62 protein-coding genes and 1 pseudogene (2 of these 63 cut by a window edge) are annotated in these 55,218 nt (G+C 58.3%); 20 read left to right on the top strand and 43 right to left on the bottom strand.

Annotation, left to right across the window (positions count from 1 at the left end; all coding sequences use genetic code 11):
* The 6 genes from RBB39_RS01000 to RBB39_RS22710 form a co-directional block, all read right to left on the bottom strand.
* Window positions 1-733: the 5' portion of an ArdC family protein gene (locus RBB39_RS01000; protein WP_306168655.1), read on the bottom strand. The gene continues 182 nt to the left of window position 1, outside the view; the window shows 733 of its 915 coding nt (coding positions 1-733); its start codon is at window positions 731-733; the stop codon falls past the left edge of the window.
* A 993-nt stretch (window positions 734-1,726) separates the two neighbouring features.
* Window positions 1,727-2,497, bottom strand: a complete 771-nt coding sequence (locus tag RBB39_RS00995) for a hypothetical protein (RefSeq protein ID WP_306168654.1) — start codon at window positions 2,495-2,497, stop codon at window positions 1,727-1,729.
* 76 nt (window positions 2,498-2,573) lie between these two features.
* Entirely contained in the window at window positions 2,574-3,749 is a 1,176-nt protein-coding gene (locus tag RBB39_RS00990) for a patatin-like phospholipase family protein (RefSeq protein WP_306168653.1), read from the bottom strand.
* Window positions 3,746-6,055 carry a ThiF family adenylyltransferase gene (locus tag RBB39_RS00985; protein ID WP_306168652.1) on the bottom strand — a complete coding sequence of 770 codons (2,310 nt, stop codon included), beginning with the start codon at window positions 6,053-6,055 and terminating at the stop codon, window positions 3,746-3,748. Before RBB39_RS00985 ends, RBB39_RS00990 begins: the two co-directional genes overlap by 4 nt.
* Window positions 6,055-7,185, bottom strand: a complete 1,131-nt coding sequence (locus RBB39_RS00980) for a hypothetical protein (protein ID WP_306168651.1) — start codon at window positions 7,183-7,185, stop codon at window positions 6,055-6,057. The genes RBB39_RS00985 and RBB39_RS00980 overlap by 1 nt, the downstream gene beginning before the upstream one ends.
* 41 nt (window positions 7,186-7,226) lie before the next feature.
* Entirely contained in the window at window positions 7,227-7,469 is a 243-nt protein-coding gene (locus RBB39_RS22710; RefSeq protein ID WP_371931848.1) for a DUF2188 domain-containing protein, read from the bottom strand.
* Window positions 7,470-7,573: 104 nt separating this feature from the next.
* Between RBB39_RS22710 and RBB39_RS00975 the strand changes: the two genes are divergently transcribed.
* Genes RBB39_RS00975 through RBB39_RS00950 form a run of 6 tightly spaced genes read left to right on the top strand, consistent with a single transcriptional unit; the run spans window position 7,574 to window position 16,034 of the window.
* The gene (locus RBB39_RS00975) at window positions 7,574-8,452 is read left to right on the top strand and encodes a YafY family protein (RefSeq protein WP_306168650.1); all 879 of its coding nucleotides are present in this window, start codon (window positions 7,574-7,576) and stop codon (window positions 8,450-8,452) included.
* 60 nt (window positions 8,453-8,512) lie between these two features.
* A complete protein-coding gene (locus RBB39_RS00970; protein WP_306168649.1) occupies window positions 8,513-10,048 on the top strand; it encodes a class I SAM-dependent DNA methyltransferase in 1,536 nt (511 codons plus the stop codon).
* Entirely contained in the window at window positions 10,048-11,217 is a 1,170-nt protein-coding gene (locus tag RBB39_RS00965) for a restriction endonuclease subunit S (protein ID WP_306168648.1), read from the top strand. The genes RBB39_RS00970 and RBB39_RS00965 overlap by 1 nt, the downstream gene beginning before the upstream one ends.
* Window positions 11,218-11,220: 3 nt before the next feature.
* Window positions 11,221-12,156 (top strand): hypothetical protein, encoded by a 936-nt coding sequence (locus RBB39_RS00960; RefSeq protein ID WP_306168647.1) that lies wholly within the window; start codon window positions 11,221-11,223, stop codon window positions 12,154-12,156.
* A 2-nt stretch (window positions 12,157-12,158) separates the two neighbouring features.
* A complete protein-coding gene (locus tag RBB39_RS00955) occupies window positions 12,159-12,638 on the top strand; it encodes a hypothetical protein (protein WP_306168646.1) in 480 nt (159 codons plus the stop codon).
* Window positions 12,639-12,641: 3 nt separating this feature from the next.
* The gene (locus RBB39_RS00950) at window positions 12,642-16,034 is read left to right on the top strand and encodes a DEAD/DEAH box helicase family protein (RefSeq protein WP_306168645.1); all 3,393 of its coding nucleotides are present in this window, start codon (window positions 12,642-12,644) and stop codon (window positions 16,032-16,034) included.
* 295 nt (window positions 16,035-16,329) lie between these two features.
* Here RBB39_RS00950 and RBB39_RS00945 read toward each other — a convergent pair whose 3' ends face one another.
* Window positions 16,330-17,544, bottom strand: coding sequence for a tyrosine-type recombinase/integrase (locus tag RBB39_RS00945; RefSeq protein WP_306168644.1), 1,215 nt, complete (start codon window positions 17,542-17,544; stop codon window positions 16,330-16,332).
* 33 nt (window positions 17,545-17,577) lie between these two features.
* The gene (locus RBB39_RS00940) at window positions 17,578-17,823 is read right to left on the bottom strand and encodes a hypothetical protein (RefSeq protein ID WP_306168643.1); all 246 of its coding nucleotides are present in this window, start codon (window positions 17,821-17,823) and stop codon (window positions 17,578-17,580) included.
* Window positions 17,824-18,584: 761 nt separating this feature from the next.
* Here RBB39_RS00940 and RBB39_RS00935 point away from each other — a divergent pair.
* Entirely contained in the window at window positions 18,585-19,667 is a 1,083-nt protein-coding gene (locus RBB39_RS00935; protein ID WP_306168642.1) for a site-specific integrase, read from the top strand.
* A 698-nt stretch (window positions 19,668-20,365) separates the two neighbouring features.
* On the top strand, window positions 20,366-20,890 hold the full coding sequence (locus RBB39_RS00930; protein WP_306168641.1) for a hypothetical protein: 525 nt from the start codon (window positions 20,366-20,368) through the stop codon (window positions 20,888-20,890).
* Window positions 20,891-20,896: 6 nt separating this feature from the next.
* Here RBB39_RS00930 and RBB39_RS00925 read toward each other — a convergent pair whose 3' ends face one another.
* The 7 genes from RBB39_RS00925 to RBB39_RS00895 form a co-directional block, all read right to left on the bottom strand.
* Window positions 20,897-21,913, bottom strand: coding sequence for a contractile injection system protein, VgrG/Pvc8 family (locus RBB39_RS00925; RefSeq protein WP_306168640.1), 1,017 nt, complete (start codon window positions 21,911-21,913; stop codon window positions 20,897-20,899).
* Window positions 21,904-22,119 (bottom strand): tail protein X, encoded by a 216-nt coding sequence (locus RBB39_RS00920; RefSeq protein WP_306168639.1) that lies wholly within the window; start codon window positions 22,117-22,119, stop codon window positions 21,904-21,906. Before RBB39_RS00920 ends, RBB39_RS00925 begins: the two co-directional genes overlap by 10 nt.
* Window positions 22,088-22,504: a phage tail protein gene (locus tag RBB39_RS00915; RefSeq protein ID WP_306168638.1), complete on the bottom strand. Its 417-nt coding sequence runs from the start codon at window positions 22,502-22,504 to the stop codon at window positions 22,088-22,090. The genes RBB39_RS00920 and RBB39_RS00915 overlap by 32 nt, the downstream gene beginning before the upstream one ends.
* On the bottom strand, window positions 22,494-24,839 hold the full coding sequence (locus RBB39_RS00910) for a phage tail tape measure protein (RefSeq protein ID WP_306168637.1): 2,346 nt from the start codon (window positions 24,837-24,839) through the stop codon (window positions 22,494-22,496). Before RBB39_RS00910 ends, RBB39_RS00915 begins: the two co-directional genes overlap by 11 nt.
* 129 nt (window positions 24,840-24,968) lie before the next feature.
* Complete coding sequence (locus tag RBB39_RS00905) at window positions 24,969-25,235, bottom strand: phage tail assembly protein (RefSeq protein ID WP_306168636.1); 267 nt, start codon at window positions 25,233-25,235, stop codon at window positions 24,969-24,971.
* A gap of 69 nt (window positions 25,236-25,304) precedes the next feature.
* Window positions 25,305-25,814: a phage major tail tube protein gene (locus RBB39_RS00900; protein ID WP_306168635.1), complete on the bottom strand. Its 510-nt coding sequence runs from the start codon at window positions 25,812-25,814 to the stop codon at window positions 25,305-25,307.
* A complete protein-coding gene (locus RBB39_RS00895; protein ID WP_306168634.1) occupies window positions 25,814-27,331 on the bottom strand; it encodes a phage tail sheath subtilisin-like domain-containing protein in 1,518 nt (505 codons plus the stop codon). Before RBB39_RS00895 ends, RBB39_RS00900 begins: the two co-directional genes overlap by 1 nt.
* 158 nt (window positions 27,332-27,489) lie before the next feature.
* Here RBB39_RS00895 and RBB39_RS00890 point away from each other — a divergent pair, with 158 nt between their 5' ends.
* Window positions 27,490-28,158: a hypothetical protein gene (locus RBB39_RS00890; RefSeq protein WP_306168633.1), complete on the top strand. Its 669-nt coding sequence runs from the start codon at window positions 27,490-27,492 to the stop codon at window positions 28,156-28,158.
* 28 nt (window positions 28,159-28,186) lie between these two features.
* Here the strand turns inward: RBB39_RS00890 and RBB39_RS00885 are convergent, their stop codons facing one another.
* The 14 genes from RBB39_RS00885 to RBB39_RS00820 all read right to left on the bottom strand — a co-directional run bounded on the left by RBB39_RS00885 (window position 28,187) and on the right by RBB39_RS00820 (window position 39,470).
* Window positions 28,187-28,828, bottom strand: coding sequence for a hypothetical protein (locus RBB39_RS00885; RefSeq protein ID WP_306168632.1), 642 nt, complete (start codon window positions 28,826-28,828; stop codon window positions 28,187-28,189).
* 10 nt (window positions 28,829-28,838) lie between these two features.
* Window positions 28,839-30,590: a phage tail protein gene (locus RBB39_RS00880; RefSeq protein ID WP_306168631.1), complete on the bottom strand. Its 1,752-nt coding sequence runs from the start codon at window positions 30,588-30,590 to the stop codon at window positions 28,839-28,841.
* A 24-nt stretch (window positions 30,591-30,614) separates the two neighbouring features.
* Window positions 30,615-31,247: a phage tail protein I gene (locus RBB39_RS00875; protein ID WP_306168630.1), complete on the bottom strand. Its 633-nt coding sequence runs from the start codon at window positions 31,245-31,247 to the stop codon at window positions 30,615-30,617.
* Window positions 31,240-32,160 carry a baseplate J/gp47 family protein gene (locus tag RBB39_RS00870; protein WP_306168629.1) on the bottom strand — a complete coding sequence of 307 codons (921 nt, stop codon included), beginning with the start codon at window positions 32,158-32,160 and terminating at the stop codon, window positions 31,240-31,242. The genes RBB39_RS00875 and RBB39_RS00870 overlap by 8 nt, the downstream gene beginning before the upstream one ends.
* Window positions 32,160-32,498: a GPW/gp25 family protein gene (locus tag RBB39_RS00865; protein WP_306168628.1), complete on the bottom strand. Its 339-nt coding sequence runs from the start codon at window positions 32,496-32,498 to the stop codon at window positions 32,160-32,162. Before RBB39_RS00865 ends, RBB39_RS00870 begins: the two co-directional genes overlap by 1 nt.
* Window positions 32,499-32,583: 85 nt before the next feature.
* Window positions 32,584-32,874 carry a PAAR domain-containing protein gene (locus RBB39_RS00860; protein ID WP_306168627.1) on the bottom strand — a complete coding sequence of 97 codons (291 nt, stop codon included), beginning with the start codon at window positions 32,872-32,874 and terminating at the stop codon, window positions 32,584-32,586.
* 20 nt (window positions 32,875-32,894) lie between these two features.
* A complete protein-coding gene (locus RBB39_RS00855; protein WP_306168626.1) occupies window positions 32,895-33,362 on the bottom strand; it encodes a phage baseplate assembly protein V in 468 nt (155 codons plus the stop codon).
* Window positions 33,359-33,916: a hypothetical protein gene (locus tag RBB39_RS00850; protein ID WP_306168625.1), complete on the bottom strand. Its 558-nt coding sequence runs from the start codon at window positions 33,914-33,916 to the stop codon at window positions 33,359-33,361. The genes RBB39_RS00855 and RBB39_RS00850 overlap by 4 nt, the downstream gene beginning before the upstream one ends.
* A gap of 2 nt (window positions 33,917-33,918) precedes the next feature.
* Window positions 33,919-34,479, bottom strand: coding sequence for a hypothetical protein (locus RBB39_RS00845; protein ID WP_306168624.1), 561 nt, complete (start codon window positions 34,477-34,479; stop codon window positions 33,919-33,921).
* Window positions 34,466-34,798, bottom strand: coding sequence for a hypothetical protein (locus RBB39_RS00840; RefSeq protein WP_306168623.1), 333 nt, complete (start codon window positions 34,796-34,798; stop codon window positions 34,466-34,468). The genes RBB39_RS00845 and RBB39_RS00840 overlap by 14 nt, the downstream gene beginning before the upstream one ends.
* Window positions 34,798-35,112, bottom strand: coding sequence for a Rho termination factor N-terminal domain-containing protein (locus RBB39_RS00835; protein ID WP_306168622.1), 315 nt, complete (start codon window positions 35,110-35,112; stop codon window positions 34,798-34,800). The genes RBB39_RS00840 and RBB39_RS00835 overlap by 1 nt, the downstream gene beginning before the upstream one ends.
* Before the next feature lie 63 nt (window positions 35,113-35,175).
* Window positions 35,176-37,353 carry a phage major capsid protein gene (locus RBB39_RS00830; RefSeq protein WP_306168621.1) on the bottom strand — a complete coding sequence of 726 codons (2,178 nt, stop codon included), beginning with the start codon at window positions 37,351-37,353 and terminating at the stop codon, window positions 35,176-35,178.
* Window positions 37,340-38,932 carry a phage portal protein gene (locus tag RBB39_RS00825; protein ID WP_306168620.1) on the bottom strand — a complete coding sequence of 531 codons (1,593 nt, stop codon included), beginning with the start codon at window positions 38,930-38,932 and terminating at the stop codon, window positions 37,340-37,342. Before RBB39_RS00825 ends, RBB39_RS00830 begins: the two co-directional genes overlap by 14 nt.
* Window positions 38,925-39,470, bottom strand: a complete 546-nt coding sequence (locus tag RBB39_RS00820) for a hypothetical protein (RefSeq protein ID WP_306168619.1) — start codon at window positions 39,468-39,470, stop codon at window positions 38,925-38,927. Before RBB39_RS00820 ends, RBB39_RS00825 begins: the two co-directional genes overlap by 8 nt.
* 155 nt (window positions 39,471-39,625) lie before the next feature.
* On the opposite strand from RBB39_RS00820, the gene RBB39_RS00815 reads away from it, so the two are divergent.
* Both RBB39_RS00815 and RBB39_RS00810 read left to right on the top strand, forming a co-directional pair.
* Window positions 39,626-40,798: an ImmA/IrrE family metallo-endopeptidase gene (locus tag RBB39_RS00815; RefSeq protein WP_306168618.1), complete on the top strand. Its 1,173-nt coding sequence runs from the start codon at window positions 39,626-39,628 to the stop codon at window positions 40,796-40,798.
* Window positions 40,798-41,322 carry a DUF4411 family protein gene (locus RBB39_RS00810; protein WP_306168617.1) on the top strand — a complete coding sequence of 175 codons (525 nt, stop codon included), beginning with the start codon at window positions 40,798-40,800 and terminating at the stop codon, window positions 41,320-41,322. Before RBB39_RS00815 ends, RBB39_RS00810 begins: the two co-directional genes overlap by 1 nt.
* A gap of 54 nt (window positions 41,323-41,376) precedes the next feature.
* Here the strand turns inward: RBB39_RS00810 and RBB39_RS00805 are convergent, their stop codons facing one another.
* The 14 genes and pseudogenes from RBB39_RS00805 to RBB39_RS22705 all read right to left on the bottom strand — a co-directional run.
* Window positions 41,377-43,386, bottom strand: a complete 2,010-nt coding sequence (locus RBB39_RS00805) for a phage terminase large subunit family protein (protein WP_306168616.1) — start codon at window positions 43,384-43,386, stop codon at window positions 41,377-41,379.
* A complete protein-coding gene (locus RBB39_RS00800; RefSeq protein ID WP_306168615.1) occupies window positions 43,370-43,888 on the bottom strand; it encodes a helix-turn-helix domain-containing protein in 519 nt (172 codons plus the stop codon). Before RBB39_RS00800 ends, RBB39_RS00805 begins: the two co-directional genes overlap by 17 nt.
* 128 nt (window positions 43,889-44,016) lie before the next feature.
* Window positions 44,017-44,217: a hypothetical protein gene (locus tag RBB39_RS00795; protein WP_306168614.1), complete on the bottom strand. Its 201-nt coding sequence runs from the start codon at window positions 44,215-44,217 to the stop codon at window positions 44,017-44,019.
* Between the two features lie 40 nt (window positions 44,218-44,257).
* A complete protein-coding gene (locus tag RBB39_RS00790; protein ID WP_306168613.1) occupies window positions 44,258-44,638 on the bottom strand; it encodes a hypothetical protein in 381 nt (126 codons plus the stop codon).
* A complete protein-coding gene (locus tag RBB39_RS00785; protein WP_306168612.1) occupies window positions 44,635-44,871 on the bottom strand; it encodes a hypothetical protein in 237 nt (78 codons plus the stop codon). The genes RBB39_RS00790 and RBB39_RS00785 overlap by 4 nt, the downstream gene beginning before the upstream one ends.
* Complete coding sequence (locus RBB39_RS00780; protein ID WP_306168611.1) at window positions 44,868-45,269, bottom strand: M15 family metallopeptidase; 402 nt, start codon at window positions 45,267-45,269, stop codon at window positions 44,868-44,870. The genes RBB39_RS00785 and RBB39_RS00780 overlap by 4 nt, the downstream gene beginning before the upstream one ends.
* A gap of 17 nt (window positions 45,270-45,286) precedes the next feature.
* Window positions 45,287-45,595: a hypothetical protein gene (locus RBB39_RS00775; protein WP_306168610.1), complete on the bottom strand. Its 309-nt coding sequence runs from the start codon at window positions 45,593-45,595 to the stop codon at window positions 45,287-45,289.
* 88 nt (window positions 45,596-45,683) lie between these two features.
* The gene (locus RBB39_RS00770) at window positions 45,684-46,160 is read right to left on the bottom strand and encodes a hypothetical protein (RefSeq protein WP_306168609.1); all 477 of its coding nucleotides are present in this window, start codon (window positions 46,158-46,160) and stop codon (window positions 45,684-45,686) included.
* Complete coding sequence (locus RBB39_RS00765; protein WP_306168608.1) at window positions 46,160-46,594, bottom strand: VRR-NUC domain-containing protein; 435 nt, start codon at window positions 46,592-46,594, stop codon at window positions 46,160-46,162. The genes RBB39_RS00770 and RBB39_RS00765 overlap by 1 nt, the downstream gene beginning before the upstream one ends.
* Window positions 46,595-46,662: 68 nt before the next feature.
* On the bottom strand, window positions 46,663-46,953 hold the full coding sequence (locus RBB39_RS00760; RefSeq protein WP_306168607.1) for a hypothetical protein: 291 nt from the start codon (window positions 46,951-46,953) through the stop codon (window positions 46,663-46,665).
* Window positions 46,950-47,807: a DUF6378 domain-containing protein gene (locus RBB39_RS00755; protein WP_306168606.1), complete on the bottom strand. Its 858-nt coding sequence runs from the start codon at window positions 47,805-47,807 to the stop codon at window positions 46,950-46,952. Before RBB39_RS00755 ends, RBB39_RS00760 begins: the two co-directional genes overlap by 4 nt.
* Window positions 47,804-48,595: a BRO family protein gene (locus RBB39_RS00750; RefSeq protein ID WP_306168605.1), complete on the bottom strand. Its 792-nt coding sequence runs from the start codon at window positions 48,593-48,595 to the stop codon at window positions 47,804-47,806. Before RBB39_RS00750 ends, RBB39_RS00755 begins: the two co-directional genes overlap by 4 nt.
* A 3-nt stretch (window positions 48,596-48,598) precedes the next feature.
* Window positions 48,599-49,378, bottom strand: a complete 780-nt coding sequence (locus RBB39_RS00745) for a replication protein P (protein ID WP_306168604.1) — start codon at window positions 49,376-49,378, stop codon at window positions 48,599-48,601.
* 91 nt (window positions 49,379-49,469) lie between these two features.
* Window positions 49,470-50,141 (bottom strand): annotated as a pseudogene (locus RBB39_RS22705) (helix-turn-helix domain-containing protein); the annotation flags it as partial.
* A 505-nt stretch (window positions 50,142-50,646) separates the two neighbouring features.
* On the opposite strand from RBB39_RS22705, the gene RBB39_RS00735 reads away from it, so the two are divergent.
* The 9 genes from RBB39_RS00735 to RBB39_RS00695 form a co-directional block, all read left to right on the top strand.
* Complete coding sequence (locus tag RBB39_RS00735) at window positions 50,647-51,381, top strand: LexA family transcriptional regulator (protein WP_306168602.1); 735 nt, start codon at window positions 50,647-50,649, stop codon at window positions 51,379-51,381.
* 111 nt (window positions 51,382-51,492) lie between these two features.
* A complete protein-coding gene (locus RBB39_RS00730) occupies window positions 51,493-52,200 on the top strand; it encodes a hypothetical protein (protein ID WP_306168601.1) in 708 nt (235 codons plus the stop codon).
* A 1-nt stretch (window position 52,201) separates the two neighbouring features.
* Window positions 52,202-52,741 (top strand): type II toxin-antitoxin system VapC family toxin, encoded by a 540-nt coding sequence (locus RBB39_RS00725; protein ID WP_306168600.1) that lies wholly within the window; start codon window positions 52,202-52,204, stop codon window positions 52,739-52,741.
* Between the two features lie 245 nt (window positions 52,742-52,986).
* Window positions 52,987-53,619 carry a BRCT domain-containing protein gene (locus tag RBB39_RS00720; RefSeq protein ID WP_306168599.1) on the top strand — a complete coding sequence of 211 codons (633 nt, stop codon included), beginning with the start codon at window positions 52,987-52,989 and terminating at the stop codon, window positions 53,617-53,619.
* A 143-nt stretch (window positions 53,620-53,762) separates the two neighbouring features.
* Window positions 53,763-54,155: a response regulator transcription factor gene (locus RBB39_RS00715; RefSeq protein WP_306168598.1), complete on the top strand. Its 393-nt coding sequence runs from the start codon at window positions 53,763-53,765 to the stop codon at window positions 54,153-54,155.
* Window positions 54,152-54,460, top strand: coding sequence for a hypothetical protein (locus RBB39_RS00710; protein ID WP_306168597.1), 309 nt, complete (start codon window positions 54,152-54,154; stop codon window positions 54,458-54,460). Before RBB39_RS00715 ends, RBB39_RS00710 begins: the two co-directional genes overlap by 4 nt.
* Window positions 54,457-54,789, top strand: a complete 333-nt coding sequence (locus tag RBB39_RS00705; RefSeq protein WP_306168596.1) for a hypothetical protein — start codon at window positions 54,457-54,459, stop codon at window positions 54,787-54,789. Before RBB39_RS00710 ends, RBB39_RS00705 begins: the two co-directional genes overlap by 4 nt.
* A gap of 45 nt (window positions 54,790-54,834) precedes the next feature.
* A complete protein-coding gene (locus tag RBB39_RS00700) occupies window positions 54,835-55,146 on the top strand; it encodes a hypothetical protein (protein WP_306168595.1) in 312 nt (103 codons plus the stop codon).
* A 28-nt stretch (window positions 55,147-55,174) separates the two neighbouring features.
* A protein-coding gene (locus RBB39_RS00695; protein ID WP_306168594.1) for a recombination-associated protein RdgC crosses the window boundary here: on the top strand, window positions 55,175-55,218 show its start. It continues 907 nt past the right edge of the window; 44 of the gene's 951 nt are visible here — the first part of the coding sequence; the start codon lies at window positions 55,175-55,177; its stop codon lies beyond the right edge, outside the window.

Below are 55,218 nucleotides of genomic sequence, written 5' to 3'. Positions count from 1 at the left end.
AGGCGCTGCCAAGCTCGGCGACCAGCTCTTCCTTCGCGTAGCCTTCGTCACCGAAGCGCTTGCGCCCGAAGTCCCGGCCCTGCCGCTCGGGATGCCCCGTCCAGTGCGTCGTCTCATGTGCCAGCGTGGCGTAGTAGCTCTCGGCGTCGCGGAAGGCTTCGAAGGGCGGCATTTGGATGCGGTCGGTGCCGCTGGCGTAATAGGCCCTGTTGCCGCCATGGCGGATATCGGCCCCGGTGGCGGCGAAGAAGGCATCGGCGCGTGCGATGCGCTGCACCTGATCGAGCGCCGGCCCGGCGGTCTGGTAGTAGTGGTCCGGCAACCCTTCGACCTGCTCGACATTAAAGACCGTATAGCCCTTCATGAAGGGGATGGTCTGGTCGATTTCTTCCCCGCTATCCGCATCGACTTCGGTGCGGGTGATTGTATTGGCGTAGACGACCAGCTCGCCCCTCTCGCCCTTGCGGACATGGCCGCCAAGCTCCTTGGCCTGCCGGAAGGTCATCCAGATGGGTGCGCTGTAGCCGATGGCGGCGGCTGCGGTCCAGAGCATCAGGATGTTGATGCCGTTATAGGGCTGGCCGTTGTAGCGGAGCGGCTTGGTAATGCGACCGGCGGCATGTTCGGCGTTCCAGGGCTTCATCCAGGGGCGCACGCCTTTCTCCAGGTCGGTGATGATCTTGTCGGTGATCCGGGTGTAGATGTCGGCTTTTGCTGTGTTATGGCGAGTCATGGCTCGTTCCTCCGTTCTTTGGTTTTCCTCACGACGCTGAAAGAAACGGGCCGGGGGAAAAGCCGGAAAGACACCGGAGGGGAACGGTCAACACGGGAGACGCCGCAGGCGGCGAATGGAGCGGGCAGACCGTTGTCTTTACGGCGCACCCGGCCAGATTGAGGCGTCATTGATTGAGGAAAACCGAACGGAGGGGCCGCCTGCCAAGCACGCGTGCAGCGAAAACGCATCATCAAAACCGGATCACGGATCATCACCGCCGGGGAAGATGCGCCCTTGAAGTCTTGGAGCGCCATGCCGCCGACCGCACACCGCTCCCCATCAACGGTCAGCCTACGGCAACATCCTGCTCTGCCTGGCCGCAGGTGACATGAGACAGCGCACGCTCTGGAAACCGGAACCGGCAGGCTTAAGGCGGCCCGCTTGTCCGCAAGCTGGAGACGGGGGCGGGCTATGCCATAGAACCCCACCACCGAAAGCGGGCAGCGGGGGGAAATCGCGGCTATACCCCTTTCATGAGGGACTACAGCGGCAACTAAACGTGCAGGCGGAGGCCGAACCACGGTACCGACGGTACGGATGATCATCTATGCAGCGCTATCTCAGGCGCAGTGCTGCCGCCTCCGGGGCGATTTCTGCCAGAGGCATCCACCAGCCCAAGCTAACAGCCTCCGACGCAATGCCGCCCGTGAACAAGTCGCCACCGAGAGCACGCCGGGCTTGCTCCCACGGACACGGACGAACGGGGGCATCCGCGCGGTTGAACCGGAGATGAGAATACAGCGGCTATGAAGGAAGCGGACGTAGGGAGCTGGTCGCCGGGCTCTGAGACGCTCCCGCTGCCTCCGCATTCGCTGCACTGGCCGATCATGCACCGCATACGGGAAGCGCATTATGCGAACGATTGCCATCGCGCCGTGTAGGCACAGGCTCTCACCGCCCCAGCCATCACCGAAAAGCGGCAGCCAACGGGTCAGCATTCGCTGCCGAAGATCAGCGATTGAGGCTTTCGACCTCCGCACCGCCTTCGGCTGCGATGGCGGCATGCTCGAATAAACGGCGCGTCGCTTTGTCCAAAAGATCTACCGGCATCCTGGCGCCATTGATCACCATGCTGTCTGCGTCGGTCATGATATCGATCTCGATGCGCTCCCCCGCTTCGAGATGCTCCCGCAGCAAGGCATTGATCCTGATATTGGTTGTCTGGCTTGATCCCGGATTGGCGTAATGAGAGAAGCGCCGCCGGAGCCGGACCGTTTCACCGATATAATGACGGCTCTGCCCTGCCCCCGGTAGGCGAAAGCGGTAGAGGCCCGCCACGTCCGGGACCGCTGGAAAGACAATCTTGCCGGTTTTATCCAGGCTCACCTTGCCCAACGTGCGCCATGTCATGCTGATGGCGAGCTCTAACGGATTGAGGCCGTGCGCATTCGGTAAGGCACTGACATCGACTGCCCCTTCACCTGATCTTGCGCGTATTGAAGGCCGGCCGGGGTTGGCGGAAACATTCTGTCCCGCTCCTGAATCGCGGTAGAATGTGACGGTTTCCTTGGTCAGATTGAGATGACCGGCCCGCCAGCACGCCGAAAGCCAAGCCATAGCTTGCCGGCCCTGACGCGCATCATTCGCCCACCAGGCGGAATGACGACGCGCGCTTGCCGGCAAAGAAAAACCGAGGATGGATTCCAGCTCCCAGAAATCGGCTCGCCATTCGTCTTCACTGAGCGAATCCAGATAAGCACTCAGCTTGTCGTATTTACCCATTGCAGCACTCCAAACGGTTTAGCTTTTCGAAACCTCCAAACTCATAAATTATGATGCATGATTAAGATACCTTCACTCACATGAGCTCTGGCCAATGCTCCTGAATAAGCGCCTTTGTCAGCTGTTCGCCGCGCAGACTCAGCTTTTCGATCCACTCATCAGGCATAGCTGAAAAATTAGTGGGGTAATCATGCGTATCTTCACGCGTCACCAGATCTTCCGGCGGAAATTCAAGGCGACTGTCACTCTGACCGAGATAAGGCACAAGGATGTTTTTCAGATGCCCTGAACCGAGAAGATCATAAAGGCGCTTCGTCGCTGCGTTCTGTGCCCGGTTATGAACACAAGTAAAGGCACTTGAAAACCTGGAAAGGAAAGACTGACTGGGTGGATCAAACCTTAATCCATAACCGGCGCGGCAACAGATAATGGAATCGATATCTGTCACATTCAGGCTGACATCTGGATGGCGATCAGGCCATAAAGGCGCAAGGCCAAGGTTATCGTAAACACCGCCATCTGTCAGAGTCACTCTTTCAACACGGCGGGAACCGTCTTTTTTATCAAAGGCCAGCTTTTCATCCAGTGCCGGCAGGGCTATAGGATAAGCAGCGGAAGCCGTCACAGCCTGCGCTAACGTGACATCATTGTTGGCAAGTTTGCCAAACCGCCAGCTTCCCGAGCTTTGTGGTGAATAGTAAAAAGCAGAACCCGTACGAAGATCGGCAGCGTTGACAATCAGAAGCGGCCCCTTTGAACAGAGGTCGGAAAGTCGTTTTCCTTTAAAAATGTCTTCATCGAAAACACGGCGCAGAATGGTTGTCCGGCTGGCAAAGCGCCGGATGGGCGCTCCCATTGTCGTTACACGCCATTCATGACGCCGTGCCGGCGGCATAAGAAACGAAAACAGCCATGTCACCCGTGAAACCAAAAAGAAAAAACTATTCACGATCAAGAGCAAAGCCCAGCAATAGACAGCGCGAAGCCCTTCTGTAGTCGTCAGAATTTTTTTGATGGAAGGTTTGACAAGTCCACGTGACAGGATACCGCGCACTCTGGTTTCAAAGTCGGCAAACGATCCTTGGTGTTCTGCATACAAGGCGCCGATCACGCTCCCGCCCGAGACGGTAGAGAGGACCTTAACCTTATCCATGACCCCCAGCTCATTCAGGGCCCGCAGGCAACCGAGATGGAACGCTATGGCGCGTGATCCACCACCTGACAGAGACAACCCGATCTTTGGTGCACTCATACCCTCTCCTCTATGCGTTCCCTGCTGCCTAGTCGCGCATCAACCTGCTCTGCATCGGTATTGGCCAGAATGATGCTGATGTCGTGCTCGCCGGCGATGAGCATCAAGGCCGGCAGCGTATCCATGTCAAACACTGCGGCCAGCCAGTCCATTTGCACTAGATCCGTGGGGCTTGGAGCTGAGCCCGATCCCGGAGGGTGAGAGTGCCATTCGCCAATGTAGCGGACCTGGCCACGCGTCCGCTCTGCTATGTGGTCAAGATAATCCTGCACACCGGACGTGCCCCGCACAAACTCGGTAGCGCCGCCCTTACTGTCGGCAGGCGCAGGGGCTGCGTTGACCAGATGAATACATTTCGCAGGTATATCAACCACGCCGGAGAGCACGCCGCCGGTTTCTGCGGGAAGCTGGTCGCCCCGCATCACCTGTATGCGCTCGATGAGTCCATGATCGATAGCGATGGTCCAGTCTCCGGCTTTAAAGCGCTTGACCGGCTCAGGTGCGCTTTCTACAAGTGCGACGGCACCGGCTTCTGACATCGACCATATCCGGATCACGCCTTCGCCTTGATCGACTGCCCGTCCAAGACCACCGGAGACAAGCCCGCTCATGGCCATCACACGGGACTCTGGGATCAAATTCGTGATCGCCCTGCATGCTCCGGTATAGGCATATGCGCCGTCCCCAGCAGCGAGATGCCCCTCCAGCCGGTCATCACGCGCTACAAGGCCAAGATACTGAGCTTCCAGATCGCGTAGGGTTACCGTGCGGTCTGCCGGCTCAGCGAGCAACACCGCCGCCGCGCCCGACGGATTGAAAAACACGCTTGCACGCCGGGCTGCCGTCATATGATCCGAGAGGTAACGCGCCGCCAGGACGGATGCCGTGGCATCGATGATGACGTCAGCGCTTTCGAGCGCTCCGTCTATCTCTTCGCGGCAATCGCCTGAAGCCATGACATTGGCGGCAAGACCGTGCGCAACCTGCCCGTTTTCGTGGATGGTGTTTTCAAGCTGCGCGGCAACCAGGGCAGCTTTGCTCTTGGTCACGTCACAATCACGTCCGGTGTGCCGTGCGATGTTGTGGGGTAGTAGCCGGTCATCGTCGACCACCGTCCAGGAAAACCGCCCTTCCCGGCCAAGGCACTCTGCAACATGCGAGCCGATAGCCCCGGCTCCCACCATAACCGCCTTGCGCTTATCAACATCACGCCTGCCACTTAGCTGGGTTGCGAGCCGGCGGTCAAACTCGTAGTGGATTTCTGCCGACTGCGCCGTGATTGCTCGCAGCGCTTCCTCATCCTGGGGCCCCGGGACTACCGCTTTGGTGTAACCTACTCTGCTGCCTTCATCACTGCGCTCGGCCTTGAACGCAATGCCAAGCGCCACCGCAATGGCACCAACAGACTGGTCGGTTACGAACGCGCGCAGATCGGTCCCATCCTGCGGCGAGCCATCAGGAGCGATCACAGGCATTTCCACGACAACGGCAAAGCGCGACAGAATGCGCCACGGCATGTCTTCAGCCTGAAGGAGCCACTCTGAAAACCGGGTTCGCAAATCCTCGAACAGGTTTATGCCCCGATCCGCAAGCATATCCGCAAGACTCCCCAGCGATTCGGGCGCAAACTGCAGACGCTGCATGTTTTCCGCCGGAATGCTGTATGAGATGAGGCAGAACGGCTCTGTATGTTTATCTGGACGCTCGCCGGGCTGCGCCGGCCGCACACGCAGAATCTGCCCTTGATCGGCATCGTGCAGCGCGACCAGATCACACTCCCCCGCGTGATATAAGACATCGCGCGAGATGACGAAGCTCAGCGGGCTGCCGAAAAGCAGAGGATCAAGGGGCTGGCGCGCATCGTGCAGCTCCCCATGCCCTGCACGCCTGAACCAGGAGAGGATACGCTCGACCAGTTCCGCAGTCGTCCAGGTTAGACGCGCTTCAGCCCAGGGACGGTCATCAATACAGATGGCTCGCGGCATACCTTCAGGCGTGAGCTGTTGATGCTCCGTGTCCGGGAAGTCTGCACGCAGCATGAAAACTAGCGGCATATCTTCGTCTTGGATAAAACAGACGCCGACACGCTCCACACGCTTGATCGGATGGACACTCTTCTGCGGCCTGCCCGTCTGGCAATCGAGAACAACAAGCTCATACTCCGAGCCACGGCGCCCTTCAACGATGGTAGCGAGGTGACCTGCGTAGCGCTCAACAAAAGAAACAAGCGACACGGCTGCCGGATACGTGAGGTTCGTGGCCGGCACCGAATCCCCACTCCCCGTCAGCCAGGCATCAATATCCATCAGCCAGCCCTCGGCGTTTCAGCGGCCGCTGTACTGCCGACCATCGGCGCCGCGAGCTCCAGCGCGATGCCTTGGGCGGTGACCATATAGGCGAATGGCTTGGGACCTGTCTTTGAGGGCTTTTCCATCGTCACCTCAAACTCACCGTCACAGTCCCTGGAGATACGCCTGTGATAAGTCGCTGCCTGCCGGTGGGGCGGTTGATCGCTCTTGTCATCCGCCGAGCCTATGGCCGGGATGGGACAGGACGGCGACACGATGCAGCTACCCTCCTCCCGCTGATCCTCGAACAGCCAACGGACATCAGGATCAGGGACAGTCTCATCGGTGCCCCGCTCCGGTCCGAGCGACAGGTAAGAGCAGTGATGCGGCAGCTTCATAATATCCCAACGCAGCCGATCCGCATTGCCGTGCCGACGGGTCGTTCGCACGATCTGGGATAGTATTTCGTAGGTCGCGTCCGATCCAAGGAACAGGCGCGATTCAGTGCCGGCTTCCTGGAACGTCGCATGCATCACGATCGAGTCTTCGTTCCGGGACACAACGGTGTTCTCATCCTGACGCCAGCCGAAAGGACTGTGAACGAAAAACTCTACCTGTCCGGGGTCGTCCTTCTCATAACCGGGAACGAGCTCTCCGGCGTCGACAATCAGGTGCTTACGCTTTTCGAAGTTGAGTCCCTCGTCCTCAAGCCATTTCTTCAACTTCCCCGGCCGAGAGAACACCCTCACCCCCTTGCCCTCGCGCAGGCGGTGCCGTGCTTCAGCGCGGACAAGACGGGCATCGTCCGTCAGGTTCTCTTCCAGGATCGCTGCCGCAGGAACCCAGAGCTCAGCGATCTTGACGCGGTCGTCGCCCTGGTAGGCCTTGGCATGCTCAAGCCAGAAGAAATCGCCGAACCCCTTACAGTGATCTCTGTCCGTGTGGGTGATGCAGACGGCATCGAAATAATCGCGACCGGCCTTGTCCAGATCCCGACGAAGCGCAGCGGGCAAATCACAGCGCTTGTCCTGCGGATCGTCGTCGCTGCGCATCGCCGCGTAATCAAAGAGGATCTTGCGACCGTCCGCAAGGTCAAGACGAAGCGTGTCTGCGTTGCCGAGGGGAAAAAAATGAATACGTGCTGTCATGTGGCGTTACTCCTAGCCTGCTGATGTCTTCCTGAGTCGGTTCAATGCTTCTTGTCCCGTGGCGGGAACGGGTCGTTGCCCGGCGCCACCGTGTCCGAGTCGCGCCATCTGCCATCACGGCCCTGGATGCGAACCTCTCCGCCACCGGCGGAGCGCAAAGACCGTTTGGCGCTCTGCTCAGCCGTACCCTGTGTCCTGTGCACGCTATCAGGCGTTGCGACGCCAGCCCTTTTCACCGCCCACGCCTTGCCATGCTTGACGACATAACGGTCATTCCCCGCCATAGCGACCTCCGATTTCCGTTGACTGCATTTCACCGATAGGATAAAAACTATACGCATCGCTTTTCGATGTCAATATAGTTTCTATACCCATCAAGGAGTCATCAGTGAGCGAAGGTTCATCAGGCTTACGCTGGGGGGTCGAAAGACGCCTCAGGTTCATAGAGTTCCGGCTGTACTGGGAGGGCGGGATCAATCGCGGCGATATTATTGGGTTCTTCGGCGTGTCCGTACCGCAGGCGTCCAAGGATCTGAGCCAGTACCAGGAGCTGGCCCCCGGCAATATGGCGTACGACAAGAGCGAGAAGCGCTATTTTGCAGCTGAAACCTTCCAGCCTCGCTTCCTGACGCCCCAACCGGATCAATACCTCTCGCAGCTGCGCCAGATCGCCGAGAAGGACAAAACGGTAGAGGAAACATGGCTATCGAATCTGCCCAACGTTGACTGCCTGCCCATACCCCACCGCAGGATCGACCCTGAGGTGTTGCGCACGATACTATCGGCGGTTCGCAACAGGAGCGCTATTGAGATTCATTATCAGTCCATGAACCCCAACCGCCCCGATCCCGTGTGGCGTGAGATCTCACCACATGCGCTGGCAAGTGACGGCTTCCGCTGGCATGTCCGTGCCTACTGCCATATAGATCGCAAGTTCAAGGACTTCTTGCTGTCTCGTTGCCTTGATTGCCGACCGGCAGGCAAGGCTAAAGCGGCTGCTAGAGATGACCAGATGTGGCATACTATTTTCACAGTACAGCTAATGCCGAACCCCGCGCTTTCAAAGTCGCAGCAAGCCATTATCGCTTCTGACTATGCTATGGATAATCATGTAATTGATATACCAATAAGGAAGTCTTTTTTATACTATTTCAAAAAAAGACTACGCTTGGACATAGCTGACAAAGTTGACAATCCGGAAGAAATACCGGTAGTGGTCGCGAACAGTACCGAATTTGAAAAAGCCTTGCAGGAAGCATCATCGTAAACTTGTTGCACCAGCAGACTAAAATTACGTTATTTTTAAACAGAACTCAGGATTGAAATAGTGATAACAGGCGATATCAAAAACCAGATTGATAATATCTGGAATGATTTTTGGGCAGGTGGCGTTGCAAACCCTCTCTCAGTTATCGAACAGATAACTTACCTGCTATTTATTAAACGCCTGGATGAGCTGCATACGCTCGAAGAGCGTAAAAGCCAGCGCCTGAATATCTCTATGGAGCGTTGCATTTTCCCGCAAGGCGAAGATGAGCGCGGCCGTCCCTACGAAGATTTACGCTGGTCTCGCTTCAAGAATTTTGAAGCCCGCGAAATGATGACAGTCGTTGATGAGCATGTCTTCCCGTTTCTAAGAACGCTGAACGGAAAGACATCCAGCTACGGTAAGCACATGCGCGATGCGCGCCTTGGCATATCAAACCCAGCCCTGCTCGCCAAGGTGGTCGACAAGCTCGACAAAATCCCGATGGAAGACCGGGATACCAAAGGGGATGTCTACGAATATATGCTGGGCAAGATTGCCAGCGCCGGCCAGAACGGTCAATTCCGTACCCCGCGCCATATTATCCAGCTTATGGTGGAAATCACCGATCCGCAGCCAACAGATGTGATTTGCGATCCGGCTGCCGGCACATGTGGATTCCTGGTTGCCGCTGGTGAATATCTCCGTGACAACCACAAGGAGATGCTGCGTGATCCAAAGCTCCGGGAACATTTCCACAACAACATGTTTCACGGCTTTGATTTCGATACGACCATGCTTCGTATCGGTTCAATGAATATGACGCTGCACGGGGTAGAAAACCCGAATATAAGCTATCGTGACAGTCTAGCCGAAGATCATTCAGAAGATGCAGGCACCTATTCGCTTGTCTTGGCCAATCCACCCTTCGCGGGTTCACTCGATTACGAAGCATGTGCCAAGGATCTTCAAAAGTTCGTCAAGACCAAGAAAACAGAGCTTCTCTTCCTCGCTCTTTTCTTGCGACTCATGCGTACCGGCGGTCGCGCGGCTGTAATCGTACCCGATGGCGTATTGTTCGGCTCATCCAAGGCACACAAAGAATTGCGCCAGATGTTGGTAGAAGAGCACAAGCTCGATGCTGTCATCAAACTTCCTTCAGGTGTATTCCGCCCCTATGCCGGTGTATCTACTGCCATCCTGGTGTTCACCAAAACTGGAGTCGGTGGCACAGAAAATGTTTGGTTCTACAACGTCAAACAAGATGGCATCTCGCTTGACGACAAGCGCGAACCGCTCCTGCCCCGGGAAAAACTTGGCCCGAAGCCTCAGCAGGCACTGACAGCCGAAGAGCATGAAAAGAATAATCTACCGGATATCTTAGCCCGCTGGGCTAATCGTGAGACGTCTGAAAACGAACGTCCGCGTACCGCTCAAAGTTTCTGCGTTTCCCGCGAAGATATTGCCGCAGCAGGCTATGACCTGTCTCTTAACCGCTATTCTGAGATAAAAAACGAAGAGACTGAGTACGACAAGCCGGAAAAAATCATTGCTGACCTCCGTAAAATAGAAGCCAAAATCGCCGAAGGCCTCAACACGCTGGAGGAAATGCTTTGATGAACTGGAGCATAGTAAAGTTGGCAGAAGTCGCTTCAATCGAGCGGAAAGGAATTAATCCTTCAGCGATTGAGTCAGGGACTAATTATCTAGGCCTGGAGAATATCGAAAGCGGCGGACGTATTATCGAGCGACAAAAGGTATTGAATGGAGACCTAGCCAGTACTAAATTCTCGTTTGGCCCTGAGCATATACTATATGGGAAACTTCGCCCATATCTAGCAAAGATAGCCTTACCTGATTTTGAAGGTGTATGTAGCACTGACATAGTACCTATAAAACCAGGACCAAGAATTGACAGAAGATTTCTTGCATACTTCCTTCGTCAGCCTTCAATGGTAAAGTTTGCCAGTTCGCGATCTACAGGCGCGAACCTACCACGTCTAAGTCCAAAGACCATTGCGGATTTCGATGTACCATTACCTAGACTTGAGGAGCAGAAGCGAATCGCAACAATTCTTGATCATGCGAATCAAGTTTATACTTTACGCCAACACGCAATAAAAAAACTGAATGATCTTAGGTTATCGCTATTTCTGGAAATATTCGACCGAGAGCTGGAATCTGGCGAGTTTGATACTCTTGGAGAACTAACTGAAGAATTCCGTTATGGAACTTCGAATAAGTCTTCTGCTGAAGGCGCGCCAACCCTGCGCATACCGAACGTGGTCGCTGGCGATATAAACTTAAGCGATTTAAAAAAGGTAAACGTTACGAAAAAAGAGCTTGATCGGCTTTCACTACGCACAAACGATTTATTATTTGTGCGCACTAACGGCAACCCGACTTATGTTGGCAGAAGCGCTGTCGTCCCCAAAAAAATAAAGAACTCTGAGCATGAAATTTCAGAATTTATATTTGCCTCCTACCTGATACGAGCACGTTTAAAGAACCCTGCAATATCAGCATTTATTCACTCCTATCTGGAATCTCCGTCCGGGCGAAAACAGCTTTTAGATAATGCAAGAACTTCCGCAGGGCAATACAACATAAACACTAAGGCTCTTGGATCTATAAAGATTCCAAAAGCTGGCAATGCCAAGATAGCAGATTATGCAAACTCATTAGTGGCTCTTGAAGAACAAAAATCGTCCTACGAGAATCATAACAGGCATCTTAAAGAACTAATACTTTCGTTACAACAGCACGCCTTCCGCAGGGAGCTTTGAATTATGCGGGGAGAAATCATCGGCATATGGAACGAATCATGGCGCGAGATTTGGGCCAAACTCGGCAAACATTCCGAGTATGGTGACGACCTTTTCCCTGATTTATACAGGGAACTGGTGCCAGAGCCTAAACCTCCAGAAGAGCCACCACCACCACGCGGCTTCACTGATGATGGTGAACTCACTCACCCTGAAGATATTGCAGCAAGGGATGAGTATTTGAGGTCTTTTACTGAATATGAAAAGAAACGGGCAGCCTATGAGGAGGCAGTAAGTGGTGGGCACCTGAGCAGACGTGCCGTTCGTCTTGCCATGAAAGAACAGGTAAAAGATGAAGCCACGGCTGTAGCAGCATTGGAAAGCGCCTACAATGTCATATCCAGCTATGATGATGAGCCTTACCGTAACCGATATTTTCAGCTAGTTGAAAATTTCCTTCAAAAATACAGCTTGCGTTATGATTTGCGTCGCCCTTTCAGCCTACACCCCACTTTGCCAGGTGTTTTCTCTCAACTTATTCGTGAATTAAAATGGTACACTGAGCGTGATGCGCACCTTCATCAATTAATGCAGGAATTTGAAGACTCCTTGCGTGACTTGAAGGGCAATGAAACTGCCACACGAATGAAAACATGCCTCCAGAAACAATTTAATCTTTTGGAAGGCATTGGCCAGAAAAGTCCCAACGTAACTGCAAACACTCTTGGCGATATATGCACTCAGGTAAACTCCTGGCCCCACGCAACTCTTAGAGAGGCTTTGAAAAAGCTATATGGCTTCCGCTCAAACTATCCTGGACTTGGCCATGCAGGAAATCATGATAGCGTACTACGCGATATTGAAATGCGCGACTTAGTATCAGTAGTTGTTGTACTTGCCGGGTTTTCGCCATATCTGACGGAGCAGATAAACTCTGACCGTGTCTACCAAGGAACATAACAATGAGTGCTAATACCCACACATTATCAATGCCGGGAGCCATGCTACAGCGTGGCTTCTGGCTTTATGTGTGGCGTGTCGATACGCCAGACGGTGAACTCCTCTATGTTGGCCGGACAGGTGACAGCTCATCGCCCAATGCAGCGCCCCCCTATGCCCGGATGGGACAGCACCTCGGCCACGTCAAGACGTCTAACGCCCTGCGCGCGCATCTTGTCCGCGCTGGCGTGGAACCGGAAAGCTGCCGGGCTTTTGACCTGATCGCGCACGGCCCGCTTTACGCGGAACAAAATGACATGGATTCTCATCGCGGGCCGCGCGACATAGTCGCTGCGCTGGAGAAACAACTTGCCTGTACATTAGCGTCAGCGGGTTATAAAGTGCTCAATACGATCCATTGCCGGCAACCTTTGGATAAGGAGATCTGGAGCATGGTAAAAGCCGCATTTATTGAACATTTCCCTGACATAAGGGAGCACTGAGCTATGGCTTCGCAATTTTCATTCGCACAAAAGGAATTTGCGGACGTATATGACCATGCTCATAAGGCTGAGCTTTTAGCACGGTCTGATCCGCGCAGTGCCTGTTTTTATGCCCGGCTGGCCTTGGAAGTCGCTGTTAAATGGATGTATCGCAGTGACGGAACTCTCCGCTCCCCTTATCAGTCAACCCTATCTGCGCATATTCATGAGCCTACGTTCCGAAGCCTGGTCGGAAGCGCCCTGGTCACAAAAGCCAAAATCATCAAAGACCACGGCAATATGGCTGTTCACGAAGTCAAGCCTGTTCCGCCTTATCGTGCCATTACAGCTGTTCGTGAACTTTTTCATTTTACCTATTGGCTTGTGCGCACTTATGCCAGTGGTGAAAAGCCTGCTACTGATATTAGCTTCTCTGCCGATGCACTGCCGGCTACAACGCAGATAGAGTCAAACACGCTCCAGAAACTTCAGGAAACAGAACGCCGCTACGTAGAGGCCGAAAAAGCACGCGCCTTAGCGGAAAAAGAGCGGTTAAAAAGCGAAGGTGAACGCTTAAAAGTCGAAGAGGATATAAAAGCCCTTCGTGCTGAAATCGACAGGGTGAAGAAAGCAAACCTGAAGATTCCTGACGATCATGACTATAACGAGGCTCAGACGCGAGATGCCTTCATTGACCTGCTGCTCGCCGAAGCAGGCTGGTCACTGGACGATGAGCGTGATACAGAGTTCCCGGTTACGGGTATGCCTAATAAATCTGGCGAAGGCTTTGTTGATTATGTCTTGTGGGGGAATAATGGCAAGCCGCTTGCCTTGGTCGAAGCCAAGCGGACCAAGCGTGATGCCCGCGAAGGGCAGCGCCAGGCAGAGCTGTATGCCAACGCCCTCGAAAAGACGTTCGGCCAGCGTCCTGTTATATTTTATTCTAACGGCTATGAACATTGGCTATGGGATGATATGCGTTACCCGCCTCGGCCAGTCCAGGGGTTTCTAAAACAGGACGAGCTGGAACTACTTATCCAGCGGCGCTCAACCCTCAAGCCGCTTGCACCTGAGAGTATCAACGGAAGTATTGTCGAGCGCTACTATCAGACCCGTGCGATCCGCCGTATTGCCGAGTCCTTTGAAAAGGACAAGATGCGAAAATCGCTTCTGGTTATGGCAACCGGCTCGGGGAAGACGCGCACGGTCATCGCCCTAACTGACCTTCTCATGCGTGCGAACTGGTCCAAGCGTATCTTGTTTCTAGCTGACCGCGTTGCATTGGTAAACCAGGCCACGAATGCCTTTAAAAAATTTCTGCCACACTCGTCACCAGTTAATCTCATCGAGGATAATGCCGGTCATGGCCGCATCTATGTCTCAACCTATCCGACAATGATGAGGTTGATCGATCAAACACACAATGGTGTGCGGCGGTTTGGAGCAGGGCATTTTGACCTGATTGTGATTGACGAGGCGCACCGCTCCGTTTATCGCAAATACAAAGCAATTTTTGACTATTTTGATAGTTTCCTGGTTGGCCTAACGGCAACACCAAAAGATGATGTTGACCGTGACACTTATGCTCTTTTCAACCTGGAGCGCGGCATCCCGACGGATGCATATGACCTGGATCAGGCTGTCGATGATGGCTATCTCGTGCCACCCAAAGCCGTATCGGTACCGCTGCGTTTTATGCGCGAGGGGATCAAATATGACGATCTCTCCGAAGAAGAAAAAGAAGCATGGGATGCTATCGAATGGGATGAAGAAGGTAGCGTTCCCGATCAAGTCGACCCTGCCGCCGTCAATAAGTGGCTGTTCAATGAAGATACGGTAGACAAGGTTCTCGAACATCTGATGACCCACGGGCTTAAGGTTGCTGATGGGGATCGGCTTGGAAAAACGATTGTCTTTGCCAAGAACCATGACCACGCGCAATTTATTGCTGAACGCTTTGATGCCAATTACCCTCACCTGGCCGGAAAATTTGCTCGTGTCATAGATTTCAAAACTGAATACGCACAATCACTGATCGATGACTTCAGTGAAAAGGATAAGTCGCCTCATATTGCCATATCCGTTGATATGCTTGATACCGGCATCGATATACCGGAGGCGGTCAACCTTGTCTTCTTCAAGATTGTCCGATCCAAGACTAAATTCTGGCAGATGCTAGGACGTGGTACTCGGCTGTGCCCAGACCTGTTCGGCCCGGGCGAGCATAAAGAAGAATTTTATGTATTCGATTTTTGCCAGAACTTCGAATTTTTCAAACAGAACCCCGACGTGACGGATGGTGCCGGTAATGACTCACTAAGCTGCCGCCTGTTCGCATCACGTGTTAATCTTGCTTCAGCAATTCAAGATCTTCAGAACGAGCATTCAACTGACGCCTTGAACGGTTTACGCTCTGCTGTGGTCGAGCATCTCAGGACTGACGTTTTGGGGATGAATATAGATAATTTCGAGGTACGCCCAAAACGTCGGCTAGTTGAAAAATTCCAGTCGCCAGAAGCCTGGCAAAAGCTCGGCCTTGATGAGCGTTCGGAGCTCATTGAAGAACTTGCCGGCCTGCCAACAGCCAATGAAGATGACGAACTGGAAGCTAAGCAGTTTGACCTGCTCATTCTTCGATCTCAACTTGCATTACTTCAGGGTGAAAGAAACTTTGAAGGGTATTCCAAAAAGATCCGTGATCTGGCTGGTCTTTTGGAAGAAAAGCGCAATGTTCCGATGGTTGCGGATGAACTGGATCTAATTCTAGAGCTTCAAACCGATGAATTCTGGCAGGATATCACGGCACCAATCCTTGATACCGTTCGGCGCAGGCTACGGCGTCTCATAAAACTCATTGAAGTTAAAAAGCGTCCGCATGTCTATACGAACTTTGAGGATGAGCTTGGCGAAGCATCAGAGATTGAGGCGCTAAACTCTTCCGTCGGCACGGATATGCACCGCTTCCGCCTAAAGGTACGCCACTTCCTGACAGATCACATGGATCACATTACGATCCAGAAACTGCGGCGCAATGAACCCCTGACATCGCAGGATTTGGAAGAGATGGAGCGCATTCTAATTGAATCCGGCACCGCCGAGCGGGAGCAGATTGAAAAACTAGAAGACGATGGTGGTCTTGGCCTTTTCATCCGCTCTATGGTCGGTCTTGATCGTACGGCTGCCAAGAAATCCTTCAATACCTTTATAGAAAAGTATAACCCCGGACCTGACCAAATTGAATTCTTAAATATGGTCATAGATTACCTAACAGAGCGCGGAGTCATGGACCCTCGCACACTGTATGAGAGCCCATTCACTGACCTGGACAGCATGGGGATCGAAGGCGTTTTCAGCTCCGCTGAAGTAGTAGATTTACTCTCGATCATCGGAGATATCAAGAGCAGAACTGCCGCGTAACAATCACGTATGCCGTCACTACAATGGGGACACAATAACCATTGTGTCCCTAGACACTATAGTTAATAAACCTCTTGCCACAAATTTGCCACAAGCTGATACGGATCAAAAAGGACAGTGGCGGATTTCTGCGGGTTTGCGGGGTGGGGATTTTGTGGCAAAAAATGACCTTATCGAGCCATCTAATCTCTTAAAAACGTGCTAAGTCATTGATTTTATTATGGTCGGAGCGAGAGGATTCGAACCTCCGACCCCTTGCACCCCATTCAACAAAAATGGCAGATTTCTGCGGATCTTAGAGGTTTCTTGCCACAGATTTGCCACAAGAATTTCCAAGCAAACCGTTAATCATACCTCTATCTTCACTTTTACCAATTTCTTCATCCGGAAACAAATGCCCATAGACGTTCAAAGTGGTCTCGATATTCGTATGCCCCATCACTGTCTGTATCTTCTTCAAATTTGTCTTGTTATCAATCAGCACTGAGGCAAAAAAATGCCGGAGGTCATAGGGCCTGTATTTCGGCTGCTCTACAATCTTACCTTCTATCTCGACAGACTCGACCAACCCTGCCTCCTCACATGCGGCATTAAAGCCTCGACGCTGCCAGTTCCGACGCGATTGCAAACCGCCATTTGACGCCGGGAATACAAGATCATGGGAGCTCTGCGGTGCATGATGATCCGCATAATGTTTAACCATGTCCAGAACTTCGGGACTGAGTTCGATAAAACGTCGCGCTGCTGGTGTTTTTGTTACTGATATTTTTGTACCGCCGCCTTCGATTGCCCTTTCAACCTGTACGCCATGATCTGAAAGGCAAGATCTAGATATGGCAAGATATTCTTGTGGCCGCATACCGGAGTCGGCCGCTAGGTAGAGCATTGGCCTGTAGCGAGTCCAAGCGTTTGCAATGGTCTGATTTTTAGCATTGGCAAGTCTATCAGCTGCACCCAGCAGCGCTAGTACCTCTTGCTTCGTCGGAACAACAACCGGCTCTTTGTAGCGAGCGTCTGCTCTAATGCAGATACCGGGTGCTACATTGTGTGGTAACACACCCCTGATCGTCATCTCCTTCATCACTGACTGGAATGAGGACAACACTTTTCCCGCAAGATCACGACTAATATCACTTTGTAGGAGCCACGAGCGGAATGCTACGACATCAGGTGCTGTGAGTCCCTGAATCTCTTTATCCCACTCATAAGCCTTTATAAACTGCGCACGATATTCGTAGTTTTTTAGCGTATAGGATGTTACCGGCTCTCTGCCATTCAGCCCTTCTTTTTCGCAGATCCGCAGCCATTTCTCTGTAGCCTGACGGACAGTTTTTATTTCGCTTTGGTGAGCTGTACTTGCTTGCTGTGTTTTCCCGCTTTCAACGAAGGCCTGTGCCTCCTTTCGTGTTTTAAAGGTGGCATAGGCATAGCCTGTTTTCGTTGATTTGCTCGGGTAGCGTACTTGGTATGTCGTGCCGTTCCTGCCTACCCTCTTTCTAATATCTGACATTAAGCCGAATAATTGAACATAGACTCTGTAAAATCAAGTCTTATCTCTATTATTAAAACTGTTTTCCGCTTCCACCTGAAGCTGTCTATAAATTTTCACGAGCGTCCCTTTCTCAATTTTTAGCCTTCCCTCGATTGGATCGACAAAAAACGGCAATTTCCGTTGACCTGTCGCGTCCTTATCGGCAGCGCGTTTCATTTGTCGTTCATTCAGTGAAACACCTATTTCCGACAATACTTTGCGTGCTTCTTCCAGGCCAATATATTGAGGCTGCTTCATATTCGAACCCTCTTCTATGACATTGAACAGTGATTACAGCTTATACTCGTCAGCCGCAGACCGGTACGGTCCTGTGCTGTATATTTTTGAGACATCTGGGTATACTTCATCACCAAAACCATTAGTTGGATTGATATATAACGTTGCTCCCTGCGAATATCTAACAGCATGATCTGACTCAAGCTCGCATAGCTTTTCAAACAAAGCCTGCCGTATATCGTTTATTGTCATCTCGCCTTTTACTTTAATCTGCATATTAACCAACCCTTGGTTGTTTCCATAATTTAATAATAGCTATTTAAATCTTAATTATCTATTAACTAAATATTCATCTAGCCTAATATTTGTTGTGGATGAGAAACTTACACACTTTACTGAGGACAGCCGTACTTCCCTGCTGGCATTGTCCTAATACACATCCTTATTTAACGATCTTGTCGCCTCATCTGATCCGCTCAGGCGGAGCCGGCTGTGTGTTTGATGGCGCAAGAGGCCGAGACAAGGAAGCCCCCACACAGCTCATGTCAGCGTCAGAGCATGAACAAGCCTTTTGCCATTTTGCCGCGACTGATCAGGCTGCGTGATGCGCCGGCCTATCTGGGGATGGACCGCAACCGGTTCAACGCGGACGTACGGCCCTTCGTAACGGAGGTGCCGCTTGGCAAGCAGGCCATAGCCTTCGACCGGCTTGAGCTGGACGCCTGGGTGGACGATTATATTCAGTGCAACGGGCGTCCCGGTCGATCAAGAGGAGAGACGACATGGGACGCAAAGCAACGCCGGGGCTCGTCAAACGAGGCGGGATCTGGCACATCGACAAGCGAATCCGTGGACGGCGCATTTGCCAGAGCACTGGAAGCGCTGAAATCGCAGAAGCGGAGCGATACCTCGCAAGGCTAAGCGAGGAAATCAGACAGGCCGAAGTCTACGGCGTACGGCCCACAAGGACGTTCGAGCAGGCCGCTGCGAAGTTTGTGCTGGAAAACCGGCACAAGCGGAGCCTGGACAGCGACATCGGGCGGCTCAAGCTACTCATGCCATGGATCGGTCACCTACCGCTCCATAGACTGCACCGTGGCACGCTGGAGCCTTGGATCGAACACCGGCGTCAGGAAGGCGTTTCAGCCGGCACGATCAATCACGGTCTGAAGGTAGTGAGGCGTATCGTGAATCTCGCGGCATCGGAATGGGTTGATGAGTACGGGCTGACCTGGCTTCAGGCACCTCCGAAAATCAAGCTGCTACCGGACACAGACAAACGCCGGCCTTATCCCCTTTCCTGGGATGAGCAGGAACGTTTGTTTGTAGCATTGCCGGGGCACTTGGCCGCAATGAGCCTGTTTGCGGTCAATACCGGCTGCCGTGACAGCGAGATTTGCGGCCTGCGCTGGGACTGGGAAGTGGTGATCCCGACCCTTAAAACGTCTGTTTTCATCGTACCCGGCCAGCACGTTAAGAATGCCGATGACCGGCTGATCGTGCTCAACCGCACTGCTTTGTCCGTTATCGAGCAGCAGCGGGGCAAGCATGAGACGCATGTTTTCGCCTATCGAGGCAACCCGGTGGCACGGATGCTCAATAGCGGCTGGAAGCGCGCCCGGTGCGCTGCTGGCCTGCCGCAAGTGCGGGTGCATGATCTAAAGCACACATTTGGCCGCCGTCTCAGGGCGGCCGGCGTGAGCTTCGAGGATCGTCAGGATTTGCTCGGGCACCGCTCCGGACGGATCACGACGCACTATTCAGCAGCGGAACTGACGCGCCTGATCGAGGCGGCCGACAGTGTGTGCGAACGGGAGAGCAAGAGGCCGGAACTGGTAGTTTTGCGCAGACTGAGCGTTTCCTAGCCTCACGCAAAATTCACGCAGGTACAGTCGGAAAAGCAAAAAGGCTGTGTAAGTAACTGATAGTGGTGGGCCCAGCTGGACTCGAACCAGCGACCAAGGGATTATGAGTGCTGTGAGTCCACAAGCCACGACCGCGCCTGCCATGCGGTTTTCTATATTTTTCAAGCTATTGCCGGTTTCCACGACGAGTCTGCACCCTACTGGTCACCGCTCATCAGCAACCAAACAGCAACCACAGGTACAGTCGCCAACGCTCCTCATCCCCCTCATTCCAACGCAAGTTCCTCATTCCAAATTCAGTCGGCCTCTCTTATACTAGGCCGCGCAGTCGGGTGCTGCCCCCGGGTGACTGCTTCTAACTCGAATAGGCAGCAAGTCTGGGCTCCCCATACCCGGCTCTTCATGAGACTTGGGGGATGTTGAGGAGGGGTCAATGCAAGTACCCGATTCAACGCGCTCAGCTGGCTGGATTGCTAAGGCAGGTGTATTCACTACTGTTTACACTGCCGCAGCGACTGCCCTACCTCCATTGGGCGCAGTGGTTGTTGCCGCAGTAGTGTTGCTCATCATCGCCAAAGCGTAAGGCCATCGTCCTGGCCGACCTCTGTCGGCCAGGGCACCCAGCTCTGTTGAACCCTCTCAGCCTTAGACAGTGCCAGTACCCGACAGGTAGTGCCAGAAGACGAATGAGAGGCAACATGAATCTAGAAGTCCCCAGCAGTGACTATCCCAACCCGAGTGTGGTTGAACTTGCAGAAGCCTTCTACCAGGTCAGTGTCACTCCCGGTTGCCCAGTGATTCCCTCAATCGTAAATGCGTGCCTGTCGATCGAACTGAACCTAAAATCGCTGATGGTGAAGTACAAATACCACAATCCGATTCGAAGCACCGCAGTGATTTCAGGAGAAGAAATAGAAATCACCTCTGGCCAAGTTATCGGCGATAGAGCTCCTCAAGCGAGCCATAAGCTCAGTCAGCTACTCAACAAAATTCCCACTGAGGTGCTGCCTGAGTTTGAAAAAACACTTGCTCAAGTACACTCGCTTTCTATAGCAGAGCTGGAAAATCTATTGCAACCATTCGACAGCGCATTTGTAGATTTTCGATACGCTTACGAAATGCCTTCGAAGGATCTTGATCTACCTGGATTAAGGCACGTGACTGACATCGTTCATGAGACGGTTCAGAACATGCCTACACAAACGATCCTACCGATCCTATAGCTTCAATCACGGCTGCTCGGCCTGTACCCCGCTGGTGTAGCCCCGCGGCGTGATGCGGTGTGATACCTCCGTCACCAGCCATTCCTGGTTGGCGCCATCGGGGAACCCACCGGTGGTCAGGCGTCCCTCGGCAACGATTTCTGGTCGTCCTGGCATTGTCAGCTGCAAGGTGTTGCCACCCCTGGCTCTCTGCTTCAGCTCCGTCTCAGCGGCCTTTCTGGCCGTGGCCTCGTCCGGGTACTGGTTCTGTAGCTTCCGAAGTGGCTTCCCCTCTCCTAGGGTGACGGTCTCTTCCCTCGCCAGGGTCTGGTTCCACCAGGTGGCCTCGACGCTACCCAGGATCACCCGCTGCGCCAGGGTCACGGTCCACTGCGTCACCTCGGCGGGCGCCAACTCGATGACCGGCAACGCCTGCCCACCGCCCGCCGTTATCGACTCCCCCCTGTGCGCCAGCAGCAGCTTGCCACCCGCAGGCTTGGCGATGGCGTCGTAATCCCTGGCTACACGGGTCAGCAGGTTGATATCTGATTCGCTGACCTGGTCGATGTGTGGCAGCACGATCGCCCCCAGGCTGGCCGCGACGGCCGCTTCAAGGCCGTGCTCTTCGGCGATCAGCGAGACCATGCCGCCGAGCGTCGTACCGCTCTCCCAGGGGCGGGTCTTCTGCGTCTGTAGCGTTTCCCGGGTGGAGCCCTCCCCCGATTCACTGACCGACTGAGGCGTAGCCCTGGCCACGATGGTAAGTCGATCAGGCGGCCCTGCCAGGTTGAGCTCATCCACCACGAAGAGGCCCTTGTCGACCACCACCCCGTCATAGCCGATCGATACACGCAGTTCGGCGCCAACCGGTGGCAGCTTCAAAGGGTTCAGGGGGTCGTGATTGGCCAGGGTGATATCCACGCTGTCCGACTTCAGCCCGGTGGCGTCGATGATATTCATGCTCACCAACCGATCAGCGATCATGTCGGTGATGTCCTGCTCGTTGGCCTCGACGCGGTAGGAGGGACGAACGTTCAGTTCCATAGGCTGACCCCTGCCCTCGCTTCGGCAACGTGCTCCACGTCCGGCAGGATGATGAGGATCCCCGCCGGCAGCAGTGGGCCGGCGTCCGCCAGGTGCCGATTGGCTTCCAGCACCTGCTCCGTCAGCCGCGCGTCCTGACGCCCGTAGTAGCGCCAGACCACCAGGTCGACGGTATCACCGTCCCGGGAGCTGTAGACTTGCGCCATCGTCGTACTTCCTCAGCTTGAGGGTGAATGCCTGCTTTCTCGGCAGCCCGGCCCCGAGGAACACCGACTGGGTTTCGGTGATGCTCTCGATGCACCAGCGCCCCAACAGCCGCCCAGTGCCGGCGACCATCAGCAGTGGCTGACCTGTCGCGGCGAGTGATCGCATCTCGTTGAGCTGGCCGAATCCACCGCGGTACTTCGGGTAGATCACCCCGGGCAGCGAGATGACATCCTTCCCAGGGCCAACGAATTGCAGTGCTTCGCGTTGGCCGATCCGTTCCTGTGCGCCCCAGCGGTATTCCGTTGTGCGATTAAGCGCCTGGTAGGCCGCCGTCGATACGCTGAACACATAGGGTCCCAGTCTCATCATGACGTCAGTGATCATGGAGCGCTCCACGCAGGCTCTGCAGTCGCTTCTGCTCAATACGCTCAGCAACACGCTCGGCAAAGTCATCGCTGTCTTCACCTGGTTGCTGGTGAACGTTGATCTCGTAGGTGTCCTGGGTGCGCACGCTGGTGGTGGATCCCCCACGCGGTGCCACGTCAGGAATCGGCATAGAAGCGGTACCCAGGCTATCCGGCGGTAACGGCAAGTCGTTAACCCCGCTGGCCGTGCTCGGTGCTTCCGTGCTGGCCAGGGAGTGGCTGAGCTCCCGGGAAGCCGCCGCCGACTCACCCATCCCCAGAAACTCCTTGAAGGCATTCCACTTACGCTGAATCGACTCGAACCTCTCTCCAATCCAGGCGACGGCATCGCCGATGGCCGCCTTCATGTCCTCCCCGAGCTCGGTGAAGAAGTCCCGGATGGGCTCCCAGTTGCGCGTCACGATGGCAATGGGGTTCCAGCGCAGTGCGTACTTGATCACATCCACGGCGGTCTCGATCTGCCAGGCGGCCAGGTTGATAGCCCAACCAATCACCCGGCCAGCCGTCTCACCCGCATCAGCGAAGGCGACGAAGGTATCTCCCGCGTGGGTGGTGGGACTGACCATACGCTCCACCCACTCAATCACCCCGCCTATGGCGTTGCCGATCGGCGCCAAGGCCTCCTTGACTCGCTCGAAGGCGCGCTGGGCGGGGCGCGTCGAATACTCGATGCTCGACCACAGCTCGCTGAAGAACGCCGTCAGAGGGTCCCAATAGCGATGGATCAAGATAGCGGCGCCAGCAACCGCAACACCAATACCCGCGATGGCAAGGCCCACAGGGTTCAGCAATGAAGCCAGCGATACCGCCCGAATCTTGCCCACTGCCCACTTCGCCGCATCACCCACGGCGTAATAGGCCTCCTTGGTTCGCAGCAGGCCACCCTTGAGGAAGGTATAGGCGTAGCCACCCACTACAGCCGCCGCCGTGGCGCTGACCACTGCACCAGTGCCACCGACAACCGCCTTCGCCAGTAGCGGATACTCCTGGATCAGCGTGTCCACCGAGCGGATCATCCCGGCCAGGGCATTGCCGCTGTCGGTGAAGGCGGGCAGCAGGATGTTGCCGACAGAGATGGCCAGCGATTCGAGGGCCGAGCCCAACTGCTTGACCATGCCCCGGGCATTGTCATTCTGCTTGGCCGCGACCTCAGCGGAGGTCCCAGCCTTGTGCAGGGAGTCCTCATATTCGTCCAAGGCACCGCTGGCAGCATCGGCCATCAGCACGTGGGCAGCACTCAGCGACTCCAGGCCGAACACCGTCGACAGGATCTCGCTACGGGCAACACTTCCCATCCCCGCCATGGCGGTATCCATGTCGGCGAGGATGTCCGACATGTCGCGCATATCGCCGTTGGCGTTCTCGATCGAAACGCCCAGCCCCTGAAGAATCGCGCCAGCCTCCTTTGGCGGATCCTGCAGGCGGGAAAACATCGCTCGCAAGGCGGTACCGGCCTTCTCCCCCTGAATACCCGCGTCACCGAGCTTGCCGGCCATCGCTGCCACCTGTTCGATGTCGGCGCCAGCCGCGGCGGCCACCGGTCCGACATAGCTCATCGTCAGGCCCAGGGATTCCAGGGTGGTATTGGACGTAGTGAAGGCATTGGTGAGAACGTCACCAAGGCGTCCAGTCTCGTCGGCTTCCATGCCGAACTGTCGAAGAACATTGGACGTGATGTCCGCGGTTCGGCCAAGGTCAGTGCCCGCAGCGCTGGCCAGGTTGAGCATGCCAGGCATGGCGGAGACCGTCTCATCGACGCTGAATCCCGCCATCGACAGAAACTGCATACCCTCGGCGGCCTGACTGGCCGACCACTCGGTGGTTGCCCCCAGCTCACGGGCGGTGTTGGTGAGGCGCGCCAATTGCTCATCATTGGCACGCGAGACGGCGCCAACGCGGCTCATCGCCGCCTCGAAGTTCATCGCGGCACGAAGCGGTGCGCCCATGGCAGCGCCCGCGACGGCCACGCCAAACAAGTGGCCACCCAGCTCACCCCGGCGCTCGAGGTTGGCATCTTGCGACGTCTTCAGGCGTGACAGGCGCTGCTGCTTCGCCCGCAGTCGGTCAATCTCGTCACCGAGTTCAGCGTATCTCCGGCGCAGGCCATCGACGTTGCGCCCTTCACGTCCGAAGGTGCTGATCGAGCGCGCCAGGGTCCGCTGGCGATTCTCAGCCTGTGCGATGGCTGTGCCCAGCTCACCCAGCTTGCCCTTGGTACGGCCGATGGCACTGGTGAAGGATCGCTGGACGGTGCCACCGATCTGGATCGTCGCGTTGAGCTTCTGATTAGCCATCCTGGTCTCGCTTCGGCAACCCGTCTATCCACCAGCAGAAGCGGGACGACGGCATGTTCAGAATTTCCCCTTCACCCCAGCCAGTGTGGGAAGCCAGCGCCAGGGCGCCGCGCCGGACATCGACGGGCGCTATTCGGTAAAACCCTCGAAGGCTTCCGCCAGCTTCCGATAGTCGCGCAGCGGGAGCTGCTTGATGTCGTCCGGCGTGAGGTCACACAGATTCGCGAAGAAGGTGATCTCGCGCAGGGCGTTACCCTTGATGCCGTCGACGGCCAGCTGATCAGCCACGGTCGGCTCACGCATGGTGATGGTCTGAACCCTGGCACCATCGATATCGATGCCCTTGGACAGAGTGATGTCGGTAGTCTCGGAATACACGTCGGTTTTCTTGGCCATATCGCACCATGTGGAGAGGGGTAGAGCTGAGTTGAGGGAAACGGCCCCATTCGGGGCCAAGATGCCGCGTCAGATGCCGAGGGAGTTGCGCATCTCCTCGAGCTGGTCGAAGCCGTTCACGATCCGGATGGAGTTCTCGACGTCGATGTCATGCACCGTCTCGCCGCCAACGGTCAGGCTGTAGCGAACCAGGTCAAGCTCGATGCTCAGCGTCGGCTTCTGACCAGGCTTCCAGGTGCCTGGGTCCATCTTGCGAATCTGCCCACGAAGACGGGCCACCGACCGCTGGGTGTCGTTGTTGAACGACTGGAGGTGCCCACGGACGGTCAGCGGGATAGTCGAGCCTTCCACCATCCCGAACAGCGCAAGCACGTCCCGATCGAAGGAAATCAGCGAGAAGGAAGCGGTGAGCTTCTCCATCCCCATCTGTATCCCAATTGGGCCATCCATGCCGCCGCCACGGAAGTCCTCGACGGTCGCCTCAAGCACCGGCAGCATCAACTCCTCGACCTGCCCGGCGTAGCCGCGACCATCCACGTTGATGGTGCAGTTGCGAAGTACGTTGCGCGGAGAAGCCATTACTCGAACACCTCTTCGATGTAGTCGTTGACCAGCAGCGAACGGAACGTGATGTGCTCCGCCGGATACGGGGGCGTGAAGTCGAAGTTGAAGTAGACCTTACCGAGCTGGATATTGGACGGCGTGTTCAGATCAGGATCCGCCCAGCAACGCCCCCCCAGCACCGCCCCCAAGGCTTTCAGGCGGGCGATGTAATCGTTGACGCCCTCTTCCACGTCCTCGACATAGGTCTTGGTGATATTGCGGTCCACGGCCCACAGGTGGGCGCGTAGAATGCTGTCGTTGATGATGTCGGCGGTGCGCCGCACCGACAGGAAGATCCACTTGGTGTCGTCCGTCAGGGTGCGGTTACCCCACAGGCGATAGCCGTCCTGATTGATGACGGTGGCAATGCCGCGCTCGTTGAGCAGGTTGGCACGACTGTTGGCATCACCAAGGGTGAAGTCGACCGGCCGAGCGGTACCGATGATGCCGTTGATCACATTGTTCGAGGGCGACCACCAGAACCCACGATCGTTGTCGATCTTGGCTATCAGGCCGGCAACACGGGCGCTGGGTGGTTCACTGACGATCTCGCCGTCGATGCTGACCATGACCCAGGGGTCCACCATGTAGACCCGGGGACTACCCCAGTCGGCGGCATACTCCTGAGCCGCGTCGTCAGTGGTATTGGGACCATCGGCGATGAACACTGCGCGCAGACGTTCAGCAATACCAAGCGCTTCGGCCACCACCGGATTGGCGAAGCCCTCGGGCCGCTGGTGGGAGAAGCCAGGTGTGCACAGAATGCGAGGCTGGAAACCCACCACGGACTTGGCGCCAGCCAGGGCATGAAGCCCCTCAAACTGCCCCGTGGTCGCGTTCACCCCGCCGATAACATTGGCCATGGTCGCATCTTCGTCTGCGCCCTCTTCCACCCGGACGACGATGACCACGGCGCCGGCCTGATCGAAGATGCCTTCCAGTGCCTGGGGCAAGGTTCCCCTAGTGCCCAGGGCTGCCGCCTCAGCACGGCTGCCTGCAACCAGGCTCGGGACGTTCAGCGGGAACGGCTCTGCGGCACCGCCGGTCAGCAAGGTGCGCTTGAGCTCCAGCACCACGCCACTACCGTCACTGCCATCAGCGTTCGCAGCGGTCACCAGCGCCGAAGCCTCGGCACTGCCATTGACGGCGGACACCACGTCGCTAGCGGTGCTGGTAAGCGCTCCAGTGGCATCGGTTGCGAGGTTCACCACGATGGCCGTGCCCGTCACGCTGACCGACGAAGAGGCAGAAGCGGAACCCGGGTTGGTGAGGGCAACACTGATATTGTTGCCAGCCAAGCCCGCACCAACTGCAGTGAAGGTGATGGCGGTGTCAAAGGTGGCGTTGCCGGTGGTCAGCGTCGCGGCGGTGGCCGGCGCCGAGTCAGGCGCCGTGCCCACAATGCCGATGATGCTCGACCGGACGGTCTGGATGGGGCGCGGACCAGAGTCGATTTCAACGACCTCGGGGCCGTGCAGGAATTTCTCGGACATGCTGCAATCCTCAAGCCTGATCAGGGTGAAATGCTGACGTCAGACTTGAGGATCGCAGTGGAGGCCAGGCATCGCCTCGGGTGGGGTTGCCATGTGACACTTGGGCGAATCACTGCTATGAAAGGGGGCTGACTAAACTGTAGATCTACATCAAGGAGATGAAATTGTTGGCCAACCTTGTAGAATCAATGGGTGGAGCTGCAAATGCACAGGCTTTTGGAGCACTACTAAGCCTAGTGACTGCCACAATTGCAATTATAATTGCCATTTGGAATGGAATAATCATTCAAAAACAAGCGAGACTATCCGTAATCCCTGCGCTATCTATTTGGGCAAACTACCCCACTCGCGATTCTCCCATCGTCAGGGTGACAATCGCCAACAAAGGATTTGGACCCGCCATTATTCAATCATTCCAGGTTTTCCGCGATGGCTCAGAAATTGGCGGACCTCTTTTCGAAAAAACTATTACACTCATAAAATCAAGCTTCGGCCGCCACTTATCGGGTAAAATATACGCCGCCACCTTAGAACGTGGTCATTCTCTCGGAACCGGTGATGAAGTAGTCATTGCAGAATTCTCTGTGACTCCAGAGCTAATACGATGTGGAACTGACGGTGTAGCACAATTAATGAAGCCCATCTCCTTGATTGTGAGATACAAAGATATCTACGGAAGAAAATGGGCCTTCGCCGTTCATGAGTTCGATGGACACACCTTCAAAGATTCCTGCTGCTCCAGCTCTTACAGATCTGCCAGAAAACAGCTCGGAAATATAATTTCCTCACCACCACGCCACCCTCTCGATGAATATAAAGCACGTTAGAAACCAAGGCGTTCGCCCGGTTTTCTAACTACCAGCTGAGCGTTTCCAGGGCATCGCGGTCCTCAGCTTCGAAGGCGGCCTTCACCTCATCTTCGAGTCGCTGACGTTTCCCGGTGGCTTTGCCGCTAGCCATGGTAAAGGCATCGGCCTTGGCGAGTATGCGCCCCACCAACTCGGCCTTGTCCATGGGGCGTTCGACCAGCATGGCGTCGATATAGGGTGTGGCCACGCTGTTCTCCGCCTGCCATTGACGCGCCTCGCGCTCCTGCTTGTCGAAGGTCAGCGTCTCGGCCTGGGGATAGTCGTTCAGAATCTGCCCCATCTCGGCCTGGTAGCCCGAGTTAATGCGTGAGAGGGCTTGGGCGGCGAGGTCGTCGATTGGCCTAGGTGGAGCTTCATTCAGCGCTTCGGCTGGTGGCTCGACGCCCAGCTCGATGATCTCGTGACGGGTGCCATCGCTCAGCCAGTAGACGTGGCCCCGCCAGTCCGGCACGATACGCCAGTCGCCGTTAACGGCCTGGGCGGCTTCGCGTGCAGCCACCGAAGGAGGTGGTTCGACGATCGCACTACCCGGTACCTTCGGTTGCCCACTCATTGGATCAATAGGGCAGTCACGGCCGGCTGGATCGATGACGGTATGATCGGTCGGGTTGATATCCCAGATGCGCATGGTAAGGCCCTCAAATTTTGGTCAGATAGATGACGGCATTGTTGCGTGGTCGAGTTTCGTTGCTACTGCCTTCGACCGACGACCATGCAGTCTCGCCAGGGGCGGGACTTGTATTAATTGATGTCGTTTGATCCCAGTACGTGTCGTTCACGCCCCAAATACCACTGGTATCTGAAAGGTCGGCCTGACCTGTTGGCAATCTGTGCCGGTGGCTACGGAACTCGTCTCCCTGATGGGAGAAAAGATTACGACTAGCGTCGACGCCACGGCCATGATCCCAGCCCCGCTTAAACTCCCCTCTATCGTCAGGTAGGTTAAATGTCGTGGAGCCATCGCCAGCACCATGACTGACGCCAAATACATCAAAGATTCGGCGATAGTCGCTACGACTTATCGCCGCTCCATCGTTTTCAATATACCCTTCAGGGATTGACGTTGAACGCCACTCAATAACCGAACCGGGCCGAACACCATGCCATTCCATCCATATTTGAGGCCGATTGTTACTGTTGGCGGGATCTACACCTTGAACACTTCCGTCTTGATCTCTGTCATAGAACTCATAAAAGCGGCCATCACTACCTCGAACAATCTCGCCAGTGTAGTAGACCCTTCCACCATCGTATAACGAAAACTGATCAGTCGACCGAGACGATTCAATCATCTCCTGAACTGTAGAAAAATCGCTTTCATCAAGCGTCTTATGGCTAGAGCCGACTGTATCAATAACCGATACACCAGAATCAGACGCACGGACCCTTGTTAAAATTCTATCGTCACCCCCTATAACCGTTCCCATGAAAGAGAACAGGTTATGCGAAACACCTCCTGACGTATTTGCCTTTATTGCAAGATACTCTGAGCCATCAACACTTATACGAGCAACACTATTAAATCTAGCACCGGACCCTGCATCATGATGGCGTTTCAGCCAGCGAGTTACTCCATATGCCGATGATGCAACGATTGGCTCTACAGTTGGTATATTTGAAGCAGTATCACCACCACGGGAAGAACGAATCTCCCCCATCAAAACACTGGGAGACCGCCCGCCCCAGGGGACTAGTATAAGATACTCATCACTTACCCCGTCACTGCCAAACTGAAACGTTGGAAGTTTATATTCCCGAATATTAACCCCACCGCCCCAGGTCGCATTTTGCTGCGCCACACGAAGCGCTGTCATCGCAGCTTCATTGTCGGTCTTCCCCTCTGCTTTCGACTGGCTTGCGCGCGTGATCATGCCCTGTAGCGACTCAGTTGCCGACGGGTGGTTGCGACTCTGCGCATGCTTGTCGATCTCTTCATCGACATACTCCCGCGTCGCCAGCACCACGCTGGGATCGACTTTCAGCGTTACCGCTGCGGTGTCGCTGACTTCCATCACCACGCGGATGGTCTGGGTGCGGCTGGAGCCTTCGGCCAGCACCGGCTTGTAGGTCTCGGGCAGGTTGCCAATGGCGATCAGGTCGCCGGCGGCATCGAACACACCGACTTCACGGATGGTCCAGCCGCCGACGTCGGGCGGCAGCACCTGCTCGATGACGATCCAAGTGGGGTTGTCGTCGTCGGTGTGGACGGCGTTGATCGGTGCGCGTCGAACTTCATTGACCAGGGCGGTGGCACTGGAGTCCGGGGTGACCGGGTTGCCGCCACCGTCACCCACCGCCATCTGGGTGATCTCGATCTGGGTGCCCAGGGCCACGGCGTTGGCGATCTTGGCCTGACCGGTATCGGTGAGCAGGGTGTAGAACTGGGGCATGGGGTGGGCTCCTGATGTTCGGCCTTAGAGGGGGAAGACGGTGGCGCTGTCGATGGTGTGGACGGCGGCGCCGACGAAGAAGGGGCCGGTGGTCTCGATGTCACCGGGGGCGAACGGGTAGACCTCGGTCACGTCGCCGTCGTAGATGGCCGCGCCAACATGGATGAGGCCACGGCTCTCGCCGGCGATATCCAGCCCGATGACGTGACGCGTCAGTGGCTTGGCGTCGTCGATCAGCCGCTCGAGCTCCTGGTACATGCCATCGGTGATGCCGGTATCGAGCACGCCGATGCGCAGGGCGAAGGTGCCGGGGATTCCCTTGGGGCTGGTCTCCCACCACTCCACGACCTCGAGCAGGTAGCCCAGCGGTTCGACGACACGGCGTAGCGCGCTGATCGTCCCCTTCTTGCGGTGGACGTAGAAGGCCTGGGCGATGACGCCGCGCTTGGTAGCCACCGTCCAGGTCGGGTCCCAGCGGTCGACGCTGAAGGCCCAGGCCAGGTAGGGCAGCAGGTGGGCGGGGCAGGTCTCGGGACGCCACAGGTCGCGCAGCGGTACCGGTACGCGCTGGATCTCGGCCAAGGCCTCGGCGGCGGCACGCTCGAGCGGGGTGCGGTTGGGGGGCAGCAGGTGGCGGATACGCTCGGCGCTACTCATCGCTGCCCCCGATGATCACGCTGGTCCCGGTGCAGTGGGCGGCCTCGGTGACGTCGAGCACCACGTCAGTTGCCGGGGCGGTCAGCTCCACCCGCTGCACGCCCTCGACATGCAGTGCCGCGTGCAGTGCTGAACGCCGAATGTCACGACCCAGGCGGCGCTGTTCGCCGATGTAGCGAGCCAGGGCAGCCTCGGCGGCGGCCAGGATGGGCTCCTGCTCGGGTCCGGGGTAGACGTAGAGGGTGGCGTCGACGCTGTAGTCGACGATGGCGGCCGACTGCACCGTGAGGCGGTCACCCACCGGGCGGATGTCCTCAGCGGAGAGGGCCGCGTCGACCAGGTTGATCAGCTCCTGACTGGCGGTGCCATCGCCCTCGGACGACAGCAGGGTGACGATGGCCACCGCCGGGCTCGGGCTGGTGGCCCTGGCGTCCATCACCCGACCGTCGGCGCTGAGTGCGTGGAACTCATAGGCGCCACGGGGCCCGGCGACGCTGAGTCCCTCATAGGCTCGCTGGGCACGCAGGCGCAGTTGGTCGTCGCTTTCCAGTACGGCGGCCACCGGTGGTGTGGCGTTCGGATCGCCTGGACTAACCACCAGCCGCTCCACCTCGACGTTGGCGGCGATCTGATCAAGGTCAGCGTCTTTGGCGTAGGCGAGCATCACGGCCTTGGCCGCCTCGTTGACCCGCTGTCGCCAGATCGTCTCGCGGTAGGCATTTTCCTCAAGCAGCTTGGTCAGCGGTTCGCTCTCAAGCGCCAGGGTCGCTTCGACTTCGGCGCGCTGCCCCTCTTCGATCAGGTCCAGCAGCGCGGCCTTTCGCTCCGCCAGGATGTCTTCGAAGGCCAGCACCTCGACGACATTTGGCGCGGGCAACCGGGAGAGATCGACAGTGTTGAAGGAGCGCTGCATCAGGTGACCTCTATGCCTTCAATGGTGACCGGTCGGCCATCGGGCAGGTATTCACCCACGATCTCGAGAACGATATGGCCTGGCTGCGCCGAGGTGGCGGTGACGCTATCCACGCGCAGGCGTGGCTCCCATGCCATCAGGGCTTCCGCCGCGGCCGCGTAGATGTCGACCAGGGTGGCGCGGGTCATGGGGTTATCGACCAGCTCGAACAGTCGCGAACCGTAGTCACGACGCATCACCCTGGTGCCGATCGGCGTGGTCAGGATGTCGCGGATGGATTGCCGCAGATGGTCGAGGCCGGACAGAGTTTTGCCCGTGTGTGCACTGGTTCCGTTCATGGCAGCCTGATCGTGGTGATGACTGCGATGATGGATGGGGCCGGGGGGTGACTTCCTCGGGTGTGGTTGCCGGGTGCGCAGCGCGTCAGCCGCCGGCGAAGACGTCGGGGCTGCCGGTGGCAACGCTGGATCCACAATTGACCGGGTCACCGATCCGCCCGATCTGCTGGCCATCGGCGTAAACGCTGCTGGAGCCACTGGCCAGGCTGCCGCCATGGCACACCGGCTGACTGTTGCAGTGGACCGCCCAGGCATCGCCCTGGCGATGCACCGGGATGCCGTTGATGAAGACGCTACCACTACCGGTGGTGCTGGGCCGAGGGGGGAAGCTGCCGTGGCCGGTACAGGTATCGCCCTTTCGAGTGATGGCCGGCATGGTCGTCTCCGTTGCTACCTTCAGTTCAGGTCGATGCGTGGCGCCGACAGGCGGATGCCGCTGTCATCGATGACCAGCGATGAGCCGCCGACCTTGAGCGTGATTCGGCCCCCGGCTGGGACCTCGACGCTATAGGCGGAGGCAGCTCGATCATGGCTTACCCGGGTGCCGTCGGCGTACTCCACCGCGTGGGTGGTCTTACTGCTGGCTGGCGGCGGTGCTTCCTGCTGGAATACCGCCGGCAGCACATAGCCGTTGGTCAGCTCGCCAGAGGGCGACAGCACGATGACCTGCTCGCCGGGTTCCGGCGCCCACCAACTGCGATCATTCATCGCTCGCGTGGTCATCCATGGCAGCCAGCCCGTCAGCACTTCCCCTGCTCGCACGCGAACACGGGCATTGCCAGTATCCAACTGGTCAATGACTCCAGGACGGACGATATTGGCCAGCCGCCGGCGGAGGTCACTCAACTGCCAGGTCTCGTTCACGGGGTCACCTGCGGGCTGTCGGTGATGTCGTGGTAGTCCACCTCGTGCTCGGTACCGATATCCGGCGACACGCCCACCATCACGGTCTGTGGCAGGAAATCCTCTCCCTTCCAAGCGGACTCGCCGAGGAACGCCAGGTGCTGCCACTCCACCCGCCACACCTCAAACTGGTCGAGCGCCGGATCGAAGTCATCAGGGTAAACACCCATGACCTGGGCGGGCTCCACCGGGCGCTCAAACTGGTTCATGTGGACCCAGGCGGCGAAGGTCCCGGCCAGCGTGCGGATGGCACGCTTCGCCTTGCGCTCCCGGAATCCGAGGATCAAGCGCGCCTCGAAGCGCAGGTACACCGGCAGTTGATCGGTACCGGCATCATCGTCCTCGGACGGGGTCATCTCGCTCAGCTCGATCAGGCAGGCGGGGATTCGTAGACGCACGCGATCGTCCTCCTCGCGATAGTCCTCCACCGTCACCAGTTGGGGAAACTGGGCCTTGATGGCGTCGACGATGCCCTGATGGAGCGCATCGAGATCACACTGCGGATCCAGATCCATGCTCAGCCTCCCACCGAGTAAACGGTGCGCGCCTCGAGATCACGCCGAAACTCGCGCCACAGGATGTCCTCTAGCTGATCGAACACCTGGTCTTCCACAAAGGTGTCGGCCTTGTCCTTGATGGCCAGGGTCTCCTCGGAAATGGGCAAGCGGACAGCCTTGACGCGACTGAAGATGGAACGGCGGCCGGCACCACCGGGCTTGGCCACGAAGGCACCGGGAAAATCACCGCGCACGGGGCCACCCTGAAAACTGGCCCCCTGGGGCGTTCTACGGGCACGCCCCTTGAACTCGGAGACCGGAAGATTATTGAGCCCATACCACAGGCGGGCTTCGGTCATCCCGCCGGCCCCACGTACTCGGATGGACTTCAGGCGCCGGCGCATGGCCGCCGCCCTTCTCAACCCCAATTCACTTTGCAGCCCCCTGCTGGACAGCATGCGCAGACGGCTGACGGTACGATTCAGGGCCCGATTGAAGGCGAGGCGTACCTGACGATCTGAGGCGCCAAGCTCACGCTGTAGACGCTCGAAGCCGACCGGCTCCAGGTCAAAATGCAACATCGCCGGCATCCTCTCCCAACATGACGGTGGCCATGCCGGTGCCATCGGGCTCCGGTGCCGTCAGCACGTCATAGCGGCGGCCATTCACCGTGGCGTAAGCACCGCGGCGAACCACCAGCACGTCGGATTCACGGCACAACAGGCGTGGCTGGCGAATGTCCATCTGGTACTCGCCCAGTTGGGCATTCATGTAGGGATCATCGAAAATGGCGCTGATCGGCGGCAGCACCTGGCCGTCCGCCAGCTCAATGACTGCCTCGGTGGCAAATTCCTCTTCGTCGAGGAAGTCGCCGAGGTCCTCCCAACCCGGTGCCGGCATCAGTCGTCGTCACCATCGGTGGCGACGGCGAGAATGGCATCGACCAACTGCGCCTTGCTCATCGAGGCGTGGCCCTCGATATTAAGGTCTGCGGCCTCGGCCTTGAGCTCACCGACCTTGAGGGCTTCCAACTGGTCGCGTTGGCTCTCGCTGTCACGGCGGCTCTGGTTCGGTGCCAGCTTGGCCTTGCCGCGGCGCAGGTAATCAGCGGCTTCACGCTCCGGCACCCCCTCGAGCACATCGTCTTTGCGCGCCATCTCGCCCTCGAACATGATGGCACTGGTCACGATCAGATCGACTGTTGTCTTCACCATGGGTCTCTACCTTTAAGATTCAGCTCCCTCATTGAGGGAGCCGCTGTCGGTTAGGGTTGCGAATCAGCTGGCGTCACGGCCAAGGCAGAACGACTCGACGCGGCGCAGTGCCGTATCGACATCCTGCAACGCCACGACCCGGGTACCGCCGGACTTGCTCAGCGTGTAGGGGTCGACCTTCAGGTCCAGCCCGCCCCACATGCCGATGATCAAGTCGGCGAAGTTGCCGAAGAACAGGTCGCCTGCCTGCACCTGGTTGGTCACCTCGGCACGATAGCCGTTGACGGTATTGCCGGGCTCCCAGATCGGCGCACCGTTGGTGCCGTCGAACTTCTGCGTGGTCTTGAAGTGGCCGCGCATGCCCGATGCCATCACGTAGGCCATGGCGTTGACATCGGCGTTATCGGCGGAGATCTCGGACTCCATCTGGACGGCCTCGGCGTAGGTCGGTAGCGCACTGCCACCACCGGACGCGGCACCCGCGAAGTCCACAGCGTTGATGCCGTTGACATTGGCAATGCCCGTCGGCTGATTCACGCCGGTGCCATAGAAGCCAGCCAGGTCGATGGCCAGCGCCAGCGCGGCGGCCAGGTCGCGACGCACGATGGCTTCCGCGTCAGGAGTGGACTGCATCATCAGTCGGCGGGTGATGTCGGTGAAGGCGCCCACGGTATTCGGTGTCAGACCGATCTGGCCGATACCGGGAGAGCCCTCTCCGACATCCTCGTGCTCGCCCACCCAGTAGGCCGACGCACCACCTGTCTGCTTCGGTACCTCGACGTTGCCGACCAGCCCCGTCATGGTGGTCGCCAGGCGCATCAGCACGGTGCGATTTCGCAGCATGTCGATGAACGAACCCGCCATGTACTGGGTATCCACGAGGTTCTGGCCTGTCTGTGCCCCGGTCGGGGTGTCGGCGGCGCCACCGGCATTGAAGGCACGCGCCAGCACATCGTGGGGAATCAGCACGCCTTGCGCGGTTCGCCCGTACTGGCGCTCCGCCTCCTGGGAAAGCTCCATCTCGAAGGCCGCAGCGTCCTGGGCGCGGCGGTCGTTGGGATTGGCCAAGGCACGAATGACGTTCATCATCGAGTAGCGGCGCACTTCGGTGTCCGACAAGCCAAGCTGCGCGGACTGGGGGGCGGCCTCACCCTGGTTGCCCAGCGACGGTGTGCGTTGCTGGCCACCGCCACCGGCCCCACGCTGAAGGCCGGGCTGCTGACCGCGCTCCTGGCTCAACTTCTCCAGCAACGCACGCTGCAATTCCTCCGGCGACTTGCCCTCGGACACATGCTGCATGGCCAGCTCGGCTTCACCGTACTGGCGGCCCATGTCCATCAGCGCCTTGACGCGCTTCTGCTCGGCCTGGGCTCCCGCCGTGCGGGCGCTGTTTTCAGCTTCACCGGCACGCTCGAGCATTTCGAGCACTTCGACGATGTTGCCGTCGTCATCGACCTTTGCACGAACCAGGTTGCCACTGGCATCGCGCAGAATTTTCTCTTTCATGGAATCCGTGCCTCGTTGATCGGATGGGGTGCGGGATCGAGCGCCATGGTCCCCAGTCTCGCTGGATGGCTGGCCCTCGGCCTCGGGTGTGGTTGCCGCTGTCTTCTCCACGGATCTGCCTACCCCGACGGTGACGTCAGCGGGGACGGAGACAATGCTGATCTCGTGCGGCTCCCAGTCGGTCACGCGCACCATGTCGGGCATGCCCTTGCGCTCTTCCACCTCCACCCTGTGAATGGTGTAGCCCACGCTGACATGCCGGCGGATGCCGTCGACCACGTCCTGCCACACCTCGGAAGCCCGTGCGCCCTTGCCAAAGCGCACGATAGCCCGCCCCCGGCGGTCCGCTCCGATGCTGACAGACTCCACGACGCCCACTTGATCATCCCAGTCATGGTTGATCAGCAGTGCGGCGCCATTCTCCAGGCGCTCGGTTCGCATGGCCCCTTGGTCATGCGCCAGCACCTCGATACCGAAAAACCGCTCGACCTCGGCTTCGCTGGAAAACGCGAGTTCGACGGTACGCTTGTCCTCGTCGATGGCCCTGACTTCGGCCACCTCGGCGACCCGGGTTACCGGGCCATCCTTCATGATCTGCTCGGGTGTCACGCTGCGCGTCAGCAGCCGATTGCTCAGGTACTTTGCCTTCTGGGCAGGCGTGGCCTGATCCGGTAGTGACCGAGGTGGAGCGACCGGCTTGAGCGGGCGCGTCTCTGGCGGCTTACTGTCCTTCATCGCTGTTCTCTCCTGCTGCTGGCGTCGCCGGGGCGGCGGCGCCACTGATCGCCGCCTGGATGATGGCCTCCGGGATTCCCTCATCACGCATCGCCTGAATGTCGTCGGCGAACTGTCGCCACACTTGGCGTGGGTCATCCCCTCGCTCACGCATGATCTGGCTGGGTGCCTTGAGGGTGTTCTTCAGGTCGCGATCGGCGGCCTTGCTGTCCTTGTCTGGATCGACCCAGTCCCAGCGCCGGCCTTGCCAGATCACGTCGCTGTACTTGTCCAGCCGGTCCGGACGCAGGGTGCCGTTGGTGCCCGGAATCTTAAGGCCCTTGAGTAGGGCAAACGGCAGCCAGCGCTCAAACAGGGGCTGCATGAGTTGCTCGATCAGCCACGCCTGGTCTTCCTTCCAGCCTTCCCGCTCGGCCAGGGTGCCCGAGCGAACGCTGCTGAAGTTGACGCCTTCCAGATCGTTGGCGAGATCGTGATAGGTGATGCCCAGGCCAGCGGCCATGCCACGTAGCTGCTGCTTGGTGAACGGCAGGTAGTCGCCGGACGGGAACTGAGGTTCCCAGCTCTTGAACTCGAGGCCGTAGGGCAGTTCCTGGAAAGACCCCGGCTCAGCATCCATGTAGAACGGCTCATCGCGCTCTTCCTCGTAGTCCGGGGCGGTGGCGTCCTCTCGCCACTGGAAGAACCCGCCTTTGGACGCTGCGGTACGGGCATTGACGATGGCCGCCTCCTCGAAGCCAGCCAGATGCTGCGCCCTCAACAGAGCGGTCACCGTCCAGGGCAGTCCACGCTTCTGGCCGACCATCTCCGATCGGTAGCCATGGATGATGTCGTCCGCGGGGATACGCACGAAGCTGCGACCACCGAAGCTGTAATCCTTCTCGCTGGCGTCCAGGGTCTGGAAGTGGAAGGCCATCGGCCGGCCAAAGCGATTGAACTCGATGCCGTGACGCACGAAGTGTCCGTTGCCCAGGCGCTCCACATCGTGATCCACCGGGCAGCGATGAGGGTCGAGCACCTGCAGAGCAAAGCCCCAGGGCCCGGCGTCGCTGCCGGTGACGATGCGGATCATGAACTCGCCATCGCGAACAGCGCCGCTGACGGCGGCGCGCTCGATCTCCGCCAGCGACTGCTTGCCGGTCACGTCGCAGTTGCGACGCTTCGACCAATCGCGCCAGCCGGTCTCGATGGCATCATTGGCGCGAGAGTCCAGGGAGCCGTCAGGGTCCTTGGCCTGTGCCTGTAGCTGGATGCCCGCCGGCCCGACGATGTTCTGCCGAGCTCGGCGCAGGTAGTGCTTCACGTAGTCGTTGTTGACGCAGGCATGACGGCTGCGGGCCACCACTACCCGCTGATAGCGGCTGATGATCTCGTCGGCGGGCACCGGGGTCGTTGGCCAGTCCTGCGTCAGGCGGTCGGGCCTGGCGGCATTCAGCAGGGACCGTCCCGCCTGGATGGGCCGCCAGAACAAGCGTTTTCGCCTGGCACCCGGCGTTGGCACCGGCTTGGCCTCCGGCACGACGGACGGCACTGGCTGGCGGTCGGCAGTCGCCGCTTTCGGCTTCAGGAAATCAAGCACGATTCGGGAACCTCACTAGGACATTACGGCCCAGCAGAGATTCGCCACGGCGGGCGCGCTCTTCGTTGCGCACCTCGCGCCGGTAGCGATCGCGCAGCGCCAGCAAGTCGGCCAGTGGTGTGCGATAGAGCTCCCGATTGTTGATGCGGTAGCGTTCCTGATCCCTGGTCGCCCGCTTCTCGATGACCGCCTCGATGGCCTCCAGCGTCTTACGTGCGTGACTGCGCAGGTCAGCGCCGTCAGCCACCGCTGCCAAGTCTGGCTTGACGGTCAGCTCACCGGCGTCGACCTCGAACACGTTGACCCCGTCGGAGACGCGCACGCTGAACCAGTAGCGCCCGGCTGACCAAGTGGCGGTGGTAGTAGCATCGAAGGAAAGCCGGTGGCTGTTGCCGCTGGGTGTGGCGGCCAGGTCCTGCGAGGAAGGTCCGCGCAGCAGCACGGTGAGCACCCAGGTGGGTGCGGGATATGCGGTCAGCGTCAGATTGAGGTCAAGCGTCGTGCCAGCGGTGATCTGTTCAGGAAGGGAGACAGGCACACGGTCACCATTTCAAAGCGTCGGGTTTGGGCTCAGTTTTTACCCCAACGCAATGAAATCCCTCGGGTGTGGTTGCCGTTGCCTCAGGCACGTTATACTGAACTGAAACTTGAAATGCCCCACCACAACACGGATGGGCGTCTAGGGGATGCAACATGGCAAAGGCAACACCAGCCGTTCTCGTTTGGGCAAGAGAGACTGCTGGCCTCAGCTTGGAACAAGCAGCGCGCGGACTAGGACTGGGAAGCCAACGTACCCCAGCGGATGAGCAGTTGGCTGCTTTTGAATCAGGCGAGCGAGCACCATCTCTGCCTCAGATCAAGAAAATGGCCCAACTCTATAGGAGGCCATTCGTAGCGTTTTTCCTTTCCAAACCTCCTAAAAATGCTGAAATGGGAGAGGACTTTCGTCGCCTCCCTGGCGAAGAGGGCTCAAATGAAGGGGACGTAAGGGCGCTGATAAGAGATATTTATATTCGGCAAACCCTTGTCAAAGAAACCCTTGTTGACAGTGAAGAAGACCAAGACATTGATTTTATCGGAAAGGGTGATTTTGAAGAAGATATCGACGATGCCGCAGAGCACATAAAGAATGCCCTAGAAATCGACACTGACTCTTACAGAAGAGAGCGAGATGCGCATCATGCTTTTGGCTATCTGAGGGACAAAGCAGAAGCATCCGGCATATATGTTCTATTGATAGGCGACCTCGGAAGCCACCATTCAACAATTAGTGTAAAAGAATTCCGAGGATTCGCCCTTGCCGATAAAGTAGCACCTTTCATAGTTATCAATCAGAATGATGCAAAGCCCGCGTGGAGTTTTACTCTTCTCCACGAGGCCGTTCACCTTTGGGTTGGAAAATCAGGCATCAGTGCTCAAACAAACACACACAAGGTTGAGCAATTCTGTAATGACGTGGCTAGCAGGATTCTACTTAGTGATGACGAAACTGATGCTCTCTATGAGCGAGCATCTAAAAGTGAAGAAACATACTTCAATTTTCTAAAAAGCGAGGCTAGAAGCCTCAACCTTAGCACTTCACTCATCGCTTACCGGTTTTTCAGAAAAAACTTCATATCAAAAGAAGAGTGGGAAAACGTCAACATTCAGCTTCGTGAGCAATGGCTTGCTGCGAAACAAGAAAATAAGAAGAAACAAAAACAATCATCAGGCGGCGACTTCTACAACACTAAGAAGCACAGGGCAGGAAATGCCTTGGTTAATCTTGTGAGCAAAGGCATCCACGAAGGCATACTTACTGAGACGAGAGCGGGAAGAATTCTCGGTGTGAATCCAGGGAACGTAGCAAAAATGGTGGGGCTGTGATGCAAGAGGATCGAAAAAACATTTATTTACTTGATGCTAACATCATAATCACAGCCCACAACTTATACTATCCAGTTTCCAAGGTTCCAGAATTTTGGGACTGGCTTGAGTTCCATGCGAAGAATGGGTCTATAGCGATACCCAGAGAGATCCATGAAGAAATTAAAGGTGGAAACGACGCAGAGCATGTACGTTGGGCAAAAGACGGGGCGAGAAAAAAACTTCTAATACTCGATGAAGAGTTCAATCAAGATTTGCTGGAAAGAGTCATTAATGAGGGATATGCTCCCGACCTCAATGAAGTCGAACTAGATAGAATTGCGATGGACCCAGTTCTTGTCGCTTACGCTTTAGCTGACCCAAAAAACAGGATCGTAGTCACAAACGAAGTATCGAAACCTAGTCGAAAAAGACAGAATCGCCACGTACCCGATGTTTGCTCTGCGGTAGGTGCAAGGTGCTGCAACGTCTACCAAATGCTGCGAGATCTTGATTTTCGGACAAATTGGAAGAGCAATGTTTGAAGCAATGCTCAACCACCGCTTTTCGGTACGCAATCAGTACCCTGAACAGCTTTGTCACCACTTCGTGACCCAGCCGCTGCCCCGGCGCTGCCGGCTTCGAGATCCTCGCGAATGCTTACGGATGCGGCGGGGCTGCGGGTCATCCTCTCCGTCGCTCTGGCGGGTAGGAACCACGTCTGACGTTTCGGGCGAGCTTTCTTGCCCTTTGGCTGGCGGGCCCGCTCGCTCCCGCGATGAGGTGGCCAGGTTCTCCAGCGCCCTCTCCATCCGCTTGGCCAGCTTGCTCAGGTTAGGCGAGGCGATCAGCAGCGCGGCATAAGCGTACACCCGGCAGTCCAGGGCCTCGTTGCGGGGCCGGGTCTGGTGCCATTCGCGCTTGGGTACGCCCTTGACGTACTTGGTCACCAGCTTCTCGGCGGTGAGCTGGTGATACCACTCTTCGTCGCGCTCCTTGGGAAAGTGACAGAAGCCAGGGCCAGGCTCAGCCAGCGCCAGTCGCCGCATCACCGTCAGCTTGCCCTCGTCCACACCAACGCTGAACAGGTCGACGCGCCGCTGATTCCTGCCGGTGCGCTTGCGTGAGGGCGCCATCACCACCGGCCGATCCCAGCCCGGCACCCCTTTGATCGCGAATAGACGCCGGCCCGAGCGCCGACGCACGTACTCATAGGCTCGCTGGGTGTAGCCCTTGTTGCCGCCGGTATCGAGACAGGACGCACCAATCGCCATCTGGGCGCCAGATTCGTGCAGCCAGGTCTCCGCCAGGTAGTCGTCCAGGTCCTGCCAGACCTCGTCACGCAGCGGATCACCCCATAACACCGTGTAGTCCACGGACCAGGATTCCTGGCCGAGTCCCCAGGCCACCGTCTCGACCTCGAGGCGGTCCTGCTGCATGTCGACGCCAGCCGTCAGGTAGAGACCGCCCATCGGCACGGGTGCCGGAAACGCCTCGGCCCGCGCCAGCAGATCGCTCGCCTTGTGCTGCTCGCCCTGCTCCTCGTAGGTCTCGGCCAGGCTGACGTTGATGAACGACTGCAGATCGCCCTTGGCCTTCTTGTCCAGGAAGGACTGAACGATGTCACGCAAACGACGGAAACAGCTGTACAGTTCGTTGAGGTGGTAACTGGCATGCCCACGGAAGGGCTTGTTGGCCTTCCAGCCTGCGCCGACTCGCTCAGCGCTGCGAATGGCCGCGATGCGCTCGCCGTCGTTCCAGAGTGCGCCACAACCGTCGCAGATATAACGAGCGGTCTCCGGCAGATGGTGGCCTTCTTCATCCTTGTCCCACTGCACGTGAGACCAGCGCAAACGCTGGTGCTGGTCACAGTGAGGGCAGGCAACGTAGAAGTGCCGCTGGTCGCCCTGATCGAAGGCAGCCTCGATACGGCTGTCTCCTTTGATGGTGGGTGTGCTGATCTCCAGCAACAGCCGCTGATCACCGAAAGTCGCGGCCCGTTGCCAAAGCAGCTCGACCTCGTCCCCCTCGTCCGTACCGCTGTAGCCGTCCACCTCGTCGGCAACGATCAGCGGCGCGGAGCGCCCTCGCATCGTCTTGGTGGATCCGGCCCAGGCGAACATCATGAAGCCGCCGGGATAGGACTTCATTCGCTGATTATTGACCCCCTCATGACTTCGCGGCTTGGGTAGCAGCCGCTGAAGCACCGGGTTGGCATCGACCATCGGGTTGAACTTGGTTTCCAGCCAGGTGGTCAGGTCGCCCTGGCTAGGCTGCATCATCATCTGGCTACGAGGCTCATGGGCGATGCTATACCCCTGCACACACAGAGCCAGCTGGGTCTTGCCCACCTGCGCCCCCCACATCAGCGAGATGCGGTAACAGCCAGGATGGGCCGCCATATCCATGGGTTCGCGCTGGTACGGGGCGTTGTCGAAACGGATAGGGCCAGGTACAGCATTGCCGGCGGGGATGCGAACATTCTGCTCGGCCCACTCGCTGGGCTTCAGCGGCGCCGGGGGTACCAGGTGGCGGGCAGCTCGCTTGAGGGCGCGAAGCACACCCGCGGTATTGCTGAACTGCGTTGAGGCCTCAATCGGCGCTGTCATCTTCGTCTTCGTCCCCCAGCTCGATATCGGCATCCGCTGCGGCTTCCAGTGCCTGGATGAGCTCAGCCGCCAGTATCTGCTTGAAGCGCCCTTCGTCGGTCTCACCGATCAGTTGGCTGACCACTCGACTGGGGACGTTCATGACGTTGGCGCGTACTGTCGCGTTTTCCAGGGCCCGGGCTCGCTCGAATTCCTCGATGGGTGCCACTTGCTTTCGCGCCGCCGCCAGCTCGAGCTCCGCCTGGGCGGTCTCCGCTGCCAACTTCCGCAGCTTCAGGTCGTACTCATCGAGGGGGGCTTCGCCGGCAGCCTCCATTCGCGCCTGGTCGCGCAGCCACTCACTGACGTCCCGGGTGTTGAACTTCCACGGCTTGCCCTGGCGACCCTTCTGGTCGAAGGGGCAGCCATTGCGAACCCAGCTGGAGATGGTGTTGAGCGATACGCCAAAGGTCTCGGCGAGCTCTTCGCGGTTGACCTCGCGCCCCTTTCCCTTGAACGCCATGCCACTCCCAAAAAACAACAATTAACCGCGACTGAAAATTCTCGCTCACGCAAACTTCCGCGAGACTGGTGCCCCCGCATGGCCCCGGTGCCGGGGAGGACCCATTTTTTCTGACGGCGCCAGGCGTCTCACTGGGCAGCCACAGAGCCACCCTCAGCGGCTTCTAAAGGCTCGCTATCGGGTTCACTAAACGAGGATGCCCAGGCACGGATGGCGGCCTTGTCGGCGCGCTCACAGTCGATGCCGGCTCGAAGTCCGGTCAGCACCTCGGCCACCGTGCCCTCCCCCACATCGATCTCACACGGCACCAGGTATTGCTCGGGCGGCAAGACCGGTTCCCGCTGGGTGATCACCACCCGCTGCGGAGAATCAGAAGCGCAGCCGGTCAAGGACAGCATCAGGCACAGGCATGCCCATGCAGGTATCGAATGCGTCATTGCGTCCTCTCTCGGCAGCCAACGCTTGGCGCAACTGGTTGGCATGCACCTGCGCCTGGCTTGCCTCGGCACGATACTGCGCCAAGGCGCTGTTGAGTGCGGTCACCTCGACTCGCCGAGCCTTCTCCGCTTCAGCCGCCGCCTGCTCAAGCTCGGCAAGCTGCGCATCGGCCGCCGCCAGTTGCTGCCGCTGATCGCCAATGGTCTCGGCCTGCCGGGTAATGGTGTGTGCAGCCCACGCGCAGCCCGCCACCACCGAGATGGCGAACAGGCCGAACAGGCCGAACAGCGCAAAGCGTGGCACGTTGATCACGAAGCGTCCCCGTCTCGCTGCTTGATGTTGCGCAGAATCACGCCGGCAACGCCCAACACCGTTTGCGTCATGGCAAAGGCCCACTGGGGCAGTACCGGCTTCCACAGCGGCAGACTGGCCGTCAGGCTGGCCACCACATCGGGTCCCCACTGGAGGACGCCGAGTGCCGTCATCACCGCAAACAGCTGGGTCGACCACAGCCGGAAGTTACGACGCCAGGTCGTGATCATCATGCCGGGTAGCTCCCCCAGGGCAGTTGAAAGTGAGGGCCGTCCTTGAAGGTTTTCCAGTCACCGCCCCACTCGATCGGTACGCCCAGTTCCTTGGCAGCGGCTTTCATGGCGTCGGCGATCTTGTAGTAGAGCGGCCAGTCCCAGCTCACGTTACCGTCGAGGTAGGCCACCAGATCGACGGCATGGCCAGTCAGGTGCCGGCTGCGCATGGTGGTGCTGGCGCCGGCGGCGACCAGGCGCTTCTGGCGCTCCTTGCTGCGCAGGCCCTCGGTCACGCCAAAATCGACCTCGGTGATATCGATGGCGCGTCGCACCACCATCACCAGGTCTGCGTTGACGCCCTGCAACCGCTTCAGGCTGCGATTGCTCAGGTGGAAAGGAGATTGAACTTCGGTCACGACTTCGGTCCTCCACGTCATGAGAACGAGCCGTTCATGTAGGCCCGCACCAATGCGCTGATCACCGCCACCGAGAGTGCCGCAATCGCCGACCAGACCAGGTTCATGCGAAAGGTGGTCTGTTCCACCCGTCGGTTGACCTTCGTCTGGTCGAGCCATTGCTTCGCCTGGGCCTCGATGCAGTGCTCCAGCTGCGTGATCCGCTTGTCCTGACCGACAGATTCCCGCTGAATGTCGAGCACATCGTTCAGCAGGGCGGGGAACTTCTCTACGGCTGTCGCGAGCCTCAAGTTGGATTCCTTGATGGCATCGATGGTGTCGGACATCTTGTCCTGCTGCTCTGACAGGTGAGAAAGATGCGTCTCGACTCGTGCCAGGCGCTCATTCGCTTCAGCCATAGGTCTCGAAGGCCGTCTAATGGGTGTTGGCATGCGATGTTCCTTGGCGGATACGCTGCCCCTGCGTGTCAGGACTTATCGGTATGTCAGCAGCAGACTGACACCCCTCATCCCCACCCGCCTCGGGTGACGTTGCCGCCAGAATGTGCCTGACTGTGCGCGACGGGATGCCGGTCAGCTCCGATATCTCCTTCGCGCTCATTCCCTTCGCCCGCATCTGCCGAACGGCGCGATACTTGAAGTCCCGGGCGACGCAGTCACACCGGGCCGGCTGCAGAATCAGCCCGCCGAACTCTTTCACCATCTTGGTGGCGTCCTCCCACCCCAGCAGCTCGACCAGCCGATGATCCGGTTTCAGCTTCTGCGGCACGTACAGGTCGCACCGCCACTGGCGTCGGTACGTCCTGGGCAGTTGCCCGACGAGATACAGGGCGCGCTGGCGCCCGATGACGTCGGCGATTTCTTGTACGCTTCGCGGCAGTTGGGTCTGCATCAGCGCCTCCATTCCGTGCCGTTGGCGAGTTCGCGACGCGGCCCCTCTACCTGGGTACGGGGCCAGCTGGCGTATTCCCTCAGCACCGCCTTGGCCTCTTCGAAGCCTCGCGCCAGCACCGCGCAGTAGCCCTCGCCTTCCGACGACTCAAGCCAGTCACGTTGGCTCTGCGCCAGCGACGCATGGCGTGGCGGGGTTGCCTTGAATTCGAGGTAGAGGCCATGCCAGCCGCCGCGGGCCTGCCTGACGGGCAGGTCGCTGACGCCGGCTTTCACCCCCTGGCCCTTGAGGTCCGATGCGGTTTTCTTGTGGCGGGCGCCCCCGTTGGGAACGTGGTAGATAGCGTCGTAAAGCTCGCCAACGGCCGCGCCACGCATCTTCTCGCCATGGAGCCAGCGGATCAGTACCGCCTGCTCCTGGCCCTCCCAGTCCACGGATGGCCGTCGCGCTTTCCGACCAACGTTGCCCGTTCGACCTGCCCTGGTGGGCTTGCTAGCGACTGTCATCGCGCCACCCTCTGCTGGCGCTCCCAGCGCTGGTAATCCGTGATGATTCGCTCCAGCATCACGCTGGCCGTGGCGTAATGGTCGATCTCGGCGCGGCTGGTTACGCCACAGCTCTCACGGATGAAGTCGATCGCGTCCTGCTCGCTGTGGGTACCATCCGGAAGGTCAGCCAGCGCCAGCCCATGACGCAGACGCCGACGTTGATCGAGGTACAGGGCAAAGCGTGGGTTTTGGCACAGCATGGCCGCTCGCCGCGACTGAGGGCCGCCCTTCACCTGGTCCGTCATCGCCGATCCCTCCCGGCGGACTCGCCTGCCAGCGCAAAGTAGGCGGCGCCATCCTCGTAGCTGTCGGCGCGATAGACGCCTTGCTGGCTTCGCACGGCCTTGAGCAACGCCATGAACAACCACCCTTGCTCTTCGGTCATGGACAGTCCAGTGACTGCCTCGAAGGCGCCTACGGTAGCGCCCATGGAGCGCTCACCCTGGGGCTTGTCGTAGGTGGCGGCACGGTCACGCATGTGAGCGCCAGCACGAGACAGAATGCTCTGCGCCGTGACAGCCTCGTTCGGCTCGCCAAGGGCATCGTTCGACGCTCGCTCCACGCTCATGGACCCGTTGGCCGCCAGCGAGCGTTCAGGCTCACGGGGTGATGCCTCAGTGACTGGAAGAGGGCCAACTGGCGCAGACCGACGTTCATCACTCAAGCGAATGCCAGGCGTACTGGCGGGCACATCGACGGTCACGAACCCACGGTCAGCACAGACAGCGCTGATGGTTACCATCTCCGGGGCTTCGGTGCTGTCACCATGCGAAGCGTCCGCTTCCTGGACGTCAACGGATGGCGCGGCCACTGGTTCAGCCGCCTGCTGTCCTTCGGCGCTTGCCTCATTCGCCACCGCCTCGATGCCCGTTGCCCGTGCAATACCGCTCTTCGTGGGCATCCAGCGGTCGCCGGTCGTGCGAACCACGTAGCCGGCCCCCTTCAGTCGGCTCAGCGCCACTCTCACTCGATCCCGGTCGGTGGTGGCCCTGGCATTGCACGCCGCCTGGACGATCATCGTCTGTACGGGGGCTCGGCTTTCGGCATGCTGGCTGACCAGGGCGTCCAGGGCCTTCTCATCTGTGGCGGTCATCTTCATGCCGCTTCCTCCTGCAGGGCATCGCCCACACTCTCTGGCCACTTGAGCTGCTGCACCGGCGTGCCATCTCCATGACGCTTGCCGGTGTCCATCATCCGGCCACCGGCCTGCCTACCTGCCTCAGTCATCACCCAGTACTTTCGGCCACGGCCATCCGCCTGCTGGCGCTGGTAGCCGAGATCCCGCAGCAGCAGGTTCACCGCCTTGGCGCTCATCTCGAACGGCAGTCCCAGCTCGGTGGGAGTCAGGTAGCGCTCGTTGACCGGGCTCAGCAGGTGGGTGGCACCCAGCTCACCGAGCAGGTTGACCCCTGTTCGCTTCTGCACCGCCTGGTTGACCGACAGCAGCCGCATGTTGTCGTCAAAGCCAAAGGCACGAGCCGCGGCATCCAGCGCACCTGCAATGGCAGAGGCGCGGGCAATGTCGGTCAGCCGCTCATCCTTGGGTGCCGATGCTGGCGCGGCCACCTGATAAGCGCCGGTCTGGCGGATCGCCGGTAATACCTCCTCGAATACCCAGGCTTCGAATCGCTCGGCACTGGGCAACTGGCTCTTCACGATCAGGCGATAGACGTCAGGCTCACGAATGACGGTCATGGTCTGCTCGCCGCCATCGGTAAGGGCGCCCCGTTTCAGGGCCCCCTTGCAGTGGCGCGCTACGGCGTTGCGGGGCTTGGCGTAGCCCAGCGCCCTTGCCACATCGTGCGCCAGGAACAGCGTTTCGCCGTCATCGCCCTGGATGACGCGAACCGGCTGCTGGTCGAACTCGAACGGAATTACGTTGCTCATGCATCAAGCTCCTTTCAGTGCGGCACGCAGCGACCGAAGCCCCTGGTCACCATTCATGCGGTAGGGCAAACCTGCGTCAGCGGCGAGTTGCTGAGCGTGCTCCCGTCCTTTGCGCTCGGCGAGCTCAGCGCATGTCCGACTACCGTCGTGCTCAAGCAACTGACGCGGGGTCAGGTCCTCACCGGCCATCACTCGATTGACCAAGGAGGCGTAGTGCTTGGCGAAGCGCTTCTCCAACTTGGGCCAAGCGCTGGCTGCGGTGGTGTGGGTCAGGTCCCACCAGCCAGTCATCTGCCCGGCCACGCGCACGGCGGCGTGCGTCCAGCGGTGAGCACTCGGTGCATGGGCGTGGGCTAGCACTTCGCGCCACGCCTCAGCAGTCGCCGGCATACCGAAGTCCTCCGGCGTTGGCGCCAGCAGGTTCACCAGCACCGGGATCGTCGGCGGCCAGGTACTCCCCTGCCCCTTGAGCTCGCTCATCGCCCGCTCGACCACCTGGCACCCTGGCAGCACCGGCCATCTCGCCATTTCCTGCGCCAGCTCGCGGCGCGCCAGCTTCAGCAGATCCGTATTCGGGAAGGCGCTCGCCCACGTCCTTGGAAAAATCGCCTCCAACCGGGTGAAGACTTGGTTCACCAATGCCAGTGTCTGGCCCCTCGGCGGCGTCTTCCGGCCACCAGCCGTCTGCCCAGCTGGTGTCGTTCGGGTTGGCGAGTTGTTCTCGGACTGCCTCGCGTTCAGCTTGGCGATCGAGTCCGTGACGAGCTGCTGGGCGCTGTGCATGGTGTGGTCCTCCCTGAGCGGCAGTGATGCGCGGTTGGCGGTGACGGTTTTCGGCGAGCCACTTGGCCAACCGCTCATGCCAGCCCTGCTGGGTCCGGCGTTCGAAAGGCTTCTCGGCGAAGTGGGCAGTGAAGTCGGCCAGGGTCGCGGCGTCCGGCTGGAGCGTGGACGGCAGTCCACGACGCAGGCAGGCCACGGCCAGCTGTTCGGCATCGGGTTGCCAGTCGTAGGTCATCGGGCGTTGGCGAGGCTCCGGCGCCTGTTCCAGCGGACGGCCAGCGTCGTCCAGGTCGCCGACGTTTTCGGTCCAGTCACCAGCGCCAGCATTCGGAACTGGCTTGGCTGACGAATCAGGTTCGCGCGCACCAGAGGGGTAAGGGGGTAGAGTCCTAGTGGTAGATTCAAGGGGTGACACGGGTGTCACCCTCCCCCTGACACCGGTGTCACCCCCCTCTGTCAATTTGTCACCCTCCCCTGAATTGGCAGAAGTAGTAGGGGTGACAGATTGGCACCCTCCCCCGACCGCCAGGCGATACCGGTTCGATTGCTGGCGCCCGTTCGCGGCAAGACGCTGCTCGACGGCCAGGAGGCCCCGTTGCTCGAGTACGTCGATCGCACGCTGGACGCTGCGTGTGGAACAGCCCATCTCAGCCGCCATATTGGCAATCGACGGCCAGCAGACGTGGTCTTCGTCCGCATAGTCCGCCAGCAGCATGAGAGCCAGACGCGAAGGCGTCTTGATGTTGGCGGGCAGGGTCTTCATGGACTGCCTGGCCCAATGCATGGCAGCGAGGCTCATACAGCCCCCCAGGAAAATTCGATCAGGCGCTTACTCACTTTCATCTCGCTCCCTCCTCACCTGTATGGATTTCCACCCCGTTCAAGCGGTCGTTGAGGCCGCCGGACGGGTGGTAGGCTTGGAGGTGCGATATCGGCCCGGGCAGACATGGCGATGAAGCTCCGCAATTCGCTTTCCTGTCTCGTACCGCGTATCGGCGCCGCTGTGGACCCGAGCAATAGTTGCCTGGGATACCTGAGCTCTCTCGGCTATCTGCTGCTGAGTGAGTCCTGTGCTGACAAGGTCGCGAACCATGTCGCGCGCGGTGAACTGGTGCATGTGCCCATCCAATACATAAACGTATTGAAAGCAGAATACATAACCGTATTGGCGTCGGCAAGCTCGTTTCCGCAACAATACGAATTCGAATAATGGAATATTGGGCATAGCGCCCAGGTAGCCCTTCCCCCTCAACCCGGTAGGCAACGAGATGCCAGAAGGAAAAACCGTCGCTGATCGGCTCGCACAAGCGCTCGCCGATAGAGGTTGGAGTGAGAACGAGTTGTCGCGGCAGTCGGGCGTCCCTCAGCCAACCATCCATCGGATCATCACGGGAGAGAGCAAGTCCCCGCGGACGGCCAACCTGGAAAAGCTCGCCAACGCCCTCGGTATCTCGATCGTTCAGCTGACCTACGGGTCAGCCATTGGCCAGGCATACGGCTCAAGCCCAAAGCCCGGGGATTCGCTTGAGGCGGCTGGCCAAGTCGGTGACGCGGTCAAGGGACATAGCAACGTTCAGAAAGCCCCGCAGCCTATCCGCTACCACCGCTATCCGGTCATCAGCCGTGTCCAGGCTGGCGCCTGGACCGAGTGCGTCACACCCTACGAGCCCGGCGCCGAGCCGCACGAGGAAGCTTCCGACTACCGCGCCCAGGGAAAGGCTTTCTGGCTCGAAGTGAAGGGGGACTCGATGACGGCGCCGCCGGGCAGTACCCCCAGCATCCCCGAGGGCACCCTGGTGCTTTTCGATTCGGGCATCGACGCCGTGCCTGGCAAACTCGTGGCGGCCCTGCTCTCAGACAGCAACGAGGCAACCTTCAAGAAGTTGATCGAGGACGGTGGGCAGCGATTCCTAAAGGCGCTGAACCCCGCTTATCCTCTGATCCCCATCAACGGCAACTGCCGGATCCTCGGCGTTGCTGTGGAGGCCAAGACACGGCTGTAGGTGCCGACCCCGCACCTGACTAAAAAATACAGCTCAGAGAAGCCTACGATCAGCCTGGTCCGTTGCCAGACCTCCTATGAATAGAACCACCCTTGTGTCTATAATCACGGCATGAAAACACTTACCCTCCACCTAGAAGGCCTTGGGCCATCTGACCTGCCGATGAAACGGCTGGCAGAGTACCTGTGCGAGCTCGCAGAGCTCTACGGGGCAGGAGGGCACCTGCACTTTGCGTCTGTCACGAAGGGCTCGGCGAGGCTGAACGCCTGTGTTGATGATGACCACCACCACAAGGTATTGCACCGTGTGCGAGAGGTGGCCAATGGCGTTGGTCCCAAGAAAGCGAAGAAAGCATATCTACGACTTGCCGACCTCATGCTTGATGACCAAGCCTCAGGAGTCTTGGAGTCAGAGGGCTGCCGAATCATTCAGTTCCCACGGATCTCCAAACACCAACCTTTGGTTGTGTTCAAGCATGGCAGCATCCAGGGAAGGCTTTATACAATCGGGGGGAAGGACGACTCGGTTCCCGTTCGCCTCGAGGGGGCTAATGGCGAAACACTTTACTGTGAGACGGATACTGAAACGGCAGCACAACTCGCCCCGCTTCTGTTCAAGCAAGTTCGCCTTCACGGTAAGGGAGAGTGGGAGAGACGCCAGTCAGGTGGATGGCGCTTGAAAAAAATGCAAATCGTCTCATATGAACAGCTTGAGAAAAGCTCACTCAAGGCTGCTATTGGCCGCATGAAAAAAGCAGGCGGCATTTTGTGGGATCAAATAGAGTCCCCGAACGAGAAGATTCTGGACCAAAGGGGATAGCGTGCGAGTTGTCATTGACACAAACATTCTTGTGCAGTTCATGCGTGACCCCGATCCCGTAGATTTGAAAGACCCAGAGAATGGGGATATCGTCAGTCGCGCCGCAGCCAGGGCCTCAGCCCTGGTGGATCTGATAGATCAGCGGAATGGCTTGGTTGTCATACCTGCCCCTGTGTTGGCTGAGTACTTAATTGGCATAAAGCAAGATGCTTACCAAAAGCAACTTAACTTACTGAATAGCTTCTCCTGCATAGAGATATCTCCTTTCGATCAAATTTCAGCGATCGAGTGCGCTCTCTTGGTTGACGAGTCTGAGCATAAGGCTCTAGACCCAAAGGCAACCAAAGCTAAGCTTAGAGTTGACCGGCAAATACTTGCCACAGCAATCTCAGTCGGAGCTGAAGAGCTTTGGACGCATGATATAGGCCTCTATAAGAAGGCCAAAGCCATCGGGTTAGTCACAAAATCCCTTGCCTGCATTGAGCCAAACCCTGACCAGCAAGATTTAGCACTTTCTGATACGCAGGATGACCAGCCTTAGCCTAAGCTGGACACTCAGGATTCACGCAAACATAACGCAGAGAGAAAAGCGCCTTTTTAATCCTAACCACACTTTAGCGTCACACGCTCAGTACTGCCTCACGCAAGGGCGTAAACTGATGCCCACGGCCACCCGCCCTGGGCATCAGTTTTTTTGTGCGAAATCGCTTACAGACGCACTTGCTCTCCTTTTGGCACACTCAATCCGGGCCTTCGGCCCGCAGGGAACAGCCAAAGGGAAACACCATGTCTAAGAAAGCACCACATCCCACCATCGCCGAGCGATTGCAGCAGGCCAAACAGCTCAGACCCCACACCAATGAACTGATCGGCCTTGCCCGCGGCCTGCTGGCAGACGGCATGCTCAACCAGAGCGAAGCCGAGTACCTCTTGAAGTGGCTGGAAGAGCGCCCCGGAGCCCTCGACACCTGGCCCTACAACGTACTTTTCCAACGTCTCAACGAATCGCTGGCTGACGGCCACCTGGACAGCGACGAAGAAGCTGAAATGCTGGGGATGCTGGTTGATCTGACAGGCGGCGGCAACCTGGAGTCAGGTGCCACCGCGGTGAACACGACTGCCCTACCGCTCAACGACCCCCAGCCCAGTATCGAGTTCAGCGGCCGAACTTTCGTGGTCACCGGGACCTTTGCGTCCGGGAGCCGCCGGGAAGTGACATCTGCCATCGAGATGCGTGGTGGCAACGTCTCTGGTTCTGTATCACGCAAAACTGATTACGTGGTGCTTGGCCAGAGAGTCAGCGACCAGTGGACCCACGCCAACTACGGCGGGAAGCTCGAAAAAGCCATTATGCTTCGGGACGATGGCCATCCTGTCGCCATCGTCAGTGAGCAGCACTGGGCAAGTTTCTTGGACTGACCAACCTCGTATCTGTGGACACCGAACCCGCCCTTGAGGCGGGTTTTTTCTGTCTGTCGAAAAAATATACGCAAACGCATTGACCGAACCAATACGTTTTCGTATTGTTTGCTCATCGACTTGCATCGCATGAGGGGCATCACATGGAACAGATACCACAGCATTTTGAGTTCGCCGGCTTCCGCTGCCGCGTGGGCAAGCGCGGCTCAGACCTGCCCACCGCCAAGCAGGTGATGGTACTGGCCGGCCTGGCCAGCGGCATGACACAGAAAGAAATTGCCCGGCATCGAGGTATCAGCCCCGCCACGGTCAAGAGCACCGCCGAAGCGCTTTACTACCGCCTCCACGCCACTCGCGCCGCTGACGCCATCGTCAAAGGAATGCGTCGCGGCTGGATTGCTCCCTTGGTCATTGCACTGCTGGTCGCCGACCTCAACCATTCCACGGCCCGGGTGCGCCAGCCCATGCGAACGCGCCAGCAAATGACGTCCACCAGCAGAGTCGCCCGCCGTGACCTGGGGAGCCTCTTCGCATGATCCAGCACGATGCCACCACCTTCGAGTATCCCGTACGGCAACTTGCTGCAGCCTGGCTGACCCATGCCCAACGCCATGGTGTGTCAGACCCTGACACCCAGCTGATCGCCCGGGAAGCCATCACCGGCAACCCTCAAGCAGGCTACCGGCCAGCCTGGTTTTCCCCGATGTCCGGCGAGCTGGTCACGATATTGGCCTGTGAGCCACACCTGACCCAACAAGACGCCATCGCCTGGCTGGCGGGAATGCTCGGTTGCCTGCATGACAACGGCAACATCTGCCTCTACCTGGAGGAATCGGCATGAACTCGCCGTACAAGGTGTTCAGCACATCGGGCATCAGTGGGCAGCTTGTCAACCGGCTCATGGAGATCCAGGAGCTGGCCTACGCAATCAACCTGCAGGGCCGATACCGCGTCGGCACCACGCTCACCATTGATGGCCACACCCTGCTGGTCAGCGCCGCTCAACCCATGGACGGCGCCAGCCATCTGCCCTGGGGGATCTTCCGAAACATGGCCGCCGCCTTACCCAGCGCCAGCAGCGACCGGCTACAGCACGGAACCGCCCTTGAGGACCTCAACAGGATCACCCGGGCACTTCGGCACTACCTGGACCAACCATCCAGCAACTGAAGCCTGATCCAGACATCTCCACCAGCCGCCACTGAGGGACAGCACATGAATACCACCCACTGCGACAACCACCGCGCTGCAAAGCAGGTCGTGATGACCTTCATGGCCCTACCTGTCGCGGCCTTGCTGGTGCTCGCCTACAGCGTGGTGCAGCAACAGGACGTCGCGATGGAACGCGCTGCCCACGGCCAGTACTGCAGCGAAGTCAGCATCTGGCGTGCCGAGACCGCCCGCGGGATTCCCGCCATCGATCGCACCGGGCATCCCGACTACAGAGGCATCGCCGATCAGCAGTGCGCGGGTATCCGGCCTGCCAGTTTGGCCGAAGCAAGCCCGCGCCAGCTTGCCACCAACTGATTCCCCTCTCGAAGAAAGGACAACGGACATGTGGATTCGAAACCTTCACCCATACCGACTTCATGACATGGA

Origin of the sequence: Halomonas sp. MMSF_3323, assembly GCF_030733595.1 — a bacterium.
Taxonomy (GTDB): domain Bacteria; phylum Pseudomonadota; class Gammaproteobacteria; order Pseudomonadales; family Halomonadaceae; genus Halomonas; species Halomonas litopenaei.
This window is presented reverse-complemented; position numbering and strand designations above follow the sequence as displayed.

Excerpts from the sequence above, each read along its gene's own strand:
- RBB39_RS00995 (WP_306168654.1), bottom strand. The coding sequence starts at position 2,497 with ATGGGTAAATACGACAAGCTGAGTGCTTATCTGGATTCGCTCAGTGAA.
- RBB39_RS00990 (WP_306168653.1), bottom strand. The coding sequence starts at position 3,749 with ATGAGTGCACCAAAGATCGGGTTGTCTCTGTCAGGTGGTGGATCACGC.
- RBB39_RS00985 (WP_306168652.1), bottom strand. The coding sequence starts at position 6,055 with ATGGATATTGATGCCTGGCTGACGGGGAGTGGGGATTCGGTGCCGGCC.
- RBB39_RS00980 (WP_306168651.1), bottom strand. The coding sequence starts at position 7,185 with ATGACAGCACGTATTCATTTTTTTCCCCTCGGCAACGCAGACACGCTT.
- RBB39_RS22710 (WP_371931848.1), bottom strand. The coding sequence starts at position 7,469 with ATGGCGGGGAATGACCGTTATGTCGTCAAGCATGGCAAGGCGTGGGCG.
- RBB39_RS00965 (WP_306168648.1), top strand. The coding sequence starts at position 10,048 with ATGAACTGGAGCATAGTAAAGTTGGCAGAAGTCGCTTCAATCGAGCGG.
- RBB39_RS00960 (WP_306168647.1), top strand. The coding sequence starts at position 11,221 with ATGCGGGGAGAAATCATCGGCATATGGAACGAATCATGGCGCGAGATT.
- RBB39_RS00955 (WP_306168646.1), top strand. The coding sequence starts at position 12,159 with ATGAGTGCTAATACCCACACATTATCAATGCCGGGAGCCATGCTACAG.
- RBB39_RS00950 (WP_306168645.1), top strand. The coding sequence starts at position 12,642 with ATGGCTTCGCAATTTTCATTCGCACAAAAGGAATTTGCGGACGTATAT.
- RBB39_RS00945 (WP_306168644.1), bottom strand. The coding sequence starts at position 17,544 with ATGTCAGATATTAGAAAGAGGGTAGGCAGGAACGGCACGACATACCAA.
- RBB39_RS00940 (WP_306168643.1), bottom strand. The coding sequence starts at position 17,823 with ATGAAGCAGCCTCAATATATTGGCCTGGAAGAAGCACGCAAAGTATTG.
- RBB39_RS00935 (WP_306168642.1), top strand. The coding sequence starts at position 18,585 with ATGGGACGCAAAGCAACGCCGGGGCTCGTCAAACGAGGCGGGATCTGG.
- RBB39_RS00930 (WP_306168641.1), top strand. The coding sequence starts at position 20,366 with ATGAATCTAGAAGTCCCCAGCAGTGACTATCCCAACCCGAGTGTGGTT.
- RBB39_RS00925 (WP_306168640.1), bottom strand. The coding sequence starts at position 21,913 with ATGGAACTGAACGTTCGTCCCTCCTACCGCGTCGAGGCCAACGAGCAG.
- RBB39_RS00920 (WP_306168639.1), bottom strand. The coding sequence starts at position 22,119 with ATGGCGCAAGTCTACAGCTCCCGGGACGGTGATACCGTCGACCTGGTG.
- RBB39_RS00915 (WP_306168638.1), bottom strand. The coding sequence starts at position 22,504 with ATGATCACTGACGTCATGATGAGACTGGGACCCTATGTGTTCAGCGTA.
- RBB39_RS00910 (WP_306168637.1), bottom strand. The coding sequence starts at position 24,839 with ATGGCTAATCAGAAGCTCAACGCGACGATCCAGATCGGTGGCACCGTC.
- RBB39_RS00905 (WP_306168636.1), bottom strand. The coding sequence starts at position 25,235 with ATGGCCAAGAAAACCGACGTGTATTCCGAGACTACCGACATCACTCTG.
- RBB39_RS00900 (WP_306168635.1), bottom strand. The coding sequence starts at position 25,814 with ATGGCTTCTCCGCGCAACGTACTTCGCAACTGCACCATCAACGTGGAT.
- RBB39_RS00895 (WP_306168634.1), bottom strand. The coding sequence starts at position 27,331 with ATGTCCGAGAAATTCCTGCACGGCCCCGAGGTCGTTGAAATCGACTCT.
- RBB39_RS00890 (WP_306168633.1), top strand. The coding sequence starts at position 27,490 with ATGAAATTGTTGGCCAACCTTGTAGAATCAATGGGTGGAGCTGCAAAT.
- RBB39_RS00885 (WP_306168632.1), bottom strand. The coding sequence starts at position 28,828 with ATGCGCATCTGGGATATCAACCCGACCGATCATACCGTCATCGATCCA.
- RBB39_RS00880 (WP_306168631.1), bottom strand. The coding sequence starts at position 30,590 with ATGCCCCAGTTCTACACCCTGCTCACCGATACCGGTCAGGCCAAGATC.
- RBB39_RS00875 (WP_306168630.1), bottom strand. The coding sequence starts at position 31,247 with ATGAGTAGCGCCGAGCGTATCCGCCACCTGCTGCCCCCCAACCGCACC.
- RBB39_RS00870 (WP_306168629.1), bottom strand. The coding sequence starts at position 32,160 with ATGCAGCGCTCCTTCAACACTGTCGATCTCTCCCGGTTGCCCGCGCCA.
- RBB39_RS00865 (WP_306168628.1), bottom strand. The coding sequence starts at position 32,498 with ATGAACGGAACCAGTGCACACACGGGCAAAACTCTGTCCGGCCTCGAC.
- RBB39_RS00860 (WP_306168627.1), bottom strand. The coding sequence starts at position 32,874 with ATGCCGGCCATCACTCGAAAGGGCGATACCTGTACCGGCCACGGCAGC.
- RBB39_RS00850 (WP_306168625.1), bottom strand. The coding sequence starts at position 33,916 with ATGGATCTGGATCCGCAGTGTGATCTCGATGCGCTCCATCAGGGCATC.
- RBB39_RS00845 (WP_306168624.1), bottom strand. The coding sequence starts at position 34,479 with ATGTTGCATTTTGACCTGGAGCCGGTCGGCTTCGAGCGTCTACAGCGT.
- RBB39_RS00840 (WP_306168623.1), bottom strand. The coding sequence starts at position 34,798 with ATGCCGGCACCGGGTTGGGAGGACCTCGGCGACTTCCTCGACGAAGAG.
- RBB39_RS00835 (WP_306168622.1), bottom strand. The coding sequence starts at position 35,112 with ATGGTGAAGACAACAGTCGATCTGATCGTGACCAGTGCCATCATGTTC.
- RBB39_RS00830 (WP_306168621.1), bottom strand. The coding sequence starts at position 37,353 with ATGAAGGACAGTAAGCCGCCAGAGACGCGCCCGCTCAAGCCGGTCGCT.
- RBB39_RS00815 (WP_306168618.1), top strand. The coding sequence starts at position 39,626 with ATGGCAAAGGCAACACCAGCCGTTCTCGTTTGGGCAAGAGAGACTGCT.
- RBB39_RS00810 (WP_306168617.1), top strand. The coding sequence starts at position 40,798 with ATGCAAGAGGATCGAAAAAACATTTATTTACTTGATGCTAACATCATA.
- RBB39_RS00805 (WP_306168616.1), bottom strand. The coding sequence starts at position 43,386 with ATGACAGCGCCGATTGAGGCCTCAACGCAGTTCAGCAATACCGCGGGT.
- RBB39_RS00800 (WP_306168615.1), bottom strand. The coding sequence starts at position 43,888 with ATGGCGTTCAAGGGAAAGGGGCGCGAGGTCAACCGCGAAGAGCTCGCC.
- RBB39_RS00785 (WP_306168612.1), bottom strand. The coding sequence starts at position 44,871 with ATGATGATCACGACCTGGCGTCGTAACTTCCGGCTGTGGTCGACCCAG.
- RBB39_RS00775 (WP_306168610.1), bottom strand. The coding sequence starts at position 45,595 with ATGTCCGACACCATCGATGCCATCAAGGAATCCAACTTGAGGCTCGCG.
- RBB39_RS00770 (WP_306168609.1), bottom strand. The coding sequence starts at position 46,160 with ATGCAGACCCAACTGCCGCGAAGCGTACAAGAAATCGCCGACGTCATC.
- RBB39_RS00760 (WP_306168607.1), bottom strand. The coding sequence starts at position 46,953 with ATGACGGACCAGGTGAAGGGCGGCCCTCAGTCGCGGCGAGCGGCCATG.
- RBB39_RS00755 (WP_306168606.1), bottom strand. The coding sequence starts at position 47,807 with ATGAAGATGACCGCCACAGATGAGAAGGCCCTGGACGCCCTGGTCAGC.
- RBB39_RS00750 (WP_306168605.1), bottom strand. The coding sequence starts at position 48,595 with ATGAGCAACGTAATTCCGTTCGAGTTCGACCAGCAGCCGGTTCGCGTC.
- RBB39_RS00745 (WP_306168604.1), bottom strand. The coding sequence starts at position 49,378 with ATGCACAGCGCCCAGCAGCTCGTCACGGACTCGATCGCCAAGCTGAAC.
- RBB39_RS00735 (WP_306168602.1), top strand. The coding sequence starts at position 50,647 with ATGCCAGAAGGAAAAACCGTCGCTGATCGGCTCGCACAAGCGCTCGCC.
- RBB39_RS00730 (WP_306168601.1), top strand. The coding sequence starts at position 51,493 with ATGAAAACACTTACCCTCCACCTAGAAGGCCTTGGGCCATCTGACCTG.
- RBB39_RS00720 (WP_306168599.1), top strand. The coding sequence starts at position 52,987 with ATGTCTAAGAAAGCACCACATCCCACCATCGCCGAGCGATTGCAGCAG.
- RBB39_RS00715 (WP_306168598.1), top strand. The coding sequence starts at position 53,763 with ATGGAACAGATACCACAGCATTTTGAGTTCGCCGGCTTCCGCTGCCGC.
- RBB39_RS00710 (WP_306168597.1), top strand. The coding sequence starts at position 54,152 with ATGATCCAGCACGATGCCACCACCTTCGAGTATCCCGTACGGCAACTT.
- RBB39_RS00705 (WP_306168596.1), top strand. The coding sequence starts at position 54,457 with ATGAACTCGCCGTACAAGGTGTTCAGCACATCGGGCATCAGTGGGCAG.
- RBB39_RS00700 (WP_306168595.1), top strand. The coding sequence starts at position 54,835 with ATGAATACCACCCACTGCGACAACCACCGCGCTGCAAAGCAGGTCGTG.